This is a genomic window from Christiangramia gaetbulicola, from assembly GCF_003054225.1.
GTDB lineage: Bacteria > Bacteroidota > Bacteroidia > Flavobacteriales > Flavobacteriaceae > Christiangramia > Christiangramia gaetbulicola.
Map to the genome: position 1 here is coordinate 1 of NZ_QBKQ01000001.1, position 57,671 is coordinate 57,671.

A 57,671-nucleotide genomic window follows, 5' to 3' on the forward strand; every position below is an offset into this window, starting at 1 on the left:
CATCGCTTACTCTCAAAGCGGGTGCAAATATAAAACGACTTTTCTTCTCCAACCAAATAAAAATGAACTTTTTTTTATCCGGTTTTTAAAGGAGCCTCTTCTGCCTATCCCTTATACCACGTACCCTTAATGAACGATCGCTTCGTTTTTAAAGCGGGTGCAAATATAGAACGACTTTTCTTCTCCAACCAAATAAAAAACAATCTTTTTTTATTTAATTTTTGAAGGCCGATCTCATCGCTATCCCCCATCATCAGTACTTTCAGTGAACGTACGCCTTGCTCTCAAAGCGGCTGCAAATATACACCAACTTCTTTCTTCTAACCAAACATTATTTTAAGTTTTTTTAAGAAAAAACAACAGTTAACCTCTAACCCACTGCCCATCAATTATTTCAAGTAGAATAAAAGTAAAAACCCTATTCAGTAAGCCACATGGCTTCAAAAAATGAACTACTATATAATAAGGTATACCTTATATAATAATAAAGTCACCTATATACATATATGTATTGTGCAACCAAATCCAACACCTTATCTTTGTGGCTTCGCAAAAAATGAATATAATGATCAAGATTACTCTGCCAGACGGAAGTATTAAAGAGTTTGAAAAAGGCACCACTCCAATGGAGGTAGCCAAAAGTATTAGTGAAGGCTTAGCCAGAAACGTCATTTCAGCTAAATTTAATGATGAAACGGTGGAAGTTTCCACACCATTAAATACCGATGGCAATCTTGTTTTATTCACCTGGAGCAACGAAGAAGGGAAGAAAGCTTTCTGGCATTCTACTTCTCACGTTATGGCCCAGGCGATCCAGGATCTTTATCCCGGTGCTAAACTTACTATAGGACCAGCCATCGAAAGAGGCTTTTATTATGATATAGATTTCGGTGATCAAAAGATCTCTGAAAACGACTTCAAAAAGATCGAAGAAAGAATGCTGGAGATCGCTCGTGGGAAACATGATTTCCAGATGAGAGAAGTTAGCAAGCAGGAAGCTCTTGATTTTTATAAAAATGAGAACAATCAGTTCAAGGTGGAACTTATTGAAAACCTTGAAGACGGAGATATCACTTTCTGTGATCACGATACCTTTACCGACCTATGTCGTGGAGGCCATATTCCTAATACCGGGATCATTAAGGCAGTTAAATTAATGAGCGTTGCCGGAGCATACTGGAGAGGTGACGAGAAGAATCCGCAGCTAACAAGAGTCTATGGAATTTCTTTTCCGAAGCAAAAAGAATTAAAAGAATATTTAGAGCTTCTAGAAGAAGCAAAAAAACGCGACCATAGAAAACTGGGAAAAGAGCTTGAATTATTCACCTTTTCACAAAAAGTTGGTCAGGGATTACCTTTATGGCTACCTAAAGGAGCTGCTTTAAGAGAAAGACTGGAGAACTTCCTGAAGAAGGCACAGAAGAAAGCCGGATACGAAATGGTGGTGAGCCCACATATTGGTAGTAAAGAACTATATGTGACTTCTGGCCATTATGCAAAATATGGTGAAGACAGTTTTCAGCCTATTACCACTCCTAACGAAGGAGAGGAATTTATGCTGAAACCGATGAACTGCCCGCACCATTGCGAAATGTACAATGCATCTTCATGGAGTTACCGTGATCTTCCGAAGAGATTTGCAGAATTCGGCACTGTTTATAGATATGAGCAAAGTGGAGAATTACACGGATTAACAAGGGTGAGAGGTTTTACCCAGGATGATGCGCATATCTTCTGTATGCCGGAACAACTGGATGAGGAGTTCAAAAAAGTAATTGACCTTACCTTATACGTATTCTCTTCTTTAGGATTTGAAGATTTTACTGCACAGGTATCTTTGAGAGATCCTGAAAACAAGGAAAAATATATTGGCTCTGATGATGTTTGGGAAAAAGCAGAAAGCGCCATTATTAATGCCGCTAAAGAAAAAGGACTTAACTACGTAGTTGAAACCGGGGAGGCAGCTTTCTACGGACCAAAATTAGACTTTATGGTCAAAGATGCCTTGGGTAGAAGCTGGCAACTTGGAACCATACAGGTAGATTATAATTTACCGGAGCGCTTTGACCTGACATATAAAGGAAGTGACAATGAGTCACACCGCCCTGTTATGATCCACAGAGCTCCTTTTGGAAGTATGGAACGCTTTATTGCCATCTTACTTGAGCATACTGGTGGAAACTTCCCGCTTTGGTTAATGCCGGAACAGGCTATTATTCTCTCGCTCAGTGAGAAATATGAAAAATACTCACAAAAAGTTTTAACTTTGCTTGAAAATAACGAAATTCGCGCCCTTGTTGACAACAGAAGCGAGACAATAGGTAAGAAAATCAGGGAAGCAGAAGTTAACAAATTCCCTTATATGCTTATTGTTGGGGAGCAGGAAGCCAATGATGGTACGATTTCTGTACGTAAACATAGCGAAGGTGATTTGGGCACGATGAAGATTGAAGACTTTGCAAATTTGATTAATTCAGAAATCAATAGTACCTTAAAGCCTTTTAAAACTGAAGTTTAATTAAAATTACAAGCCATAGCTATACGTAGAAAAAAACCGAACAGATTCGGAAGACAAAAAGAAGAACAACACCGAATCAACGAGAAAATTAAAGCAGACGAGGTACGCCTTGTTGGTGATAATGTGGAAATGGATGTATATCCAATCAGGAAAGCCCTTGCTATTGCACAAGAACAGGAGCTTGACCTGGTAGAAATTTCTCCAAATGCCAAACCACCTGTGGTTAAGGTCATGGACTATAAAAAGTTTCTTTACGAACAAAAGAAACGTGAAAAAGCCATGAAAGCCAAAGCCAGTAAAGTGGTTGTTAAAGAAATTCGATTTGGTCCTAATACAGACGATCATGATTACGAATTCAAAAAACGAAATGCTGAAAAGTTTTTGAAAGACGGTGCAAAGCTTAAGGCTTTTGTATTCTTTAAAGGTCGTTCTATAGTTTTTAAAGATAAAGGAGAGATCCTTCTTTTAAGACTTGCACAGGATCTTGAAGAATACGGTAAAGTTGAACAAATGCCGAAGTTGGAAGGAAAACGTATGACCATGTTTTTATCTCCAACTAAGAAATCGAAATAAATAGAATAAGAGAGTTAATTATAAAAAAGGACAGCAATGCCTAAAATGAAAACTAAATCCAGTGCCAAGAAGCGTTTCAAGCTAACAGGTACAGGTAAGATTAAAAGAAAGCACGCGTTTAAGAGTCACATCTTAACAAAGAAGTCTAAGAAACGTAAGCTAGCCTTAACTCACAGTACTTTGGTGCATGATGCAGATAAGGACAATGTCAAACTTCAATTACGTTTAAAGTAATTTGAAGCTCTTGAGGTTTAATTAATTTATTTAACCATGGAGTTGGGCAAAATTTAAAAATTTTAAAAGTGTCGATTTTCGACCGCCTGCTACAAAAAAATGTAAAATATGCCAAGATCAGTAAACTCAGTTGCCAAAAGGGCACGTAGAAAAAAAGTTTTAAAGCAAGCAAAAGGTTATTTCGGACGTCGTAAAAACGTTTGGACTGTTGCTAAAAATGCGGTTGACAAAGCTATGCTTTATGCATACAGAGACCGTAAAGCTAAGAAACGTAACTTCCGTTCTTTATGGATTATGCGTATTAACGCTGCTGCCAGACAAGAAGGATTATCTTATTCTCAATTTATGGGGAAACTTAAAGCCAGTGAAATTGGATTGAACCGTAAGGTTCTTGCCGATTTGGCGATGAACAACCCAGAGGCTTTTAAAGCAATTGTAGAAAAAGTAAAATAAAACGATTACACTCTCTTATAAAAAAATCCCGCTTTTTGCGGGATTTTTTATTTTCCGGTCTTCCTGAACAAGCCTGATATTTGCCGGAATAAATCATCAAGCTTTTCAACTGGGCCAATAACCGACGCATCCATAAGATTACTGCTGCTTTTCTCCAGGGAACTATCGTTATAGATATAAGCAAGAATAAAACTCTTCGTATTCAAAGTCTCTATAAGCTGTTCTTTAATATTCCGCGGAAAAAAGTCCCGGGAAGAAACTTTCTTACTTCTGAAAACCATAACTACATTATCATCCTCTTTCGATGTTTCCAGAGTTTTCAGAATATCATTTTGACTCCCCGCAGGGAAAAACTCAGATTCGAGAGTATAATCCTTTCGAACTTTTTCCAAAATCTCCAGACATCTCTCTGTACCATAAATATTAATCTTTGCTCCGGAATTTCTCCCTAACTGCCAGATCTTATTCAATAAAGTAGGGAAACCAGTATCATTCTCTACTCCTTCCGGTAGAAATACCAGATGTCTTTTAATTGTATTTATAGGGAAGTAGGATTTATATATAAAGGTGTTGGCCTGAATATTAGCAAGCACTTCTTCAGTTAAGTCCCCAAGAAAGGAATCAGACAATTTTTCCTTGACATGCAGGCCCAGTAAAATATCTGTGATTCTATTTTCACGTACGGCACTAAGAATACCATTCTTGAAATTTGAATCATATCTTAGAACAGGAAACAAATAATCATTGCTTGCGATCGCAATTTCAGAAGCCCTGCTTAAAAGTTGCTGGGCCATCTTTTCGTCCTGAAGGTCATTTTTCTTATTATCCAGAACATTTAAAGCAAATAATTCGGTGTTAGAGCCAGACTTCAAGAGGATCGCCAGATTGATCAATTCTTCCACATTATTAATGTTCTTTACCGAAATCAATATTCGCTCGGCCATGGCCGGTTCGTCTGACCTATCCTTCCCCGCTTCAGAAATTAAAATTCCCTTACCTCCTTTTGCAGCAGATATAGTAGCCAAGGTACAAGTAAAGAGGATCATTAAAATAGTTCCGTTTAATACACTTTCATTAAGCAGTCTAATGGGCTCACCATTTTCCTGCTGACCCAATATTACATTGTAACCTATTAAAACGGCCGCCAAAGTAGCAGCGGCCTGGGCATTACTTAATCCAAAGATCACCAGCCTTTCATTGTTAGAAAATTTAAATGTTCTCTGGGTAAAGTATGCCGCCAGATATTTCGAAGAAGTCGCAATAAGGATCATTACCCCGCCCACAATCAGGGTATCCTCATCTTCAAAAAACAACTTATAGTTTATAAGCATCCCTATTCCTATCAGGAAGAATGGGATAAAAATGGCGTTCCCTACAAATTCTACCCGGTTCATAAGGGCCGAATTTCTAGGAATAAGTCTGTTCAGAGATAACCCGGCTAAGAAAGCACCAATAATTCCTTCAACCCCGGCCAACTCTGCCAGGAATGCCGCAAGGAAAACCATGACCAGGACAAAAATATACTGAGCTACGTTGTCTTCAATTTTTCTAAAGAACCACCTTCCAACAATAGGAAATACAAAAAGTACGGTGAATCCAAATACCAGAACAGAAAAGGTCAATTTGAGCCAGAATAAGGAACCAACTTCACCTTTGGTCATTCCTACAATGACAGCCAATACTAAAAGTGCCAGGGTATCTGTTATGATAGTACCACCCACGGTGATATTTACTGCAATGTTGCGGGCAATTCCAAGTTTTCTGATGATAGGATAGGCAATGAGAGTGTGAGAGGCGAACATACTAGCAAGAAGTACGGAGCTTAGAATCGAAAAATTCAGAATATAATATCCACCAAGTATTCCGAAGAGCATAGGAATACTGAAAGTGTAGAGTCCGAATACGATACTTTTTCCCTTATTTTTCTTGAAGTCACCCATATCAACCTCAAGCCCGGCCAGGAACATGATATAGAGCAATCCTGCAGTACCGGAAAGAATGATACCACTATCCCTTTCGATAAGATTTAAGCCAAAAGGACCAATAACAGCTCCCGCCAGGATCAAACCAAGTATAGATGGCGCTCTTAATCTATTAAAGAGTACGGGAATTACGAGTATTATAAGAAGAATGATAAGGAACTTTAATACCGGGTTGGTAAGAGGCAGTGAAAAATCTATACTATAAAACACTCCCATCATTCTTGATAATTAAGATAATTTTTCAGGCAAACTCCTCGCCCATCGCGGTAAGCACCAGTTTCCTTGAGCCTCCATTATTTCTATGTTCACAAAGGTAAATTCCCTGCCATGTCCCCAGGTTAAGTTTGCCATTAGATATCGGAATCTGTAGAGAGACACCGGTTAAAGCGCTTTTAATATGAGCGGGCATGTCATCAGATCCCTCCAGGGTATGTCTATAATATGGTTGATCCTCGGGCACCATTTTATTGAAATGACTTTCAAAATCTTCTCGTACCGTCGCATCTGCATTTTCATTAATCGCCAGACCCGCCGAGGTATGTTTTATAAATACATTCAGGATCCCAAATTCTATTTCTTCAATTTCGGAAAAGTGATCCACTATTTCATCAGTGATCAAATGAAAACCGCGGCTACGCGGTTTCAATCTCAATTCTGTCTGATAAATTTCCATAAAATTAAATTTAGGTCTTTTGCTCCTTCTTCTTGGCTGCCGGGAACAGAACATTGTTTAGTATCAATCTGTAGCCCGGGGAATTTGGATGAAGCTCCAGTTCTGTCTTTGGATCTCCTACCCGATGCTGATAATCTTCAGGGTCATGACCACCATAAAAGGTAAAGAAGCCTTTTCCTTTTACTCCATGGATATACCTTGCTTCGCCATTAAGCTTACTTTCGCCCATGATCAAAACACCAGGTTTTACGGTATCTGGATCATAACTCGTGGTTTGTCCCATAAAACCCTTGACCAGCCTGGTATGATTTTGAGTAAGCATTGTAGGAACAACGTCCCATTTTGCTGAATAATCCATCAGGCTAAAATAATCTGTCTCTTTCTGGATCTGCCTTTTAGCGGTCATATCTATACTGGAGAATTCATAAACCATAGGATTTCTCTCCAGTTCGAAATTGGTAAAAGCGAAGGTATTATTGAAATCTATTTTGGCCTGGTAACCGGGTTCACTTGGATCACCATCAAACATCGCTTCCACAATATCAACCCCTTCTGCAGCTAGAGCTATATCAAAACTATCTGTTGCGCTGCACATGGCGAACATAAAACCACCGCCAATCACATAGTCCCTTATCTTTAAAGCGACAGCAAGTTTTTCATCAGAAACCTTAGAATATCCTAGCTCTGATGCTAATTCTTCTGCCTCTTTCTTCTCCTGAATGTACCAGGGAGCTGTCCTGAAAGCTCGGTAAAACTTACCGTATTGCCCGGTAAAATCTTCGTGATGGAGATGCAACCAGTCATATAAGAGCAAAGCATCGTTTAAAACTTCCTTGTCATATATAGTTTTATACGGGATCTCCGCATAAGTAAGCGCCATGGTTACAGCATCATCCCAAGGCTTGTTACCCGTTGGACTGTAAACTGCGATCTTGGGCGCCTTTTCTAAAGCCACAGATTCCATATTTTTAGTAGGGCTGCTGATCTCTTCAAGGATAGACACCGCCATATTATCACTGATCAGTTCAAAATCTACTCCGCGAATCTGGCATTCTTTCCTTAATTTTTCTGAATCGGCTATAAGAAAAGAACCACCCCGGTAATTCAAAAGCCAATTGACGCTCAGCTGATTTTCCAGTGAATAATATACAATTCCATAAGCCTTAAGGTGGTTACTCTGGGTATCTGCGTCCATAGGAATAAGAATTTTAGAGGCAGACATTTGAAAACTAAAGAGTATAAAAAAAGAAAGCAGCAAAGTAACTTTCGATACTTTACTGCTTAATATTTTAATCATAGAAGTTCCTTTAGCTGAACTCAGCTTATTCTTTTTAGAACGGAACGTCATTATCATCATCATCAAAATTGCTGTTCATTGAACTTCCAAAGGCCTCATCGGCACTTGGGTTTGGTAAATTGAAGTTTCCAAAATCACTATCTCCATCGCCACTGTTCATGCTCGAAGGAATTTCAGATGGAAAACTAAAGTCTTCTAAATTATCAAATTTACCGAGTTCTCCAATGAATTTCAGCCTAATATTTTCCAAACCACCGTTACGGTGCTTCGCTACAATAAATTCCCCCTGTCCCGCAGTTGGAGTTCTTTCCTCATCATCCCACTCCTCTATCTTATAATATTCCGGTCTGTAAATAAAAGATACAATATCGGCATCCTGCTCGATCGCTCCAGATTCCCTAAGGTCAGAAAGAAGCGGTCTTTTACTTCCTCCACGAGTTTCTACCGCACGCGATAACTGTGAAAGAGCGATTACTGGTACATTCAATTCTTTTGCAAGAGCTTTCAGGTTTCTGGAAATCGTAGAAATTTCCTGTTCCCTGTTTCCTCCACCTTTTTGGCTTCCTCCCGCGGTCATTAACTGAAGGTAATCTATAACGATCATTCGTATCCCATGTTGTGAGGCCAGTCGACGGGCTTTCGCACGAAGGTCGAAAATTGAAAGTGATGGCGTATCATCAATAAACAATGGCGCTTTTTCAAGGTCTTTCACCTTTACGTTCAATTGCTCCCATTCATGTTGCTCCAGTTTACCTGTTCTCAATTTTTCAGAAGACAGGCCTGTTTCAGAAGAGATCAAACGAGTGATCAACTGCACCGAGGACATCTCCAGTGAGAAAAAGGCAACCGGTATACCCTGGTCTACTGCTATATTTCGAGCCATAGAAAGGGTAAGGGCGGTTTTACCCATACCTGGACGTGCAGCCACAATAATTAAATCTGAAGGCTGCCAACCTGAAGTAAGTTCATCCAGCTTGTCAAATCCTGAAGGCACCCCGCTTAAACCTTCTTTATTAGAAATTTCCTGGATCTTCTTCTTTGCCTGGATAACCAAACTCTGGGCAGTTTCAGTAGAACGTTTAATGTTCCCCTGGGTTACCTCATAGAGTTTTGCTTCCGCATTATCCAATAGATCAAAAACATCGGCTCCTTCGTCGAACGCTTCTTCAATGATCTCATTTGAAATTTTGATCAGACTTCGTTGAATATATTTTTGAAGAATGATACGAGCATGAAATTCAATGTGCGCCGAACTCGAAACCTTCTGTGTAAGTTGAATCAAGTAATAATCCCCGCCTGCTTTATCAAAAACACCGTCCTTTTTTAATTGATTTGAAACGGTTAATAAGTCAATTGCCTCTGAGCTATCGAAAAGCTTTTTAATTGCTCCGTATATTAACTTATGCGAATTTTTATAAAAAGCCTCTGGATGTAAAATATCGATAATTTCATCTACACCTTTTTTATCGATCATCATAGCTCCAAGCACTACCTCTTCTAAATCAACGGCTTGCGGCGGAACTTTTCCTTTTTCCAGACTAACAACATTAGTTTTTTTATATGTAATATTTTGGGGGGAGGTGGTTTTTTCCATAGAACTAAAGTAATTAATTTGTTAAGACAATCTTAAAGAAATTGCCCCTAGTTACTTAACAGGTAATGAACAATTTGCATGTTGAAAAGTAAATTTTTCTGTTAATAAGATAAAAAAATCCGGAAGCAATTCCCCGGATTTTTTAATGATGTTATATAAACAAAGAACTTATCCTTTAAACACTCCCATGTCTAAATATTTATCCATCCTCTTTTCTACCAGATCTTCTGGTGATAAGTTTTTGAACTCAGAATAAGCTTGGGTAATTGAAGTTTTTACCGTATTAAAAATCTCCTCCCTATTGCTATGAGCTCCTCCTAAAGGTTCTTTGACAATCTCATCTATGAGTTTCTGCTTTTTCATATCTATAGAAGTAAGTTTTAAAGCTTCCGCAGCAATTTCCTTATACTCCCAGCTTCTCCAAAGGATCGATGAACACGACTCTGGAGAGATCACAGAATACCAGGTATTTTCCAGCATCAATACTTTATCTCCCACTCCTATTCCTAAAGCTCCACCACTGGCTCCTTCTCCAATGATCACTACGATGATTGGCACTTTGAGCCTGGTCATTTCAAGAATATTCCGGGCAATCGCCTCACCCTGTCCTCTTTCCTCTGCTTCAAGACCTGGATATGCTCCCGGAGTATCAACAAAACAAACTACCGGTACACCAAACTTTTCCGCAGACTTCATAAGTCTCAAGGCTTTTCTATAGCCTTCAGGATTTGCCATCCCGAAATTTCGGTACTGCCTGGTCTTGGTATTATATCCCTTTTGCTGACCCACAAACATAAAACTCTGATCGTCGATCTTTCCAAGTCCACCAATCATCGCCTTATCATCCTTTACATTGCGATCTCCATGAAGCTCCAGAAAGGTATCTCCACAAATGGCATTAATGTAATCTAAAGTATAAGGTCTGTTAGGATGTCTTGATAATTGAACGCGCTGCCATGGCGTTAAATTCTTATAGATCTCTTTCTTCTTCTCTACAAGTTTTTTCTCAATCTGCTTACAGGTAGCGGTAACATCAACTTCACTTTCTGCTCCAATATTGCAAGCTTTTGCATATTGCTCTTCAAGTTCTTTGATGGGTTGTTCGAATTCTAAATATTCCATATTGGTTATGGTAATTATTTTTTATAACATACAAATATAACAACTTTGAAAGGATAGAAATCCCCGTTGAAGCTTAAATTTTGAATAGAATTTCTTAGCTAGCGTTTGGCGCGGAATAGCAAAATAACCGCCAGTACTCCAAAAACGATATTAGGAAACCAAACAGCAATTAGAGGTGAAAAAGTAGATTGTTCTGCCATGGTCCCGAAAACCTTATCAAAGAAAATAAAGATAAAAGCTAGAGAAATACCTACAGCCAGATTCACTCCCATCCCTCCTCTTCTTTTAAAAGAAGCTACGGCTACTGCGATAATGGTTAAAATAAATGCGGAGATCGGGATACTCCACCTTTTATAGGCCACCACCAGGTATCTGTTGATATTTCCAGATCCTCTCCGGCTTTCCTTTTCTATAAAATCATTAAGCTCGGTATAGTTCAGAGTTTCGGCTATATAAGATTCAGGAGTAAGCTCATCGAATTCAAAGGGAAGAATGGTGTCAAGGGTTCTCATATACATAATACTGTCTTCTTCTTTCCCAATGATCCTTTTATCAACACGGGTCAATTTATAAAGACTGTCTTCCTCACTATATCTTAAATTTGAAGCGCTTAATTTAAACTTTAGCTCATTTCCTTCAAAATGCTCCAAAGTAAAATTCCTGGCAGACCTTGTTTTTGGTTGAAAGTGACTTGCGTAGATATACTCATTATCGTTGATCTGTCTGTAAACATCACTGGTTTCCTGGGTTTGTTCGCCTCTTTTGAGATACTGATATTTAAATTCATTGAAGCCCTTGCTCGCCTTTGGAGCCAAATACATAGCCAGGATCAGTGCACCAATACATACTATGGTTGCACCAATCAGATATGGCCTTAAAAATCTATAAAATGAAACTCCACTACTTAAAATAGCAACGATCTCTGTATTCATCGCCAGCTTAGACGTAAACCAGATCACTGATAAAAAAAGGAAAATGGGGAAAAGAAGGTTTGCAAAATAGATTGTAAAATCCAGATAATAATTAGCTACTTCAATGAAGGGAACTTCATTATCCAGGATCTTATCGATCTTTTCAGCAAGGTTCACGGTAATACCAATCGGTATAAAGAGAACCAGCATCATTGTAAAGGTTCCTAAATACCTTTTAAGTATGTACCAGTCGAGGATTTTCAAATTACAGGATTAAAGGCGTTTATCCATTTGTTTTACCATTTTGTCTTTCCATTGCGGGAAATCTCCGGCTAAGATATGTTTTCTTGCTTCTCTTACCAACCAAAGATAAAAGCTCAGGTTATGAATACTAGCAATTTGCCTGCCAAGCATTTCATTTACCGAGAATAAATGTCGCACATAAGCCTTTGAATACATAGAGTCAACAAAACTTACACCTTCCGGATCTATAGGCGAAAAGTCTGCTTCCCACTTTTTATTCTTGATATTAATCGTTCCATGGGAGGTAAATAGCATTCCATTTCTACCATTCCTGGTGGGCATTACACAATCGAACATATCCACTCCTAAAGCGATATTCTCCAATATATTTATAGGAGTACCAACGCCCATTAAATACCTTGGCTTGTCTTCCGGAAGGATTTCCGTAACCACTTCGGTCATAGCATACATTTCTTCTGCAGGCTCTCCTACAGAAAGTCCACCAATGGCATTTCCTTCAGCCCCGGCATTAGCGATATATTCTGCAGATTGTCTACGTAAGTCCTTATAGGTACTTCCCTGTACGATTGGAAAAAGAGTTTGTTTATAATCATAGATCTCTGGTGTCTTTTCAAGGTGATTTATACACCTGTCCAGCCAGCGATGCGTCATGTGCATCGATCTTTTCGCATAATTATAATCGCAGGGATATGGGGTACATTCATCGAAAGCCATGATGATATCTGCGCCAATAGCTCTCTGAATTTCCATAACATTTTCCGGAGTAAATGTATGGTAAGAACCATCTATATGTGATTTGAATTTTACTCCTTCTTCCTTGATCTTTCTTCTGGCAGAAAGTGAATACACCTGGTAACCTCCACTATCGGTAAGGATATTCCTATCCCAGTTCATGAATTTATGCAGCCCCCCCGCTTTTTTCAAAATTTCGGTTTGAGGTCTTAAATAAAGGTGGTAGGTATTACCTAAAATAATATCAGGATTTATATCTTCTTTAAGTTCACTTTGATGTACTCCCTTAACAGATGCTACCGTACCAACCGGCATAAAAATCGGGGTTTCAATTACCCCGTGATCTGTAGTTATTTTTCCCGCACGTGCTTTACTACCAGCATCGGTAGTTAAAAGTTCAAATTTCATCTGGTATTCAATATATGTTGTTTAACGGTCAGATGTAATTCGCCAAAAACAACTTGAGTTGAATTGGAGTTTTTGATTTGGCTCATTTCATAGTTCCGTTTAATCGGTGCAAAGATACTCAACTAAATATCAAATGGAATAGCGAATCGCCGGCAGCTTGTTAGTATTTTCAAGAAAAAGTTAATAACTGGGCATTAGTTGCTTTGCCAAAGCTTTATAAAAAGTTATTTTTGCCGCATTAAAACAACACAATTTAAAATGCCAGACATCAACGAATTACAAGATTTTGCTACCCAGGTACGCAGAGATATTTTAAGGCAGGTTCATAAGGTTAATTCCGGTCACCCGGGAGGTTCCTTAGGCTGTACTGAATTTTTCACTGCGCTATACCAGGAGGTTATGGACTACAGCACCGATTTTAATATGGACGGAAAAGGTGAAGATCTTTTCTTTCTTTCTAACGGCCATATTTCTCCGGTTTACTATAGTGTACTTGCTCGTAGCGGATTTTTTCCGGTAGATGAACTAAACACTTTCAGACTAATTGATTCCCGTCTTCAGGGACACCCTACTACTCACGAAGGGCTTCCAGGAGTAAGAATAGCTTCTGGATCATTAGGACAGGGAATGAGCGTTGCTCTTGGAGCCGCTCAAACCAAAAAGCTTAATAATGATAACCACCTAATCTATTCTCTTCACGGTGATGGTGAATTACAGGAAGGTCAGAACTGGGAAGCAATTATGTATGCTGCAGGTAATAATGTAGACAACCTCATCGCAACTATAGATCTTAACGGTCAGCAGATCGATGGTAGTACAGAAACCGTATTACCAATGGGTAATCTAAAGGCTAAATTCGAAGCTTTTGGCTGGGACGTTATGGAGATCGAAGATGGAAATGACCTGCAACAGGTTATAGATGGTCTTAAGGAAGCAAAGACCAGAACCGGAAAAGGCAAACCGGTTTGCGTATTAATGAATACAGTAATGGGTAACGGAGTAGACTTTATGATGCACACACACGCGTGGCACGGTAAAGCTCCAAACGATGAGCAACTTGAGGAAGGACTTTCTCAAAACCCTGAAACCCTGGGAGATTACTAATCGCCCCACAAATTCATTAATATCAAAATTTTAAAGACCATGAAAGAATATAAAAATACAGGAAGTAAAGATACGCGTTCAGGCTTTGGAGCAGGTTTAACCGAACTTGGTAAGACCAACGAAAATGTGGTTGCCCTTTGTGCAGACCTTACCGGCTCTCTAAAAATGGACGAATTCAAGGCGAATCACCCGGAGCGTTTTTTCCAGGTGGGAATTGCTGAAGCAAACATGATAGGAATGGCTGCCGGAATGACCATTGGAGGAAAAATTCCTTTCACCGGAACTTTCGCTAACTTTTCTACCGGAAGGGTTTACGACCAGATACGCCAGAGCGTAGCTTATTCTGGAAAGAATGTGAAGATTTGTGCTTCTCACGCTGGGGTTACCCTGGGAGAGGACGGAGCTACTCACCAGATCCTCGAAGATCTTGGTTTGATGAAAATGCTACCGGGAATGACGGTTATCAACACTTGTGATTATAACCAAACAAAGGCGGCAACTCTTGCCATCGCAGAGCATGACGGACCGGTTTACCTTAGATTCGGAAGACCAAAAGTTGCTAATTTCACTCCAGAAGACCAGAAATTCGAGATCGGAAAAGCGGTAAAACTATATGAAGGTACAGATGTTACTATCATTGCAACCGGTCATTTGGTTTGGGAAGCTATACAGGCAGCTGTAGAATTGAATGAAAAAGGGATCAGTGCTGAAGTGATCAATATTCATACGATCAAGCCACTTGATGAAGAAGCTATCATCAATTCAGTAAAAAAGACAGGTTGTGTGGTAACTGCTGAAGAACACAACTTCCTTGGAGGATTGGGAGAAAGCGTTGCTAGAACTTTGGCAGAGCATCATCCTGCACCTCAGGAATTTGTCGCTACCAAAGATACCTTTGGAGAAAGCGGTACTCCTGCTCAACTTATGGATAAATACGGTTTAAATGCAGCGGCGATAATTAAAGCTTCTGAAAAAGTTTTAAAACGTAAATAATATTCTAAATATCAGTAATATAAAGGCCTTTCAGAGATTATTCTGAAAGGCTTTTTTAATTCTATAGAAATAAACATTCGTTAAACAGCGTTATATTAGCTGAACATAAATAGGAAATAAATGAAAAAGTTAATGTTGCTGGCCTTTATTTTTGCAGGTTTAAACCTATCTGCCCAAAATGCCAGTTTTGGAATTAAAGGTGGTTTGAATTATGGAGCTACGGGAGAATATGAATCTGTTGGCGACGCCTCAGGAGATTTTATGGCTTCATTCGAGGATGGTGAATCTAAGACGGGTTTCCATGCAGGTCTTTTTGCACAATTTGAGCTATTGGGAATTTTTATTCAGCCTGAATTATTATATACTCAATTAAACACTGAATATTCGACCTTCGATTATAAATTGAGTAAGATCGATGCCCCTGTATTAGTAGGATTGAATATCCTGGGACCGCTTAATATTAAGGCTGGACCTTCTTTCCAATATATCCTGGATAATAAAGCCGAAGGTGGCGGTATTCAGATCGAGGATGTTGAAAATGATATTACGGTGGGTTATCAGCTTGGAGCAGGACTAAATCTAGGAAGACTTGGTTTTGACCTACGATATGAAGGTGCTTTTTCTGAAAACACAGCATTTGGATTAAACGAAACTGCTGCTGAAGAATTCACCCTGGATTCGCGACCATCACAATGGATACTTAGCGTTTCTTACGCTCTTTAAAAGAAGATATAAATAGAAAAACCCGGAATTTCCGGGTTTTTTTATGTCTTAATTTGCGACCTGACTTATAAACTTTATCCTGTATAATCGAAGTTCTTCATCGTCATAATCTCCATCAAACTCCTCCATCGCTTCATCTATCTTATCAGATTCAGCTTCCAGAAAATATTCGTGGATCTCTTCCTGCTGATCTTCATCCAGGATATCATCCAGCCAGTAATCTATATTCAGTTTTGTTCCGCTATAAACAATAGCTTCCATTTCTTTAATGAATTCGGGCATCGCCATACCTTTTGCCGATGCAATATCTGTTAATGGTAACTTCCGGTCTACGCTCTGAATGATATATAATTTGAGAGAACTATTAGCACCCGTAGATTTCACTACAAAATCATCTGGCCTTACTATATCGTTATCTTCAACATATCTGGCAATAAGCTCCACGAACTCCTTCCCGTACTTCTTGGCCTTCCCTTCGCCTACCCCATGAATATTGCTTAATTCCTCTATGTTTATAGGATATTTAAGCGCCATATCTTCCAGAGATGGATCCTGAAATATTACAAACGGTGGAAGGTCTTTTTTCTTGGCGACTTTCTTCCGAAGTTCTTTCAGTATTTTCACCAGTTGTTCATCAACTGCCGCTCCACCTTTATCAGCTTTGATCACATCCTCGGTAGCATCATTGAAAATATGATCTTCGGTCATCATGAAAGAAACAGGATTCTTGAGATACTCCCTACCTTTTTCGGTGATCTTAACCACGCCGTAGGTTTCTATATCTTTTTTAAGATAACCGCCAACCAGGGCCTGCCTGGTAAGAGCCATCCAGTAATTACTATCCTGGTGCTTCCCTTTTCCGAATAAAGGATGTTCATCGGTTTTATGAGAAAGTATAAGAGCGTTAGACTTTCCTATCAGGGTTTTTACAACCTCTTTAGACTTATATAGTTCGTTGGTTTCCTTAACTGTTCTCAGCAGTAATTCAAGGTCTTCTTTCGCTTCATGCTGTTTCTTTGGATTGCGAACATTATCGTCCATACTTGCACCTTCTCCGGTTTCAGAATCAAATTCTTCTCCGAAATAATGCAGGATGAATTTTCTCCTGGAAACAGAAGTCTCGGCATAAGCAACCACTTCCTGTAAAAGCGCATGACCAATTTCCTGTTCTGCAACAGGCTTACCGCTCATGAATTTTTCTAGTTTCTCTATATCCTTGTATGAATAAAAAGCGAGACAATGCCCCTCACCACCATCACGACCGGCACGACCGGTTTCCTGGTAGTAACTCTCAATACTTTTCGGGATATCATGGTGGATCACAAAACGAACGTCGGGTTTATCTATACCCATACCAAAAGCGATGGTCGCCACTACCACATCTATATCCTCCATAAGGAACATATCCTGGTGTTTAGACCTGGTCTTGGCATCCAGTCCCGCATGATAGGGAACCGCTTTAATTCCGTTTACCTGAAGCGTCTGGGCCAACTCCTCAACCTTTTTACGGCTAAGGCAATAAATAATACCAGATTTACCATCGTTCTGTTTTACGAACCTGGTAATATCAGCTTCAATATTCTTCGTTTTCGGTCTTACCTCGTAGTAAAGATTAGGCCTGTTAAAACTGGCCTTAAAGGTCTTTGCCCCGGTAATTCCAAGATTCTTCAGGATATCTTCCTGAACCTTTGGAGTCGCCGTCGCCGTTAACCCGATAACGGGAATATTATCGCCTATCCTTTTCAGAATATGACGAAGGTTTCGGTATTCCGGTCTAAAGTCGTGTCCCCATTCACTAATACAGTGAGCTTCATCTACGGCAAGAAAAGAAATAGTCTGATTTTTAAGAAAATCTACATAATCTTCTTTGGTAAGCGATTCCGGCGCCACATAAAGTAATTTACAGATACCATTTCTAATATCGTCCTTTACTCTAGCAACTTCGGTTTTATTTAAAGAGGAGTTGAGAACATGGGCTACGCCATGCTCAGAGGAGATGCTACGAATTGCATCTACCTGATTCTTCATTAATGCTATAAGGGGCGATACCACTATTGCAGTACCGTCTGATATAAGTGCCGGGAGTTGGTAACATAGTGATTTCCCTCCGCCAGTTGGCATAACTACGAAAGTATCATTTCCTTTAACTATGCTGGTAATTACTTCTTCCTGAAGCCCCTTAAACTGACTAAATCCAAAGTACCTCTTAAGTTCTTTGTGTAAATCAATTTCGGTCAAAGCCATTCAATTGTGTTACAATTTTACATACATTTGCATTACTAAATATACATATTTCTTTAGTACCTGCAATTCTTAATTTAATCTAATTTGAAACTTAGCGATCAAATCATTTCTACTGCAAAAGAAACCATTTCCAATGAAGCAGAAGCAATTGCGAACCTCATAAATTTTATAGACGAAGAATTTACCCAGGCGGTGGAAATCATCTATCGTTCTGAAGGTCGTGTTGTGGTTACGGGAATTGGTAAAAGCGCGATCATAGCTAATAAGATCGTGGCGACTTTAAACTCTACAGGAACTCCGTCTATTTTCATGCATGCCGCAGATGCTATTCACGGTGATCTTGGTATTGTTCAGGATAACGATGTGGTTATCTGTATTTCTAAAAGTGGTAATAGTCCGGAAATTAAAGTTTTGGTTCCGCTAATAAAAAATTTCAATAATACCTTAATAGGCCTTACCGCCAACAAGGAATCTTTCTTGGGAAAGGAAGCAGATTTTGTTCTGAATTGTTACGTGGAAAAGGAAGCCTGTCCTAATAACCTGGCTCCTACTACCAGTACTACCGCGCAAATGGTGATTGGTGATGCTCTGGCCGTTTGTCTTTTAAATTTAAAAGGCTTCAGTAGTAAGGATTTTGCCAAATATCATCCTGGAGGTTCTCTCGGAAAGAAGCTTTATTTGAGAGTAAGTGATATTACCTCTCAGAATATGGTTCCGCAGGTATCCCCGGAAACCGATGTCGCGAATACCCTGATCGAGATCTCTGAAAAAATGCTGGGAGTAACCGCAGTTTTGGAAAATGACAAGATCATTGGTATTATTACCGATGGAGATATTCGTAGGATGCTGAAAGATCATTCAGATATCAAGGGGTTGAAGGCTAGAGACATCATGAGCAAAAATCCAAAAACCATAGACCAGGATACTTTAGCGGTGGAAGCTTTAGAAGTTTTGGAAAAGAATAAAATATCTCAATTACTTGCTACTGAAAATGGCAAATATGCAGGAGTTGTACATCTGCATAACTTAATAAGAGAAGGAATTTTATAATGGAAAGAATTGCCCCCCAGGAAGATCCTGAAAATGAAATGTCTTTTTTAGACCATCTTGAGGAATTAAGGTGGCATTTAATAAGAGCAGTACTGGCAGTGGTCATCGCTGGGTCGATAGCTTTTGTTCTTAAAAGTTTCATTTTTGATGTTCTATTATTCGGGCCGGCAAAAGGCGACTTCTTTTCCTATAGGGTCTTATGTAAATTATCTGGAATATTTGGAATAGATGGAGGCTTTTGCGACCAGGAAATGCCCTTCAGGATACAGAGTAGAACTATGGGTGGCCAGTTCTCTGCCCACGTCTGGACCTCTATTACGGCTGGTTTTATCATCGCTTTCCCTTATGTGATCTACGAATTCTGGAAATTCGTGGCACCCGCAATGCACAGCAATGAAAGGAAATACGCCAAAGGATTTATCTTCCTTAGCTCGGTATTATTCTTTTTAGGAGTATTGTTTGGATATTATGTAGTGACTCCGTTATCAATTAATTTCCTCGGAAAATACCAGGTAAGTGATACCGTATTCAATGATTTTGATCTGAGTAGTTATATAAGCCTTGTACGAGCTTCGGTTCTGGCCAGTGGATTGGTATTCGAATTACCCATTGTTATATACTTTTTAACTAAGGTTGGCCTTGTAACTCCAGACTTTTTAAAGACTTACAGAAAATATGCCCTGGTAATCGTTTTAATACTGTCAGCAATAATTACTCCGCCCGACATAGTGAGTCAGATTATCGTTGCTATACCTATATTGATCTTATATGAAGTAAGTATTATTATTTCCAAGATCATGTATAAAAAAGAAGAAGAAAAATTAAAAAAATAAAGCTATGATCGATAAGGTAGACGAATTCAATTCGTACCGCGCAAAAATGAACGACAAGATATTGTCTGAAAATAATAAGGTTCTTAAAAGGATCTTCAACCTGGATACTAACGCTTTTACCGAAGGCGCTTTGGACAAAAAGACCAAGGAACTTTTAGGCCTGGTAGCATCTACGGTTTTAAGATGTGACGATTGTGTAAAGTATCATTTGGAATCCAGCCATAAAGAAGGAATTACCCGTGAGGAGATCATGGAAACATTAAGTATAGGTACACTTATAGGTGGAACTATTGTAATCCCTCATTTAAGAAGAGCCTTCGAATATTGGGAAGCTCTGGAAGAAAATAAATAAATTGCGGTATAATTTCTGCAATTTCAGATATATAAAAAGAGGATATGAAATTACGTGCTGATAAACTTGTAAAGACCTATAAGGGAAGAGATGTGGTAAAAGGCATTTCTGTAGAAGTGAACCAGGGAGAGATCGTTGGTTTATTAGGTCCCAACGGTGCGGGAAAAACAACCTCTTTTTATATGATCGTGGGTTTAATTAAGCCCAATAGCGGAAATATTATCCTGGATAAGACCAATATCACCAAATATCCCATGTATAAAAGAGCTCAGCACGGGATTGGTTACCTGGCCCAGGAAGCTTCGGTTTTCAGGAAACTGAGCATTGAAGATAATATCATGAGTGTTCTGGAACTCACCAGTCTTTCTAAGAAAGAAAGGCTCATGAAAATGGAATCGCTTATTGAGGAATTCGGTTTAAACCATATCAGAAAGAACCGTGGAGACCTTTTGAGTGGTGGTGAGCGACGAAGAACCGAGATCGCCAGAGCTTTGGCTACTGATCCAAGTTTTATTCTCCTGGATGAACCTTTTGCAGGCGTAGACCCGGTTGCGGTGGAAGACATTCAGCGTATCGTTGCTCAATTGAAGGATAAGAATATTGGTATCCTTATCACCGACCACAACGTGCAGGAAACCCTGGCTATTACAGACAGGACTTACCTAATGTTCGAGGGTAGTATTCTTAAGCATGGAATCCCTGAAGAACTTGCCGAAGATGAAATGGTTCGTAAAGTTTACCTAGGACAGAACTTTGAATTGAGAAAGAAGAAGCTTTTTAATTAAACTACAGATTCTTTTTGATTAGAAATGATCGATAAGATCACATAAAGCAAAAGGATCACTGGAATAGCGATAAACTTAAGAAAGATTATCAGCACTATACAGCTTAAGATAAAAAAGTACCTCAACTTATTTTCCTTAAAGCTCCAGTCTGAAAATTTTAACGCGAACAGCGGCAATTCCGCATTTAGCAGGTAGCAACTTACCAGGGTAAGCCCAACCAGAAACCACTCATTCAGCAATAGGTCTGAAATAAAAGGTCCTGGCTGATACGTCAGGATCAAAGGCAGACTTAAAATAAGCAAGGCATTAGCCGGTGTAGGCAATCCTATGAAAGAATCTGTTTGGCGTTCATCTACGTTAAATTTTGCAAGTCTGTATGCTGAAGCCAGGATTATGAGCAAACCTATGATTGCGAAAGGTTTTATCTGAATATCAAAAACCGATGAATTCCAGTCTGCTCCTAAGCCGCCTTTAGCTGGTAAAGCTTTGGTCATAAGCTGGTACATCACAATACCAGGCACTACTCCACTGGTAACAACATCTGCCAGTGAATCCAGTTGTAAACCCACTTCACTTTTTACATTAAGAGCTCTTGCAGCCAATCCATCGAAAAAGTCAAAAAATATTCCTGCTGCTACGAAAATAGCTGCCAGAACCAGATTGCCTTTTACGGCAAATATCACCGCCAGACTTCCGCTTAAAAGATTCAAAAGAGTTATAATATTGGGGATGTGCCTTTTAATTCCCATGTATAGATTTTAGTTAGAATTTACTAATCTACTATTTTGAATTGAAAAAGCTCCAAAAATAATGTTATTGTCAGTTCGATTAGGAGCTGATTCCTTTTTCTTGACAGAGTTCACAAAGAAGTTTCCTATTTTTGGGCAGACCAGATTTCTATGAAGAATATTTTATTAGCTATCCTAAGCGGAATCCTGTTTGCTATTTCATGGCCTACTTACGGTTTTCCACTATTTATTTTTTTCGCATTCGTACCACTTCTTTTCAGTGAATTCCAAATAAGAAATAGTTCGGCGAAATGGATCAAGTTGAAAGTTTTCGGCCACGCTTACTTAAGCTTTTTTATCTGGAATTTGATCACCACTTATTGGATCTACTTCTCTACTCCATTCGGAGGTATTTTTGCGATCCTGGCGAATTCGCTTTTGATGTCGACAGTATTCCTATTATATCACATCGTCGCTAAAAGAACTGGATTTAGTGCTGCTTCGGCATTTTTTATAAGTATTTGGATGGTATTTGAAAAGATCCATCTCAACTGGGATTTTTCCTGGCCCTGGCTCAATTTAGGCAATGTGTTTTCTGAATATATAAGCTGGGTGCAATGGTATGAGTATACCGGAACTTTTGGGGGAACACTTTGGATCCTCCTAGTTAATATCGCGATTTTCAAAACAGTTCTACTTTTCAGAGAATTTAAGGATAAGGGAATTATTTACAGAGGCATCTTAAAAGCGGGGCTATTCATCCTTATTCCTATCTCTATTTCCCTACTGCTATATTACAGTTACGAAGAGCCAAGGGATAGCATTGATGTGGTAATACTTCAGCCAAATATTAATCCATATACTGAAAAGTATAATACGACCGATAAACGGATTGGAGAACTCCTTCTTGAGCTTAGCCAGAACTCAGTAACCGACTCTACCGATCTGGTACTAGCTCCTGAAACCGTCTTTGCTGATGGTACACAACTACCAAATTTTGAAAGGTCTGAGGCAGTTTTCTATGGTCAACAAATAAGCAGTATGAAACCTGATCTTAGTTTTCTTGGTGGGGTAAGTATGTTCGAAAGGTTTCAGAACCCAGATAAAGTTAGGAAACAGAGCAACCAAATAAGACCCAATGTAAATGACTGGTATGATGATTATAATTCTGCCTTTCTGGTTAGAAATACCTTAGATAGCACGCAGCTATACCATAAATCCAAACTCGTTGTGGGAGTGGAGAATTTCCCTTACCAAAGTCTGCTCAAACCTATTTTAGGGGATATCATGATAGATCTGGGTGGTACGGTAGCTATGAAAACAACCCAGGAAAACCGTGAAGTTTTACGATTGAATGATAGTCTGGGTACAGCACCAATTATTTGTTATGAATCGGTTTACGGGGAGTACGTTACAGGTTATGTAAATAACGGGGCTAATTTTCTCAGCATTATAACCAATGACGCCTGGTGGGGCAACACTCAGGGACACAAACAACATTTAAGCTATGCAAGGTTAAGAGCGGTGGAAACCAGGAGATATGTCGCCAGAAGTGCTAATACGGGCATCTCGGCAATCATTAACTCCAGAGGAGATATTATAAAAAGTTTAGGCTACGAAAAACAAGGGACTATAAAAGGCAAGGTTGGTTTGAGCGATGAAAAAACTTTCTATGTTAAATATGGCAATTACATTCCGCGTATCGCCCAGTTTCTTGCTTTGTTCATATTCCTGTTTTCGGTAGTGAAATTCAAAAGAAAAAGACCGGCTTAGGTAATTGAGAATTGAGAATTGAGAATTTTAAACTATATTTTTTACTATAACCTCAGAAAATTAATTCTGAAGTCTAAGTTATTTCTAAAAAAGTATAACTCTCAACTGATTCCTGTTAACTGGCTGCTGAAAACTGAATCATTGTCCTCTGAAGAATAAAACAGTACTCAGGGTTTTTAAAAGAATACTTAGATCGAGAAAAATTCCGCGGTGTTTAATATAATAGAGATCATATTGTAGTTTTTCCAGACTGTCGTCATGACAATCACCGTAATTGGCCATTACCTGCGCCCAGCCTGTTAGTCCAGGTTTTATGATATGCCTGGTCTCATAAAAGGGTATAAGTTTAGAAAGCTCCTTTACAAAAACAGGTCTTTCTGGCCTTGGGCCAATCATACTCATATCTCCCTTTAATACATTATAAAATTGTGGAATCTCGTCCAGTCTTGATCTTCTTAAGAATCGCCCGAATTTCGTGATACGATAATCGTTCTTCTGAGCATATTGTGGACCTGATGCCTCCGCATCTTTCGTCATAGTTCTCAATTTTACGATTTTGAAAACCTCCCCGTTTTTCCCCACTCTTTCCTGCGTGTAAAATAATTTACCCCGGTTTCCTAAAAGATTTCCGATAAGAATGAATGGTGAAATTAATATTCCGAAAAGAATACCAATAATGGAGACTAGTATATCAAAAACACGAAAAACCAACATATAGAATTTATTCTGATTACTCCGGCTGAATGGAAAATATCTGTAAAAATCCTTATCTACATTCTGAACCGGAATTCTTCGGGTAACTTCTTCATAAACATGAGTATAATCCCGAATAGGGAAACCTTTCTTCAGAAGTTCACTCAACTGGTTATACAGAGTCAGCATCAAGCCTTTTTGATAAGCACTGGCAACGACAACCTCATTGATATGGTGTTCTTTAATCGCTTCCTGAAGTTCCTCTACTTCAAATCGAAGAAGATCAGCTCTTTCGAATTCGGTTCGAATCTTTTGATCTGTATTGATATAACCTACTACAAAATAATTGGGATCTGATTTCTGAAGGGATTCAGCGATCAACTTAATATCGAAGGAATCTCCAACTACAAGCACCCTCTTATAGAACCTGGGTGATGAGATCAAACTGATGTATAATGATCTCCAAACCAAAAGCGCTCCGGCTACCGAAAGAAAAAAGAAAAGGATCTGCAATCTGTTCTCAGGAAGACTTGGAGTAAAAAACGGGGTTAACATATAGAACAGTACCGTAAGACTCGTGGTAAGCAGTACATTCTTGACCACACTATCAAATCGATCTGCTTTTTGAAGATCATAAAGTTCGAAGATATTTCCAAAAAGGTTGAGATAGATTAGAAACACCAGGGTCCAACTCCAGTTATTAGTATCTATCCTGAAATAATCAAATTCGAATATGATCCCGACTATTGAAAGGGTAAGTAAAACCGTCACCATATCGAAAAGTCGCAGCAGTACTTTACGCTCTGAAATTTCAAAATGGAACAGGGGTTTTTGAGACATTACTGGTTAAGTTTCCTCTCGGGTAAATATATAATTTTTAAGCAAGCAAATCTAGCCAAAGTGACTTAACCCTTTCCCAATCGAAGGATTCCACCTTCTCTCTTCCCTTACGGCTTAATTTATTCGCCAATTCCGGATCTTCTATCAGAGATTCAATGGCTTTGGCCATAGATTCAGGATCATTCGATCCAACCAGAAGTCCGTTCTCTCCGTCTTCGATCAGGTAAGGAATTCCCCCAACATTGGTAGAAACTACGGGTAATCCTAAGGCCATTGCTTCAATGACGCTAACTGGAGTATTGTCTATAGTGGTAGTATTAATAAAAACATCATACTCTCGAGATAAACGTATCCACTCCTCTTTAGAAAGCTTACCCGGCAATTTTACCGGTAACTTTTTTTCTTCTACTATTTTTTTGATCTTCTTCCGGCTACCATCCTTTTCAGGTCCTACCATGCATAATTCCGTCTTAGGATAATTCTCTAATAAATGCTCTAAAACTTTAATAGCAAGCAAAGGATTATAAACTTCATCTAATGCTCGCACCCATAAAATTTTAGGAGCTAAATCTTTCCTTGTCTTAAAATCGTAAAACGAAAGATCTATGGAATTTGGAATAAACCTGAGGTTCTTAAAAGAGTATTCTGAAAGTTGATCCATAAGAAAACTAGATGGAACCACGCAATGGTCAGCTTTGCGGAAAACATTTAATATAGAATTAGATGATTCGTCGAATCTTTTTTTCAGGTTGCCGCCATGAAGAATAAAAATATAGGGAACATTTAATTGAAGACAGACTTTTCCACACAACACAGCATACCAGAAATTTGTGGTACTATAAGTGTCTATAAGTACAAGTTCCTTCATATTAAGGTTCTTAAGAACACTCCAAAGCATATGGATTAATCTTAAAGGCTTATTCCTGAAGGAAGAAACAGTTTTAAAATTTAACCCTTCTTTTTCCAGTAAATCAGGAAGGGTATCAACGCTAGTTGGAGCTGCTCCATGTTTTTCAAGTTTATTACCTATATAGAGAATTCGCTTCATTAATTAAGAACTCTATTCCATTGTTCTTTGACCAGATCCCAATCGAATTGATCCACCTTATCTCTGGCATTCAAACATATTTTTTCTCCTTTTTCAGGATCCTCAATAATTTTAATGATCTCATTGGCCATGATTTTCTCATCATCTTCAGGAACTAGAATGCCGTCATGGCCATTCTCGATTAACATTGGCATACCACCAACATCGGTACTAACAATAGCAAGGCCAAGACTCATCGCTTCGATCACGCTTATCGGGGTGTTATCTACCGAGGTTGTATTAATGAAGAAATCATAATTACGGGATAATTCCGCCCAGTGTTTTTTTCTCAATTTCCCGGTAAAGCGAACCTCCAAATCATATTTTTCAGCTAATTTTTTACAGCTTGCCATGGTGCCATCTTTTTCCGGCCCAACCATACATAAACTGGCATCAGGATAGGATTGCTTTAAAATTCGTAAAACCTTTAAAGCCATGAAGGGATTATATCTTTTCTGAAAACGTCTAACCCACAAAAGTTTCGGTCTGAAAGATGAACGCTTTTTAAAAGGGTAGTTATCAGATTTTATTGCATTTGGAATGATCTCAGTATTATTGAATCCGTGTTTTTGAAAAATATCATGTAAGAAATGTGATGGTGCTATATTGACTTTTGCATTCCCGAATAGACTTTTACTTAATTTTCGCGAATTTTCAAGTCTTTCCGGAAGATTTCCTCCATGAAGGATCGGAATATATTCAAGATCGAACAATTTACAGGTCTTCCCAACCAGGTAGGCATAATAAAAATTCATAGCTCCGTAGGTATCTATAAGAACAACGTCAGTAGAATCTTTAAATCTGGCTATAAGACCAATCATCTCGGCAAGACGTAGAGCCTTGTTATTTCGGGTGGAGGCTGTTTTGACTTTATAGCCCTCTTTCCGCAACATTTTACTGAAGAAAGAAATATAGGTAACCGTAAAACTATTGACCTGCAAGTCGTTTCCTATGTATAGGATTCTTTTTTTCATCAACTATATATAATAATGCAAGTCCGTATACAAATGCTGGTAGAGCTATCCTCATCGCTGAGTGATTAATCGTCAAAAACCAAAAAGCTACGAAGGCGAGGAAATAATAATTATTCTGAAATTTAAACCAAAATATAACGGGTACGAATATAAGAATACATAAAGCAAAAATACCTAAAACTCCATGTTCCGCTAAAAGCCTACTAATTTCATTATGGCTAGCTATTCTTATACCTAGGTTTTCTTCCCGATACTCTATACCTTTTCCTACGCCTATTCCCAATAAAGGGTGCTTGTAGAATGCGGTTAATTCGGTTTCAATAAGTTCCGCCCTTCCTGTTGTAATATCTTCTTTTAATTGACCTGCTGCATTTTTATTAGTATATCGATTCACTATTAATCCGCCAGTTTCGATTGATGAAATAAACCAAACTGTTACTGCCGCCAGTGAGACTAGAAAAATGCGTAGGTTAGTGCCTTCTTGTTTATTTGCATCTTGTTTATAATAGAAAAATATCAAAAAACAAATGATACAAATCAAAGCAGTAAATATCCCACCCCTTGAAAAAGTAATTATCGCTCTATAGCCAACAAAGAGTAATAAAATTAGATCAATAACATTAATAAATTTATTTCTGATAGTAAATAATCTAGTTGCTAGTAAAAAACACCCCATTCCAAATACAGTTGATATCTGATTGGGACCATATCCTCCTGTGGCAGCATAATTTCCAGATAAACCTATTCTCACTTGATCCATACTTGGTGTATAAAAATATAAATATACTGCTTGAGCTATTAGTGGCATTAGAAGCATTAACAATACTCTTTGGAAATCCTCTTTTTTAATTTTTTTGTAATAACAATAAAGCGCTGAAATACCTAAGCACACTGGACCAGCAAGATTAAAAGCTATTAATTTCCTTACTTCTGCGTCGTAACCGAAATTCATTGATGCAATTAGCACCCCAGGAAATAGAATTAAAAGGTAAAGCCAATATGGTACAGTTTTAGAACTAGCACCTTTAAAAAACATACCTATAACCAAAAAAATAATCACTGCATACTTACCTGTTTCGTAAAAAACCAATGCACCTGTTTGTCTAAAAAAAACCTCAGCCCCAGCAATATATGCGGCTGCCATTAATGCCTCATTACCTCTATTCTTACGATCTATAATTACAAAGATAAAAGACCCTATAATCAAAATCGATATTAACTTTGATAGAAAAGGTAACAAATAGATTACCAATCCATAAATTAAATGAAGTAATAAGAGTCTTATATAAAACTTATGATTAATGTAATTGAAATCTTTCAAACCTTTTTCAGAAAACTTAAATATTCATCAACTATAGTTTTTTCGGAATATAATTCTTTAATCCTTAGATGTAATTTCTTTGCTTCAGTTTTTCTTAATCCATCATCATTAAGATATTCTTCAATACTATCAGCTAAAAGTGAAGGTTGATTAGGTGAAACTAACTTTGCATAATCTCCTACGATTTCTTTACAATGTCCAACATCTGTGCAAACTACTGCTAATTTCTCTGATGCATATTCTAATAAAGCCAGGGGTAGACCTTCAGAGTTGGAGAAAAGAATTCCTATATCGGCTGAACGTAAAAATCGTGAAATATTATTAACTTGACCATAATAATAAACACCTTCCATCGCTTCTATTTCCTTAATTATTGCATTAGAATAATCATCCTGAAAATTCACTCCAAATAAATGTAAAGCAACAGAAAATTTACTATTTAACATACTAAATGCCTTCAGAAGTAGCAAATGATTTTTTTGTGGTCTAAAATTGGAGGTGCAGACTAAATTAAATTCGAAGTCCCCTTTTAATTTTTCAATTGGACCACTACCTGTAATAATGAAATTAGGAAGAAATATAATCCTTTTATTAAATTCTAATTTCTGTACAGACCACTTTTCTAGATTTCTATTAACCGTAATGATTCCATCAAAATGTCGGGAAAAAAATTTAAGAGGCTGCTTATTTCTTTTATTTACAAACTCACTATTACCATAATGATCATGCCAGATTAACTTAAATTTACATCCGCTTAACTTACATAATACAGCAAAGAACCAAGAACTGCCATGTGCATGTACGACATCTACTCTTTCCTTTTTTATTATATTTCTCAAGGAGTTTAAGGCTTTGAAATCAAACCTGCTTCTTTTATTTAAAAAATGAAAATCCGAATCATCCTCTAACTGTTCTGAAAGAATACCTTTTTTTCTGGTTACGACCAAAAATGAAGTAATTTTATAATTTTTAAGACTTAAAAAATAATTCAATGCCATTCTTTCCGCTCCGCCCGGATTTAAAGTATCGATAAGTTGAAGTATTTTCATAGAAACTTTTTTATTTCAGCTTCAAATTTATCTATAGTATACTTATGCGACCAGGTTTGAGCTTCCCTACTTATTTTTTCGTATTTGGTTTTATTTTCAACTAGTGCTGTAATTTTATCTAAATTATTTTTAATTGGTTCATCTAAAATAATGCCCCGTGTTCCCATTCCTAACATCCAAGGAATACAAGAAACCGGAGATACAATAGGTATACAACCATAAAACATAGCCTCGGCAACGACCTTTGGCCAACCCTCTGATTTTGAAAGCAAAACTAAAAAATGCGCCTTCTTGAATTCTACTACTAATTCTTTTAAGGGAATAAAGCTATTCACACTTATAAAATCTGATAATTCACTAACTTTTTTATATTCTATAATTTCCTTAAAACAATCTCCTTCTCCAAACATTCTTAAATTCAGGGCCAAACCATTTTTATTTAACATTTCACAAATTTTAATGGCCTCTATTGGCTGTTTACCCTTCGAAAATGTTCCTACGAATAAAAATCGTATAGGTTCTTCAATTGATTTCTGAATTGATTGAATCTCCTTTTTATTAAAACTAGCCGTAAAAAAAGGAATTATATTTTTAGACTGGCCTGGCCAATTTCCATAAACCAGAACTTTAATATTTTTAGTCAGTAATGTATTACTTAGAATCTTCTTTTGAAGGTTGTAGGTCCAAGGCTGCTTTGACTTAGGATCCCAGTTCCCGGCGTATTTAACAGTTTTACTTTTATCCGGAAAAAATAATTGAATAAATACTGCAATTAAACCAATATTTCCGGGACACCGGATATGGATATGATCTGCTTTCCTCATCGTTAAGAAGATTTTCCAAATAATTAATGGTAAATAAATTATACTTCTAAGTATTGAAGAAATTGTATTAAATTTTATGGAAGGAATATTGTTTAATCGGACATTTGAAGTATCATATGCAATATTACTGGATTTGTTTTGTGCTGCCAATGGAGCAACAATACTAACCCTCTTGGTATATTTTATCCACAAGTTCATTTCCCTTACATAAGGTTCATAAGCAAAATATTTGTTGTTATGGCAATAATGTTCAACATGGGTAAAAATGGCAAAGTTATTAGTCATTTTTTTTCAATTCTATTAATGAAGAAAGATTTTGATATACTTTATTTAAACAAAAACCAAAAATACTTAGGCTTTATAATAAACCTATGATTATCAAATCTTTTGCATAAATAAAGTTAAATGCATACAATCAAACATTTTTTTGTCCTCTACTTTAGATCTTTGCCAATCTAAAATATGCCATTTTTTAAGAATATTACTTCGCCTTTTAGCCGATAAAGGAAGTAGATTTAAAAAAAAGAAATACTTAGTTCTTCCTAACATCGCTCTTCTATCAAGAATCTGAAATTCTCTTTCATAGATACGATATGTTTTTTTTGAAAATGGCCACTCCCAATCCTTATCAGTCTGGAATGGCCTGTAAAGGTACCGGGCCAATTTCACAGGAAAGCTAGTCTTTAAAGGATCATAAGATATAATTTCACCGTTTTGATTTAGTTTTTGTTTTAACCGGTTGATAAGTAATTCAGTATCTTGAAAATGGTGCAGAACCCCAAAAGCATAAATAAGATCAAATCCGTCCTCTTTAAAATCATCAGAAAAGAAATCCATTACATAAGCCCTCGCATTCGGAATATCATCCAATTTTTTACTTAATTTAGAAATACCCAATTCGCTAAGATCTATAGCTATATATTCCTTTGAGTTCATTGCTAAATGAACAGAAAGGGAATTTCCAGCGTAGCACCCCAAATCAAGGACTTTTTTATTTGATAAATCTCCAAACCATGTAATATGCAATTCTTTAATTTGCTTTTCTAAGCTAAGTCTCTTTTTGGCATCCTGTAAAATTCCGTTTCGAAGACCATACCATAGTTTGGTGACTCGATTTTTCTTCTTGGAATTATAGAATTCCTTTTGCCTTTCATTAATCTTTATTAAGTCCTGAGCGTCTTTCACGTTAAATTTTGAAAATTAATTCTTAAGATATTAGTCCTTTCTGGATTACTATATCCAATAAACACAAATTAATCTAATTAATATTTGAAAATTTCAAACTAATTGGGAAAACGATATTTTTCTATTGTTTCAATTTCCAAATTTAAACTTGCGTTTGCTATAATTTCTGTATTACCAAAAGGCCACTGAACCAATTCTTTCCTTTGCATTGTTCTTTCTTTTATATGTTCAAACTGCCCTTTTCCAAGATGATTTGGATGAAAATAGGAATTTAAATAATTTTCCAGCTCAGGATGTTGATAAATTAAAGGCCAGTTCAAAGATTTGAATAATCGATACCTCTTATTTAGATCTTTACTTCTAACCAGCCGCTTAATTAGATAATGGTCAATCTTTGAACGAATACCCCAGACCGGCATTTTTAAAAGTCGCGGAAAGTTTTGAGGTATAATTGGCGCCTGACTGGTTGGAATAGTATTTAGATTTTTCAGGCCCTTTAACTTAAATAATTTATTTAAAAATCTATTCCCTAACCTGAGATTTGGATGAATGTTACTTGTTCGTCTAAGGAGCTGTATAGACATTGGAGGACAATAGGAAAAGAAATCTGAATTACATAATAAAATTTGTTTTCCCATGGGGATTCTAGAATGTGTATACCACATAAAAAGCTCATCATATAATTCTGTATAAGGAAGGTTATGAGACTCTATCCTTGAAAAAATTTCATTTAGATCATGATGAATCCCATTAATAAATTGTTCTTTTTTAAGACTTAACTGAAATTTACCTGTTCTTTTATCAGTATACCATCTGTCATAATGGGCTGTAGTTCTTCTTTTCCAATCCTGGAAATTAACCTTATTGGCATTTTCAAATAAATAATCACTTCCAAAAAAATGATATTTAAAAAAATTCTTCTGTCTGAAATTTCTTCCAGAGTAGGCTTTAATATTTCTTCCAGAAAGTGCTTCGGTCATATCGCCTAAAAGAATAGGTTTCCTCGTTTTTATTTGGATGTTTTCAAGTATTTCCAACCAAGAACAGACTAGAACAGCCTCTGTTTTTAGATGATAATTTTTCAATATTTCTGGAGGAGGAAAATAAAGATCTATTTGTGAGTGATTTTCAAAGCTAGATTTTGCTTTCCCTGCTAATTTCTTAGCCACTTTTGTTTCATAATAGTCGTCTTCACCGTAGGTAAGGCATTTAGTCTTTTTAAAGTTTGGAATAGCACCTAGTAGCAGTCGGCTATCCAATCCTCCACTTAAGGCTATATTCACTTCATCAAAATCAATTAATGCATATTCCACTTCCTTCTGATATTGTATCCAATAATCATGATGCAAGTCTTGAGATTTATTTGATGTTGAAATATTCTGGTAAAGTGAATTATCGAATTTCCTGGCAACAATCTTTTTGTCTTTAATCTTTATATATTCACCCGGTAACAGCCTTTTGCAGCCCTTTAATATGGTTCTAGAACCAAAATTAGAATATTCAGGACCAATACCTCTTTGGATAATTCCCACATCATCAAAATCACAATTGGAAATTATCGCCATTAAGATCAGGCTGTTAGAAATATAAACTTCATCATCTATAAACAAATAATAAACAGGATAGACACCAATTAAGTCATTGCAAATAATAACTTCATTTTTTTCACTTTGACCAATTATAGCCGAAAAAGATCCAGTTATACAATTTGGTAATGGCCAGTCTTTTATTATTTGATTTGCACAGCTAAAAATATGTTTAGAAATGTTTTCTGGAGGCAAATTGAAATCCCGCATATATCCTTCAGTAAAGCAAAAAAAATCGTCATGATTTATTATTTCTGAAGAATTCTCAATTAAACATTGAAATTTACCAAAAGTTTTATTTTCTAAATCAAATGGTAAATTTGCCAAATGAGATCGATATAGTTTTTTAGTGGTCATCAAAAATTTCATGATGGTAAAGTAACTTCAGATTTTCGTTTTTGATAGAAATAATCTGGTTTTTTGAAAGGTAACTTTATCCAGGCAAAGAAACGTCCAAAAGCATCCCTTAAAGCCCCTTTTTCTCGGTTAATTATGCCATTTTTAATCCTGATTAAGCTTAATAGTATAACAATAGCATTCCATTTTAAAATAGATTTTATATCCGGATTAGGATATTTTAATTTCCAAACGATCCAGCCGTTCTCTACAACCATCTTTCCGTATTTAAAATAATCTGGTCTACCTGCTTTATCATGTAGGTGAAAACATTGTGCCCCCGTATTCAATAACAATTTACCAATCCGAGATGCGCGAAGACAGAACTCCATATCTTCATATAAACCATAACCATCAAAATATTCAGAGAAACTTATCTTTTCAAAAAGACTTCTTTTATAACCTGAAACACCACCCATAAAATACTCTACTTGATGAGTTTTCCCATTTGGCGGATAAAAACCAATTGAAAAACCATTTGAATATTTAGGCATAATCCCTGGAGGTTTACAACTCAACAAACCAAATATTTTTCTTAAAACATTTCTGGCTCCAAGATCTCTATAATAACCGTCCCGGTAATAATATTTAAAATCTTTGCTTTTATTTTCATCCAGTTCTTTCCAAACAGCCTCATTTATAATTGCTCCTCCTACTCCAATTGCATCTGGAAACTGATTAAATGTTGAAATTATTTGTTTAAAATAATTTGGCTTCAAAACAATATCATCATCCAAAAAACAAATAATTTCATTTTGTTTATTAACTAATTCTACACCAATATTTCGTTGTTTAGTTAGACCTCGCTGTTCATTTTCAACTTTATAATACTTTAGATTTAAAATTTTTCTCGCTTTTAATAAGTTTTCAGTATTGTTATCTATTGAACCGTCTATTACCAAAATTTCATTTGGATAAACATCTTGGGATTTCACAGAATTTAAAAGTCTAAGTATAGACCCAGGTCTCATATAGGTGCAAATAATCAAACTAAATTTCATCGAATAAACTTGTTTGTGAATCAATCTGTCTAGACCAGATCTCGCTTATCTGCCACCTTTTCTTCATAACATGAATATATACAAAAGGGTTTTTAATTGTTTGTCTGCGGTAATATTTTATAAAAAGCGCAATTTTATATCCTTTCTTCATAAATTCACTAAAATGAGAATTCACTAATAGCATCATAGTGGGAGATGGTTTAGGTAAAATATTCCCAACCTCCCATGGCTTTTTAATTGGCTCTCGAAATCCGCCACGTGGAGCTTTTAAATGCGTTATATAGACCTTGGGATGATAAATAATATCTAGACCATTATTTCTTAATTGCAAACCATAATCAGTATCCTCTCCAAATCCAAATTCAAACTCAGTACGAAAAACACATTTTTTCGCATACTCCGCAGCGACTATAGAACTACCAGAAGCAAATGCCCCCCATTGCTTGATCTTAGGAAAAACGGTAGAGCATCCTTCTTCAAGGCAATTCACATTAAGTGATTTTATCGCCAATCTATGGATTTCGCACATAGCAAATTTTAGAAAGTTTTCAGAAAGTCGAATATCGTCATCAGCAAAAAAAATCCATTTAGCACTAACAAGTTCTAATGCCATATTTCTTGCTCTACATGCTCCTACCTTATGGATAAACCTATGCTCTATTAGAAAAGGCCATTTTTGCTGAGTAACCTTTAATAATTGAGAAACACCATAAGGGTCTGGATCTTGCTCAATCACTATCACTTTTTTAGGCAAAAAACTTTGGGACGCGAGATCTTTTAGCGTTTGTTCTATATAATCAGGTCGTTTTAATGTAGGTATGATGACATCCAATGAAGCCTCTTGATCCAGCTCACTTATTTTATTATTTAATAAATCACTTAAATCTACTCCCTCAGTTTTCTCAAAATACTTTGTATTAAAAAACGCCTTCAAAAAAGAAATTAAAGGAAACCTTCTTTCGTATTTCATATAACAAAATAAAAGGACAAACAGCCATTCTGTTTTGTAAAATTGAAAAACGAACTTAAAAAAGTCAGAAATCGAGGCATCAAAAGTTCGAAAATTCAAACTTGCCCTTTTATGTAAAAGATTTGGTTGAGAATAACAAAATATAGAATTCTGTTGACCAATTTTAGCAATTGAATTAAGAAGATAACCAAAATCATTGATTCTTTTAAAAATTGGAAAAAATTTTTGGGCTGTTTCACCTTTAATTCCACCAACATCAGTACTCATTCGCCAGCTAGGATATTTAATATTGTAATTTGGGTTAACAAATGGCATTTGATCTATGTAACCAATAGAGTCTGGTAAAAATTGACTCTCAATTGCGTATGATAGCATGAGATTATTTTGAGAAAAAATACTACCTAAATCCTTTATATTAAGGTAATTCTCATATTTTTTTTCAACCCATATAATGGTATGAAGCGCGTATTTTTTTGTCAAATACCAGAATTGATCCACCAAATTGGCAGATTCAACATCTATCCTTTGACCATCTAAAAGAATTTTTTCAACCGTCCTCCCCTTTTCATGAATCAAGATCAACATAATCTTAGCAGTTTATAGAATTTTCTATCAAAGCAAAAATATGTTTCATTTTTTTGCCCGGTTGGAGATATTGATGGTAATATTTAAAATTATTATTCTGAATATTTTTCCTAAAATTATCGTCTTTATGAAGATGCTTTACAATCTCGATACATTGTTCTACACTACTATAACTCAAATAGTTTTGATTTTCCCTAAAATCACCATGTAACTGAAATTTATGAATAGGTGAGGTAATCACTGCGAGACCATTCGCCAGGTATTCTCCAAGCTTAGCTCCAATACTATCCTCTAAACCCTGATTAACAATTCCAATCGAAGATTTTTTCAATGCTTTGATGTAAGATTTACGATGATATTCTATTTGCGGGAGAATCAGATCAGGACAATTTTCTTCAGAAAATTTATCTTTCAAAATTCCTCCTATAAAATCGGAATTAAATTCGGTTTTTAAAATTCTATTGACCTCTATTCGCTCACTATTCAAAACCATTCTCTCCCTTTTCTTCCATTCTTCATTATTATTTTCAGGATTCCATAACCTGGCCCTAAAAATTATTGTTCTTGAATCTGAAGGTTTAGATTCTAATTCCGAAATCTCATTGACGGCTATGCTGTCTTTAATATTAAGAATTTCAGACATTAATTTCCAATATTTAACTGAGTATCTGGCAAATTTTTTATTTTTTAAAAAGAGCCATTTTAAGTAGGAATTATGATAATAAACAGGATAATAAAATCCATATGGAATAAGCTTCCTCCTTTCCTGATAATCAGATTTTAGCAACATTCTTTTTATATAAAAATCAGATTCGTTATACAGAGACTCATAAATCCTACTATTATCGGCCATGTCCACAAATACCCTAAGACCATTATATTCAATTCTAAATATATCAAATGGATAACAGCCTAAATCTAAAAAGTACTCCAGATCAATTTCTTTGATTTGACTCAAATATTCCAGACCAGCAATTAATTGACTAAAATGGTGCAGTGTTGAATTAAAATACACCTTAATTCGTGGATTTCTCGGCATATTTATTTTGGCTCTAGATCAGATTCGTTCAAAAACCCCCATTTTTCAATATCTCTTTTCAATTTTTTCCCAATAACTTTTTCAAACTTCGAAGCATCTATCCCGTAACCTTTAGGTTTCTTTGCTTCCAAATCTTCAAAATAAAGCTGATCTCCTTTTTTAAGATCTTTATTTACTGAAAGAGATTTCTCGAAGATATTCTTGAGTTCTTTAAATTTTGCTATGTCATTCTTATTAACCGGATTTTTTAAGGCAAGTTCAATATTTTTTGAGGCAACTACTAATTGCTCTACTTCTGAGATTTCCAAAGAGGAACTGGCATCTGGTCCTTTGGAATTTCTATCGAAGACAACATGAAATTCCAATATTTCAGCACCCAGACTAGCAGCAGCGATGCAGGTTTCTATTTTTGCAGAATGGTCTGAAAATCCAACCTTTACATCATATCTTCTTTTCAGTTCCTGAATAACATTTAATCCATAATTTACGGGTTGAGTTGGATAAGCCGTCGTACACTGTAAAATAGAAAAATTAGCATTGTGCTTTTTTAAATATTTTACAGTCTTATCAAGTTCTTCAAAACTGCTCATACCAGATGATAGAATTATTGGTTTTTGGGTTTCCATTATTCTTTTCAGCATTAAAAAATTACTGACCTCTCCAGAACCAATCTTATATCTTTTAACTCCAATTTTTTCTAGCAGATCGACTGCAGCATTACTAAAGGGTGAGGCCATAAATTCCAGGTTCAATTCATCACAATGTTGCTTTAATCCTCTCCATTCGTCGATGGAAAATTCCATTCTCTTCCAATAGTCATATCGTGTTTTATCATCAGTATCCACACTAATCCTAAAAGGCTCATGAATACTACTTTCTGCTTCTGCCAAATGTACTTGAAACTTTACTGCGTCTACGCCAGTCTTACTCAACGCTTCGATATAATCATGAGCTACTTTAATTTTTCCATCATGAGCCTGAGCTATTTCAGAGATTATAAACATTTTTTCCCTTACGATTTATTCATTAGTTTAATGGCTACTTCAATACAATTTGTTTTTTTTTTAATTTTATAATTGTAGGGGTTTTCCCTGTAAAAAGAAATTAGGTGAAGTAACAATTTATCATTAACCTCTTTTAAAGTATAAAATTCTGCTTTTAGCCCTCCCCTTTTTAGAACTTGTTTTAATTTAATCCCAGAAAAAACCTTTTGCCGTTGTTCAATTACTTGAAATTTGAGAATTTTGTCAAGTGCTACTGGTAATATTCCATATAATAAATGATCAACATCCTCTTTTTTTGTGGTTAATTTTAAGTCCACTTCAGATTTCTCCAGTTGCTCGAATTCTTCTTCGGTGATACACTTCCCCCAATTCTTTCCGTTCACCTTGGTCTTTTTCTCCCTTTTTGCGTACCGATAATGCATCAAGTTGATCCTTACAATACCTGAAATTTGTAAAAGATTGTCCAGATGACATACATTTTGAGATCTGTAACTCTCATGCCATTGATGTAACATCAAAATTTCCTGATCATAAAATTCCACCTCATATCCTGCATTTCTAATCCTTACATGCATATCACTATCTTCGGCTCCCCAAAAATGATAGAACTCATCAAATCCATTCAATTCTTTCAAAACCGAAACAGGAAACATAGATAGACCGGTTGCCTCCTGTGTACTTTTTCGATATTTCTTAAAGTCTTGAAAATTAAAACCATCAAAAGATTGTTTAGGATTTAGAAATCCTACCTGAAAATAAACGGTTTTGTTTAAGTATTGCAGTTTTTTTGCAGATTCAATAAATCTAGGGTGAAAGATCATATCAATATCTGCTACGAAACAAAATTCTGAATTTAAGTCCTTTACTACTGAATTAATCGCTCTGCTTTTATTCCACGGTTGTAAAAAGCAGGGATGGTATTTATAGGTTAGGAACTTATAGCTTTTACTAAAGTCTTTTACCTTTTCTGCAATTTCCCTTTCAGAACCATAATCAATAAGATAAGCTTCAAAATCTGAATCAGTTTGAATACAGAGGGAGTCTAAAGATCTTTTTAATCTTTCTAAATCTCTGTTTCTGTATGTAAAAATAAGTGTAAGCAATTAGGTCACTTTGATTTAAGCATTTTTTTCAGGCCTTTTTTGTATTTATCAATTTTTTCGTCTAGCAACGCAATCCTAAACAAGGGCGACCAATATTTAGAATTTTTCAATAAAATTGCTAATTCTCTTGAGAAAACATTGTCCTTTTCATTTAAGATCTTACCAATAAATCTAACTTTTTCCGATTTATAAACATCCAGGTCGAACACCTCCTTATATAAGTTTAACTTCCCTAAAATTTCAAGAGTTAAAGCTGTCCGCATACATTTATCACATTTCGAACAATTAATGAATTTACCGGAATTTCTCGAATTAGTACAGATATCAAGATTTTTATAGGTTGCTGGATAATTCGAAATAAATTCGGTACGCTCAATCCTATTCAGATGAACTGCTGAAGAGAAAAAAGTAATGGATTGTGTGGAGAGATATTGAGTATTCAGCAGATCATAATCTCCTGAATCCTTAGAACTAATGTCAAACTGATCGAAACGATGAGGTGAGGCATAGTAATAATTTCTGAAAAGTTTTTGAAGGTTAAGAATGCATGATAAGTTTCTGAAGGTATGCGTACGCTGAAAATTCATACGTAGGATTTCACTGATATTTGAATCTATCGGGATGAGCTCAATTTTTTGACTATTTGCAAATTTACTTACCTGCTTAAATTTCTGCTTGAATAATTTACGGGTATTTTCTCCTCCATAGTCTCCTAAGGAGCCTGCGTTTACGAATGTAAAATATTCGATCTTAAATGGTGGATTATCCTTTATATGATCATAATAGGTTGCAAACGAATCTACCCCACAGGAAAGTCCCATTCCAGCTGAATTCCCAGTATTCACATTCTCATCATAAAGTTTATCCGGATTTATATTAATGGTTTTGAATTTAGAGTCTGCAAATTTTAAGGCTGGCATTAGGTAATGATTGATAGTATAGTAAAGTCTGGAAGAAATTTTAGATTTTATACTTATATCATACCCCATTTCCATGGCTTTAGGCAATATACCAACTAAAAAAGAGTCACAATTTTCTAAAGAAATATATTTTTCAAACTCCCTGGGAAGTTGAAACCAGAGATTCTCGGTTTGATTAGCAATTTCAATTTCCGAGGAAAGCTTTATGGTTTCGCCTTCATAACTCAAGACAGGCTGATTTATGATGATCATATCAATTCTCTAAATTATCCTGAATAAATTTATATTTATTTACTACCTGGTTTACTACTAGATTTCTATTAAGAGTAGGTCGTATAAACTTATCATTGTAAGCTATGGCTTGCTGTCTAAGTTCGGGTAATTCAATCGCTCTTTTAATCAAACGTGCAATTCTATTGGAATCTTCTGGATCGTCTATCAAGAAACCATTTTGTTCAGGATTAATAATCTCTCTGGTAGCATCTCCTGGATTAGACTGGATGGGGAAAGCCCCCATAACGATTGCCTCTAGCAAAGTATTGGGCATCCCGTCTGAAATACTATTACCAATATATATTAAGGAGCGCCCCATATATTTCAAAACTTCAATATTTGGAATCTTACCAAAAAAATTAAAATTCTCCCAATTATCCAATTGTTTCTGTTTAATGAACTCTTCTACTCGTTTATTCCCACCAAATACAATTAGTTCATAATTTTGAAGCTCCTTCTTCAAATAACAAACTGCTTCCAAAATTTTATTGCATCTACCCAAATGGCTCTCATAGCCTTTAATCAAAATAATATTTCTATTTTTAAAAGGAACTCTAAATTGAGCGTAATATTCCAGATCATAGCCACCGCCGCCCGGAAAAACGCCTAGTTCTTTTCCCTTAAATCCTAAACTGCGAGCTACAAGCATATCTCTTTTACAATCAGTAAATAAAAAATCTATTTCAGGAAGTGTTTGTTTAATATTTAAAATATCGTCAATCCCTGTTTGCTGCCTGTAGTACAAATCATTTCCCCAGGCTGAAAGAATCCATTTAATCTTCGGATATTTTTTCATCACATCTAAGATGGGGTATGCAGCCGGTTGCAAGGCAAAACTCTGAACTACATCCGGGGCTATCCTTTTTAATTCCTTTTCGAAAATGTGGGATAATTTTCTTTCATTGAAAATTTTCACACCTTTATGCAGACGTGGTAATTTGCTTTTTAAAAAATGTCTTCCAGGATAATCGTACTTATACCTCCAACCGGTGATCTGATGTACAAAATCCAGTTTTTCAACTTTTGTATTTGAGTCATATACATCAAGCCAGTAGATTTCATGATCTGTATCCTTCAACTGTTCGGTCCAGTTAAAAAAATGATTGGAAAACATGGAAAGCATTAAAATTTTCACGTGCTTATCTTAAATTATCTTCAACTTTTTGATATTTTTCCAAAACTTTAACTTTTAGATATTGCCTATCTAATTTTGGCTTTATGTGTTTAGAATTATATGTAATACCGGTTTTTACCATTTCCGGTTTCTCTAGTGCCTGCCTAAGGTGATTGGCTATTTCAGATACATCCATAGGATCTTTGATTAAAAAACCATTCTTCCCATTTTGTATGGTTTCTGCAGTTGCACCACCTGGATCGCTCTGTATAGGAAAGCATTCCATAATAATCGCTTCAAGTAAGGTATTAGGTGTTCCATCAGAAATGCTATTACCTACATAGATTAAGGATTTACCCATTAACTTCAGAACTTCATCCCTACCTATCTTGCCATGAATTTTAAGATTCATCATATTTTTGAACTTCGGCTTTTTAAGAAAGTCCCGTAGTTTATCTGTGGCGGCAAAAACCACAATTTCATAATTACCAAGAAGTTCCTGAATTTCAAATATAGCCTGCATAATGTTCTCTGCTCTTCCAAATTTATGCTCATAGCCTTTTACGAGAATTATCTTACGTTCATTGAAATTTTGCAAAAATTTATCTGAATATTCTAGGTCATAACCGCCTCCACCGGGAAATGTACCTAAATACTCTGCATTAAAGCCATATTTTTCAGCAAGAAGAAGATCACGGGTACAATCAGCAAACATATAATCCAATCTCGCATATACTTTACGAATATCTTCTATTTTTTTTGGATCCTTCTGATAATAAAAAACGTCATTCCCCCATGCAGAATAGATCCAACTGATTTTTGGATGCTTTTTCATGATTTCCACAACTGGAACGCAGGCAGAATGCATTTCAAAACTTTGAACTACATCAGGCTTAAAATCCTTCAGTTTCTTTTCGAATATTTTCAGGAAATTTCTGGAGTTATATTTTTCTATAATCTTATCAGTTTCAGGAAAGTGATTTTTGATCCAATAACGCCCGGGATATTCCACTCGTCTCTTCCACTTAACCGTTTGCCCCACAAAATCAATTCGATTTACGTAGGTATTTGCATCATTTACATCGATCCAATGCAATTGATGATGGGAACCTTTTAACTGTAAGATCCAGTTAAACATATGGTTAGAGAAAACAGATACTACCAAAATTTTCATTTATCACTTAAAATTTGATTCATGGTATTTTCCAAATAACTTAAGGATAAGTATTCATGTAAGTCTGGACGAGAAAGTTGCAATCCTTTTGAGCTATTTTTCCATTGATGATATAGACTTACAATAGAATCCAAGATTTTATCTTCCTGGTCAATCTCTGCCCAATATGGATAACTTTGCCCCACCAACCTTCTACATTCACTATAATATGGTCCAAGCAACAATATTGGTTTATTTGCTTTTACGCAATGAGGAAATTTTCCAGGCAAAAAAGGACTTATCTCCGATTTTGCTTCCAGAATAACGTTTACAGAAGTTAATTGCTGGAGTTTTTGAGTTTGACTAAACGACAAGGAATTTTTACTTACATAAATTTCAGAATTCTTATCACATATATCTTTTAAATATTCAGAATAATGATTTTCAGGACCAATGAATAATAATTTACTTTCCCTTTTGGCATTAGGATAGAGATTTAAAAATTTACAAAAAGCGTTTATTAAGCCTTTAGGATCTCTACCCCAAAGCAAATTTCCAGCATGTAAAATATTGAAATGGTTCTTATCTATGAATGTTGGCAATTCATTTTCAGGCTCAACAGCTGATTCAATGATCTGGTGTGGTATAACTCTACCTTTTAATTGAAATTCTTCAAAATAACTTCCCATCCATTCCATTAAAAGTTTACTTGGAAAAATTGAAACAGCTGCAGCACTGGACATATTTTTCATAAACTTCCATTTCTTATAATATCCTGGCTCTACCCATGCATATGGCCTGGGATATAAATGCATAGGATATGGATCATGAATATAAGCAGCCCATTTATTGTGAAATTCAGGCATATTCAGCAAAGCGTGATGCGGTCTGAAACTTCCCCCTTTGCTCAGAGTTAAAACTAAATCCGGTTCAAACCCTTTAATACTCTTAAGTGCAGAAATTATACTGTTTCGATCATTAAAGAGGGTAAAGGAAAAGCCAAAGATCTTTTCGAGCGACTTATTTAAGTAGATTTTGAAGAACTTTCTGAAGTATCTTTCGATACGGCTAAATAAAAATAAAGCGCTTCTCCTCTTTTCTTTAATGGAAAAACACTCTACCCCTTTAATTTGAATTTCTTTCCGGGTATAATGGTAAACCTTTATATTGTAACCAATCTTAGCAAGGTTTTTGATAAGAGCGACCCTACCTTTGGTACCACTGCTATCTTCAATATCAATCGATTCTGCTACAATTAAAATTTTTTTTGAATTTGGAAAACTCAAATTAAGATGGATTTGGGTAGTGTTGATACTTGCTGACTAAAATACTAATTAAAACAGAACCATTACTTTTCTTATTTTAAATTTCAATTAGTTTTACATAAAAACCATTTATGAAAATAGATTTAATTGCCGGTGCCAGACCCAATTTTGTTAAAATAGCAGCAATCCTACATGCAATTAAAAACTCTGATAAAAAATTTGATTATCGATTAATACATACCGGTCAACATTATGATCACAATATGAGTGGGAGTTTTTTTTCAGATCTCAACATTCCATTACCAGATATCACTCTAGAAAGCGGTAGTGGTACCCAGGCGCGGCAAACCGCTTCTATCATGACGGGATATGAAGACCTGGTATCTAAAAAAAGACCCGATTTATGTTTGGTTGTTGGAGATGTCAATTCCAGTATGGCTTGCGCAATTACCGCTAAAAAATCAAATATTAAGGTTGCTCATGTAGAAGCTGGTATACGCTCTGGAGATTTATCAATGCCAGAAGAAATCAATCGAATATTAATAGACAGCATTAGCGACTATTTCTTTACAACTTCCAGAAAAGCAACCGATTTTTTATTAAATACAGGTAAAAGTAAAGAACAGGTTTTTTTTGTTGGTAATACTATGATTGATACACTTCGCAGGTTTGAAGCAGATTTCAAAAAACCTGAAGTTTGGGACACATTGAACTTGAAAAATACGCAATATTTAGTTCTTACCCTTCACAGGCCAAATAATGTGGATGAAGTTTCAAATTTAGTCAAGATCTTACATATTATAGGAGATAATTCAAGAGGCTTACCAATTATTTTTCCCGTTCATCCTCGAACCGCTAAAATTCTAAATTCTCAAAAGTTATCTCTCAAAAACGTCTTTTTCACTGCGCCACTTAGCTACCTGGAATTTAACTATCTGGTTAAGAATTCAAAAATGGTGATTACAGATTCTGGCGGTATCACCGAGGAAACAACGGTTCTCGGTATACCCTGTATAACCTTACGTAATAGTACAGAAAGACCTGAAACTGTTTCTATTGGCACTAATGAGTTAATTGGTACAGATTCAGAAAACATCCCGGAATATTTAGATAAATTATTTGAGGCTAGATGGAAGACGGGAGGAATTCCTGAACTTTGGGATGGAAAGTCTGGTATACGTATTTTGGAAGAGTTAAGTCGACTTTAATCTACCTTTAATTTTTAATAAAGGACGTAACAATGGATAAAACTGAAATCCCATTTTGTATTTAGCGTTTTCAATTAAACCCGTATTTGTTAATTTTAATATTTCCTCCAAAACACAGGCTGATCGCAAATCGAAGGCCATTCTAATAAAAAATTTTCTTAGTTGGTTGTTGATTTTTTGGCCTTTTTCAAGATGATTCATAACTAAAATTGTCGCTTCTATTTTTGAGGCAATCCTAATAATATTTTTTTTCTGAAATTCCCCTGTATTTGAATTGGAATGTTTGCGCCCATAATACAGCACTTTATCAAGATTAATTCCGTGATAACTCTTCAGGAGTATCCTGCTATAGCATTCCCATTCTTCAGCAAATAAGAGTTTTTCATTAAATCTTATTTCGTCAAAACAAGATTTTTTCCATAATACCTGACAGGAATTAAATGGAATCTTACCTGTCACCATTAATTCAGGTAAATTTTCCGGGAAATTTTTTATTTCATATTTGTTAGAATGATCAAAGTCGGGTTGAAATATCCCTGAAAATACTTTGCGACCATACCTACAAAAGTCAGCTCCTGATTCTTCTAGATTTTTAATCGTAAGCTCTAATAACCTTGGATGTGGAATATCGTCATCATCGAAAAAAACAACATAATTACCCTTGGCCAGGTTTAAACCGAAATTTCGACAGCCAGGTAAGCCTTTGTTATGAGCTGCAGTCCGCACAAAGTACTGAAATCTCTTATCTTCGGAAAGATATTTTAAGAGTATTTCCTGTGTATTATCGGTACTACCATCATCAATAATAAGACATTCCCAATTTGAAAATGTCTGCTGTTGAATTGCTTCTAAAGTTTCAGTAATCAAATGGCTTCTGTTATAAGTCGCCATAACGATAGAAACAAGTACATTCTTTCTTTTATTCATAACTAATATCTACCATTCTTATTCTTTAATTTTATAGATAGTATATCCTCCTACTCTATGATACAAATCAATTTTATTCTCTGCCAGTAATTTGTAAATAATAGGCTCAGGACGCGAAAGCTTTTCTGTATGACCATATTTTTCACTTTGAACAGCGATTAATAGATTTTCAGATGTGTTGGTAATAAGATCAAATGTACCAGAATTAAGTAATTTGGCAGAATCTTCCTGCTCATAACAGGTAAATTCCAGCCACTTTGAAGTACGCTGTCTAGCTTTGGCAGTGAGCAATACGGCGTGCTCTGTTGAATTAACAAACCTTAAGAGTGTAGCAACATCGTTTGCTTTTCCCGGCAGATAATTAAAATAAAGAAGGATAGTACAAAGAAGTAATAAAAAAATACTGTAAAATGCCATTTTCATTTGTTTTTTTTTCCTGAAAATCTTCAGAGACTCTTGAATTCCATATCCAAGTATTAAATAAATGCCTGGAGCCAGATACAGAAAAAGACGGTCAGAAAAAGGATACATTTTCAACGCACTTAATAAAATGTGAACCAGAGAAGTGAAAATATAGATCATTATTATTTTTAACAATGGACTCATAAAAACTTTATGCCTGTTTTTATAAAGAGAAAATACACCCAGAAGAAAAAGCATAAGTAAAGGTACTCCTACCATCCAGTATGTTGAGAAGAAAAAAATGGTAATTACTTTAGCCTGAATTGCCCACCATTTGAATATTGAAATATCAATGGGCATAAAAGCACCAGACCAATATCCTACCATATAATTTTTCATGGTTTCTGCTCCTGGTTGCTGTATGAACCAAATAAAAAATAACAGGTAAGGTAACGGGGCAAATAAAACCGGAAGAATTCTCTTTATTCCATTCCATGAGAATTTTTTTTTGTCCTCATGAAAAAATTGGAGTAAAAAGAATATGGACATAGCGGCACAAAAGAAAAGACCAATATTACTAAGTAAACAAAAAATGCTAAAAAACAAGAAAGTTTTATAGCTACTCCTGTGCTCGACAAAGTAATTAACGGTAACAAGACCTAATGTAAGGTCAAGAGAGTATTGTTTGAGAGTTAGGGAATTTGAAATTATAAAGGGGCTGAAACAAAATACTGCCAGCAGCAAAATTTGAAGAAAAGGAGGAAAGGTTTTTAATAATCGTTTAAACAAAAAGAGAGACGCACAGGATGCTATAAAGTTTAAGATTTTAAGTGAAATAAAAGGTTTTGCGATTACTGAAATAGCTTTTTGCAACAGTAAAAATAATGGAGGAGCACTTTGCCTGCTTTGGAACGGATACAAAATATCCTTAAAGTTTTTGTTGAGAATATCCAAACCTAAATTTACTTCATCACCATTAAATGACCACATTATAAATTGAGTGTGGAATCTAATATATAATCCAAATAAGATAATAAAATTAATGAGTACAGGGACTTCCTCTTTAGGATCAGACCAAAGATTTCCTATAGATTTCCTAAAGATTTTTCTCACCTACAATTATTGTTGATAAACCTATTTTATTTCCTAAAATCTTGTCTATAACCTTAAAAAATGGCACAAGTTTATTATACAAGGACATTTGTCCTTCTGGGATAATTTTCCTTTTCAAAATATTTCCATTGATATACCATCCCAGGGTTCCAACCAAATTGAAATATTGAGTATGTAATATTTCCAATTCATTAACGTTAAAAACTTTTGCCAATTTCGAAATATTATACCTCCTAAAATGCCCTAACTCTATATCAAAACTATTAAACAACTGCTTATATGAAGGCACCAAGATTATCAAAACACCTCCTGCCTTCAATAATTTTCGACAATTAGCGATCGCTAGTATATCATCTTCTATATGCTCGATAACATTCAACGCAAAAACAGTATCAAAGCTTCCCAATAGTTCACCATGTTTTGCCTTAAAATGGGGATCTACAAGATCAATTCTTGTGACCCCCCTAAAACCTAGATAACCTGAAAATTTTTTTTCCAAATCTTCGCAATAGTCGGTTCTTAAATCAGAAGTCATGAGAGAATAACCATTTTGTAAAAATTGTTGAGAGATATTGCCAATCCCACTGCCAATCTCAAGCACTTCTCCCTTTATAAAAGGTTTTATAATCTGAAACATCCATTTATTAAATTGGTCGGCAGAACTTATGACTTCAAGAGTTTCTTTTCCTATTTTTTCTGTCATTGTGGTTAGGTTAATTAGGAAAGAGGTTATAGCGAAATATACAATAGATAGCCTTAATACCATCTTTCCAATTGATCTTTTTTCCTTCAAGATAAGTTCTTCCATAATAGGAAATCCCTACTTCATAGATTCTGACCGAAGTAATTCTACTTATTTTGGCAGTTACCTCGGGTTCAAAACCAAACCTTTTTTCCTTGAGAACCAGGGACTTTATCATATCGCTTCTAAACAACTTATACCCTGTTTCCATATCGCTAAGATTAAGGTTAGTAAACATGTTAGAAAGAATGGTAAGGAAGTTGTTACCAAGCGTATGCCAAAAAAAGAGAATTCGGTGAGCATTTCCACTTTTAAACCGGGAGCCATAAACCACATCTGCATGGCCATCAAGTACAGGTTTTAAAAGAATTTTATATTCTTGAGGATCATATTCAAGATCGGCATCCTGAATAATTAAAAATTCCCCCCTTGCTTCAGCAATCCCAGTATGCAAGGCAGCACCCTTACCCAAATTCTTGGAATGTCTATAATATTTTATATCTAACGCAGGATGGTTGGAAATATAGGTTTCAACTGCCAACCGGGTATTATCTGTAGAACAATCATCCACAATAATAACTTCTTTTGAAATACCGGCCGGAAGCAATACCTGACTTATTTTCTGTAGTACTAAATGAATTGTCGCACTTTCATTATATGCTGGTATGATAATGGAAAATGTTTTAATTACCATGAATTGAAGTTTAGGCTTAATAGGTATTAGTGAATATGATTTTTGAAGTTATCTTCTAGCTTTATTTCAGTTTTCCTTTAGATTGCAATTTCCAGTAAGAACTCAGCAAATCTTCAATATATCCCTCCATTTTTTAGCTTTGTAAAGATATTCAAAAGATTTAGGTCGGTCTGACTAGCTTTAAATGTTTTAATTCTTTTTTCCTCAATTCCCGATTTATCAAAGATATCGAGGCCATAAATTTTTCCCTTTTTAAAATATTGCTTCCACATTTTAAGAGAAGCTCCGCCTAAAGAAGGATCATTGTAGCCACCAACTCCAATTTCCAGTAAGTTTACTTTCTCATTTTTGAATTGCTGAAAGTGCTTTTGATAATGTGGTGTATAGTAATGCGTTCCCCATTTATCACATGAGTATATGTAGGCAAGTTTGTCCAGATCATTATGGCTTAATTCTGCCCAGTATTTCTTTTTACTCTTCTGAAGAAAATTTACTACAAATGAGGGGAAATATTGTTTTACATATTTTTTCACTTCAATCTTTTTAAACAAATATGGTTTTTGTAATTAAATACTTTTATTCCAGGATACCGAGTAACCTAAATGGTTTTAAAATAAATCTGCCAATTTTATATTCTGAACTTTTGGAAATTTGATGCTTATATTTTTCTTTTTTCCTTTGTTCGCTTAGACAATTTTTAACAAACTGGGGAAAATTCTCCTTGTATAGATCGGCATGCTTTAAATAGATATAATCCAGAATATCATATTTTCGCAGATTGGCTTTATCATTTCGTGAGTCCGGAGTATTCCGGTAATTAAAGAGAACTTCTGGAATTACACTAACGTGCCCCCCATCTTTAAGTAACCTGATATAGAATTCCCAGTCTTCAAAACCCAAAATCATATTCTCATCATAACCATTTACCTTTTCCCAGGATTTCTTTTTGAACAAAGCTGACCCCATAGCAACATTATGAAAAAGCGCATCATATAAATCTCCCCCACGCGGTTTAAATATTTTTTCGTTTTTTAAATGAGATGCAAACCACCTGCTGTAGCAGGTAACTATTTCTGTTTTTTTGTTATCAATTTTTTTTAAGGCTTTGGAAATAAAATCTCTTTCAAAATAATCATCACAATCCCAAACTAAAATATAAGTTCCGCTAGCTTTTTCGATACCCCTATTTCTTGCCGCACTAACTCCTAAATTTTCCTGAGTGATCAAAATATCGATCTTTGATATGTGTTTCTCTATTAGTTTTTTTGTTATAGTGTTCGAACCATCGTCTACCAGAATAATTTCCTTTTCATCCCAATTCTGTGCATTGGCATTATCTAATGCAGTTGTAAGATATTTATGGTCGTTATAACAAGTTATAACTATAGATACTTTATTTGATGACATCCTGAATTAAATAAATAATACAATTAGGTTTCCTTGAGTTTGCTTTCATGAATGTTTATCATATAACTTTAAAGCCTTAAATTCTTTGAAGTCTATTAAATTCAAACTATTTATACGTGTTTCATCAAAAATTTGAAATTCAAAAAAAGGATTTGAGTTTTTAGTGCAATTACCAATTGGTTGATTTTTGGATAGAATACCTACGCCCCAATCAGAATCAATACAGCATGAATTGACTCCAGGTTCACAACGCCATTTGTAAAAGGCCTTCCAGGTAGTACCATTCCAATAATGTTTTGCCGGAGTATGCCAATATTTATGTATTTCTCGAGCATGCCATTCCGACGGAGGATTGCAATCATGAAGTACTATAAAGCCATTGTCTTTTATGTGATTTAGGGAGTTTTTTATATCACGGTCAACCTGGTCCGCCAGATGTAATCCATCAATAAAAATCACATCAAATTTTATATCTGGAGCTAAGATCTTTCCCGAAGAAAGCTTTTTGAAAAAATAATCGCTGGTCATTTTAAAATCTACCGGGTTGGATTTAAATTCCAATCCTGGATCCACACTATACTTTTTGTCTGCTTTGATAAGATTGAAGTTATGATCTGGATTTCTAACCCCGATCTCAAGGTAATTTGTTTGATTGTGGAATAAAGATAAAAGATGATTAATAATACCAGTCCTAAATGGTCTTTTTCGATTTTCTAAAAAAGATTTATGGTTTACTTCCAAATAGTGATCATCATGTAGAAATTTTCTTCCTTTCAGATAATAACCTTTTTCAATATTTAATTTTGAAGTAATTTTAGTAAAGATTCGTTTCATTCTTAAATATAATATTAAGAGTTCCTTTTCGTAATAGATTTTTCGAGATTTTTTGAATTAAAAAAACCTTCTGTAATCTTACGAATATAGCGAGCGTAATGAACAAAGAGATTATGATCATATTCATTACCAAAACTACCACTAACCCCCTGAATTCTTAGTGGTACTTTGATTGCTTTAAATTTATGCTGATCTTTTTCAATATAATTAGAAATAGCATCCCATAAGGTCAACTCAAAATTGTGATGCACATTAATATTTACCCCTGCATCCTTCAGGAATGTCCAAAAATCCAGGGTGAAAACAAAACATCTGGCATCCATATTTCCAAAAGCAAAAGGATCTGCATAGACTAAATTTTTACTTTTAGACCTCAATCTTAAAAACTGAATGATGATCTGGTTAATGTTTAAAACCTTTAACCTTCCAGTAATTTTAATAATCGCGTCTGCATTTTTTATGAATTCAGAATTATTTAAGGCATACTCGATGATTTGGAGTTCCTTAAATCCTTTTCCTCTCTCAATCTTTTCGGGAGGGGACTTAAATGACAGGTATTCAATTCTATCCGTTATTTTTGGAAATACATTAAAATCAGTACCTGAATTCTCAACAAAAACAATTCTACTCTTAGTTTTTTCAATATAGAATTGTAAAGCTTCCATGTATTGAGTAAGCCTTATTTTAGGATCCTTAACACTTAGCGTAGTTTTTGAGTTGGGAGTGATTGTTCCGGTAAGTAAAATAACTAAGGAATCATAATATGTGCTAGATCTTTTCAATAAATATATTTCTAAGTATTATAAAACCAAAATTAAGAGCAGAACCTCTAGCTAAAACTTTTTTTAAAACCAAATTCTATCCTTTTTCAACTTAAAATTTAAAATTCTCACCAGTATTTCCTCCAGTCGATTTCCTTCTTCACTATCCTGGCGGGATTCCCGATAACAATATTTTTTTCAGTATCGATAGAATTCACTAATACACTTCCCAGCCCAATAAGGTTTATACTGTGGATTTTGACGCCTGGAGCAATAAGACAAGATGATGCTATGTAAACATCATCACCAATGCTAACTGAAAGGTCTTTTAAATTTGATTTAGTGTGGATAGAACCATGAGTCCAGATCTCCGTTCTTTTTCCTGCCAGCCATGTATTTCTACCTATTATAACTTCATTCCAAACATCAATATAATGATCATTAATTAACCTGCTATTTCGACCAATGGTAAAGGAAGATTTCCCGATAATAGTATTACCACTATGAATAGCAGTTCCATCGCCAATTTTTAAATTCTTACAGTTAAACAGACATTTATTTCTGATGATAACTCTATTTCCTATTTCAACATTTTCAGAATTGATAATACTTTTTCCAATATAAACATCCTTGCCAATAGAATATTTAAAAAAATGGCGATAGATGTACAGCCGCATATTATTGAAAGGACAATATTTAATTATCTTAAATAGGAATTTCCTGGAAAATCTTTTAATCATTAAATCAAATAGATTTTGAATTAGCTAATTCAAGAATTGCTCTTTCAAATTAAACTAATAATGTCTTATTTGTTATGCTCAATTCACCCTTATATTGAATTCCCATATCTTTTCTTTTTTGAATTTTATTCCCAAAATTATATATAAAGGATCTGTCTTTATTTAAGATCGCGGCTCTCTTAAGACAAATCATATTTGAATAACTACTCCGAGATAATCCTATGAATTTATTTGCCCTGGAACAAATTTCAAAGTTTATGGCTGCATTTACTTCATATTCCCATTTCGAATTATAAAAATAATTCGTTTCCAAACCTGAATCTTCAAACTGCTTTTTAATTTCTTCCTGGTTTTCACCTGAAGTAAAGAAAATACTTCCATCTGTTTCAAAATTTCTTACCATTTCTATAATATCTTCGACTGGCACATAGATCCTTTCATTATTTAAGCCGTTAAAGTCTTTAGTATACTTTTTCCAGTCAGATTCGGTTCTAACCTGTACTGCAGAATAAGTGCTGCCATTAGTATAAGAATCAACCATCTTAGCAAGGTAATCATTTAACCTCAAAGCTCTTAATACCTTCAATTTCATGTGATCTCTTTCAATCAAACATAACTGTCTTTGCCTATTTAATTCCTTCTCAGAATGTTCCCAAAGCGGAACCACATTTTCAATAGATTTCTTTTTCAAATTGGCACTATCATAGTCGACCCTGGAAATGATCATGTCTTTAACACCAGTCGAATCATGCATTTGAGAATTAAAATATTCAAGATCATATATGTCTGAAAATAGAATTTTCTCATTCCAACCAAAATAAGGTTCGATCAACCTGCAATTTTCCTGGACTGCAATATCGCAGGCACTCATTAATCCATGCAATTTGTTGCATAGACCTCCCTGTAGATGAATTCCAAGATATTTATCTTTGTATAAATCAAAATGTTTATAAAGGATCTTTTTTATACCAATCTTAACTTCTTTTACAAATGAATCTCGCCTCATCTAATTTAATAAGTGATAACCGTAATTTTTAACTCCTATCCGTAAACCTTATTCCATCTAGCGATCACAGATTTCTCAGAAAAATTTTTCTCGACGAATTCTCGTCCATTTTCTCCCATCGTCTTTCTTAATTCTTTATCTAAAATCAGGGTTTCTATTTTTGAAACGAAACAGGTAATATCTTTTTCCTCACATAAGAAACCTGATCGATCTTCCTCCAATGTATGGGGAACACCACCAGATCTAAAGGCCACAACCGGCAAGCCACATGCCTGCGCTTCTGCAGTGACTAAACCCTGACTTTCCACTTCTCCTCTAGAATTTCTTACTGAGGTCATTAAAAAAATATCTGAATATTTTAATAATTTAACTACTTCCGATGGATTTACCATTCCTTTAAAAACTATATGTTTTTCGAGTTTAAGTTCAATGACTTTTTGTCTGAGATTAGATATATTATTTCCCGATCCAGCAATAATATACCTAACATCATACCCTTTTTTGACTAAATCATAAACAGCATGGATACCATACTTTTGACCTTTTAATTCATCTAACCGTCCTATAGTGATCAGTTTAATTTCCTCTCCAGGTCCTTTTAATTTTTTATTGCAGAATAAATCTAAGTCTATTGCTACAGGAATTATTTTAATTTTACTTTCCGGTGCACCCAGCTCCAGTAATTTTTGTTTTAAAAACGGAGTATTCGCAATCAGATAACTGGAGCAAGCGAAAAGATCATTATAATAGCCATTATTAGGTATACGGTTATTAATAGGAAAAAATAAATCATGTCCATGAAAACTTACCACGATATTACTCTTTAAAAATCCGCACTTTTTTAGTAAATCCACCGGATTCTTATTATTCCCAAACTGAATATGAAAAATATCTATATTCCTGAATTTTCGATAAAAATCGAACTGGTAAATTAGCTGAATATTTTTTTTCTTGGTAAATCTAAAAGCCTTATAAATGCCAGGCCAGTATACAATATTTTTAAATAGAAGAAAAGCACCTTTTATCCATCTCCAAATTCTATTTTTTGGAATATCATAATCTTCTAATATAATACTATCAGCAATTTTAAATTGTTTAAAAATATCCAGGTTAGCATTTTCTTTAATTTCAAGGACTTCTTCTACCAGCACCTTTACCTGATATCCCAGCTTTTTTGCAAGTACGATTTGATTAACGACAAAGGTTTCAGAAAGCTTTGGAAATTTCCACACTTTGAAAATTATAGTTTTGCTCATGCCATCACTTTAAAACTTTAGTCTTTAACCATTTAAAAATCGAAGGTAATTTACTTTTACCCTTCCGCTTATCACTGAAAAATTCTCTTTCGCGCAATAAAAATTCGGAGAATTTCTGTTTTAAATATTCATAAAGATAATATTTCGCGTTTTGAACATAAATTTTATTACAATTACTATTTTTTAAATGATTCTCTATCTTTTTCCAGCTTAGGATTGTACTTTCAACCTTTTCGATTGAATCTATAGAACTTAAATTTCCTGGTACATCATATCGATAGTAAGCGACCGATTGCGGAACGAATTTTATTTTATCTGCCTCTAGAATAACTCGTGTAAAAAACTCGGCATCATCATTGTTAGTAAGTTCCTCATCCCATTTCCCGGCTTTATTTATAAGTTCTCTAGGTGTAAGGTAAACATGAAGAGGAAAGAACTCCTGGTTTCGACCAAATGAATTCAACAAAGCTTTTCCGCTTTTGAAATTTTTGTAGGAGTGGTATTTATATTTAAAGCGGGATTTTAAATCTTTTGCACTCGTAAAACCTCCCCATTTTGCGGTAAGTATGGTATCATTCCCTGGGTAAGATTTAACCTGCTTATTCAACTTCTCTTTGTGCAGCAGATCATCTGAATCAAGGAACTGAATAAGATTCCCATTGGAGATACTAATCCCAAAATTTCTGCAGGAACCCGCTCCTTTTTTAAGATCCCCCGGTCTCCTGAAAAATTTAAAACGTTCATCTGTGCTAACAAATTCTTGAACTTGCTCTACACTAGAATCTGTTGAGCCATCATCTATGACAATACATTCCCAATTAGTAAAGGTTTGAGCCTTTAACGACTCGAGAGTTTTAATAATATAATTTTCTCGATTATATACCGGGATGATGATAGATACGAAATCTTGCATCAGTTATACTTTATCTTCTGAAGTATAAAATTACCTCTATTAAAGGTACGATAAGAAACTATAGACAATATAGCCGCACATTTAGAAGAAATATTCATGTTTCTTTCTAAAAGAATAAATTTTTTGAATGCCTTGAAGGCATTAACATTTCTATCTAAAATCAACTTTTTAAAAGAATTAAGAAGGTAATTGCGTAAAAACTGATATTCCTTATTTTTGAGTTCCAATTCCTTATTTTGAAAAATCTTTAATCTAGCAAAATAATATCCCCATCTTCGGTCGCTTTCATTATCACTATAAGTAATTCCCTCTTCATGCTTTCTTAAGTAGACAAGAACTTCCTTGGTAATACTATATTCTTCGATCTGTTTTAACATTCTTAGATGAAACTCCCATTCCTGGGCTGCAGCCAATTCTTCATCGAATAGTTTTTCCTGTTCCGCTAAAAATTCTCTCTTCCATAGTGGAGTCTGGGTAAGCCAACCAATTTTCATTGTTAAATAGTCGTAAAAAAAATCTTCTGACCAGATATTTTTAAATCTTAATCGTATTACCTCATTTTGATTTTTTTCAAAAACCATGGATTGACAGATACAGAATTTAGTTTCGGAATTCTGAAGAATCCTTAGCTGATTCTCTAACTTTTGGGGATGCATTAAGTCATCACTATCAAACCAGTTAATATATTCTCCCTTGCACAATTCAAACCCAAAATTACGACAGGCGTTTGCTCCTTTTGAATAATTTTGGGGTCTACGATAAAAGAAAAAGCGAGGATCCTTTTCAGTATAAAATTCTAATAATTTATCGGTATGATCCTCAGAACCATCATCTATGACAAGACATTCCCAATTTAAAAAAGTCTGAGCTAAAATGGAATCCAAAGTTTCTCCAAGAAAAGCTACCCTATTGAAGGTAGGAATAATTATGGAAACTGTTGGAATAGTGCTTTTCATTTAGATTGATTGTTAAAACCTTATTTTAGATAAATGCCTGAAATATAATCTATAAGCTTTGATCTCCTGATATTTTCGATTTACTAGTCTGTCAAAATAAAAAAAGATGATCTCTTTTGTATTCATTAACCAGGGGCGATCTTTAATAGCAAAATGAAGGACGGAAATAGTTTTTTCTTCGGGATCGTCAAGATTTAGATTATATCCATTTTCCTTAATTATTTTATCCAGTAGAAATACAAATGCATTAAAAATAGCCGGAACTCTCCAATCCAGTTGATTTTTAAATTCCTGCTTGAAATAATAGTGTATAAGATCCTGATCAGAAAAATCTGTTTTTTTTGATTGTACTACTTGCCAGTTTTCGAAAATTTTTTCCGGAGTTCCAGCCTTCGGTTCTATGACCATCATCCCGGTATTGGGCATATCCCAGTCTTCGAAACCACTTACTTGTTCTGAAGCAGCAGCAAAAGTAAGGTGGGGCTTATTAAAGAGTTCATCAACATTTTTTATGACCAGCATATCACTATCCAGGAATACTATCTTCTTAAATTCCGTAAGACCAAAAACCTGTAATTTATCAAAAGTATGCACCCATCTTCTAGAATGCATATATCTGCTATTTTTATCGGGTATGACAAAACTCTTTTTCAGAACTTTGAATTCAACATGGTATTTCTTCAGCGTTTCAATAATCTTCTTGTTCTTTTTTATAAAGTCGGAAGTCATTAAAACTATTAGTGGGTATTTGCTTTCAACAATTTTGAGAGAATTGGCTAACACCAGTACTCCTTTTAAATAATCAGGACTGGATAATAATGTAACAAAAGTCTTATTCTTATCCATCAGATCCTTTTCCCTTTTAATGCGCGTATTCTTTTCAGGTTTTTGCTATTCTTACGTATAGCTATATAATCTGATCCCAACTGATAAATCATAAAGCTATGTTTTTTTAGAAAAGTAACAGAAGCTGTTTTATCTGGA

Annotated in this window: 54 protein-coding genes (1 of these 54 running past the window's edge); 13 read left to right on the forward strand and 41 right to left on the reverse strand. The window is 35.3% G+C overall.

What is annotated here, in order from left to right:
• Positions 1–565 precede the first annotated feature (565 nt).
• From thrS to rplT, 4 genes are all read left to right on the forward strand, one after another.
• Positions 566–2,518 (forward strand): threonine--tRNA ligase, encoded by a 1,953-nt coding sequence (gene thrS, locus C8P64_RS00005; RefSeq protein ID WP_108170015.1) that lies wholly within the window; start codon positions 566–568, stop codon positions 2,516–2,518.
• Positions 2,519–2,539: 21 nt separating this feature from the next.
• Entirely contained in the window at positions 2,540–3,091 is a 552-nt protein-coding gene (infC, locus tag C8P64_RS00010) for a translation initiation factor IF-3 (RefSeq protein WP_257710846.1), read from the forward strand.
• A gap of 36 nt (positions 3,092–3,127) precedes the next feature.
• The gene (rpmI, locus tag C8P64_RS00015; protein ID WP_011708523.1) at positions 3,128–3,325 is read left to right on the forward strand and encodes a 50S ribosomal protein L35; all 198 of its coding nucleotides are present in this window, start codon (positions 3,128–3,130) and stop codon (positions 3,323–3,325) included.
• Between the two features lie 108 nt (positions 3,326–3,433).
• A complete protein-coding gene (gene rplT, locus C8P64_RS00020) occupies positions 3,434–3,778 on the forward strand; it encodes a 50S ribosomal protein L20 (RefSeq protein WP_108170017.1) in 345 nt (114 codons plus the stop codon).
• Positions 3,779–3,825: 47 nt separating this feature from the next.
• On the opposite strand, the gene C8P64_RS00025 is transcribed toward rplT, so the two are convergent.
• The 7 genes from C8P64_RS00025 to tgt form a co-directional block, all read right to left on the reverse strand.
• Positions 3,826–5,979, reverse strand: coding sequence for a cation:proton antiporter (locus tag C8P64_RS00025; RefSeq protein ID WP_245889630.1), 2,154 nt, complete (start codon positions 5,977–5,979; stop codon positions 3,826–3,828).
• Positions 5,980–6,001: 22 nt separating this feature from the next.
• Complete coding sequence (locus C8P64_RS00030) at positions 6,002–6,433, reverse strand: secondary thiamine-phosphate synthase enzyme YjbQ (RefSeq protein WP_108170018.1); 432 nt, start codon at positions 6,431–6,433, stop codon at positions 6,002–6,004.
• Positions 6,434–6,443: 10 nt separating this feature from the next.
• Positions 6,444–7,730 (reverse strand): asparagine synthetase B, encoded by a 1,287-nt coding sequence (locus C8P64_RS00035; protein WP_108171224.1) that lies wholly within the window; start codon positions 7,728–7,730, stop codon positions 6,444–6,446.
• A 34-nt stretch (positions 7,731–7,764) separates the two neighbouring features.
• A complete protein-coding gene (dnaB, locus tag C8P64_RS00040; protein ID WP_108170019.1) occupies positions 7,765–9,324 on the reverse strand; it encodes a replicative DNA helicase in 1,560 nt (519 codons plus the stop codon).
• Positions 9,325–9,492: 168 nt separating this feature from the next.
• A complete protein-coding gene (locus C8P64_RS00045; protein WP_108170020.1) occupies positions 9,493–10,446 on the reverse strand; it encodes an acetyl-CoA carboxylase carboxyltransferase subunit alpha in 954 nt (317 codons plus the stop codon).
• A gap of 98 nt (positions 10,447–10,544) precedes the next feature.
• Complete coding sequence (locus tag C8P64_RS00050) at positions 10,545–11,621, reverse strand: LptF/LptG family permease (RefSeq protein ID WP_108170021.1); 1,077 nt, start codon at positions 11,619–11,621, stop codon at positions 10,545–10,547.
• Between the two features lie 9 nt (positions 11,622–11,630).
• Entirely contained in the window at positions 11,631–12,761 is a 1,131-nt protein-coding gene (tgt, locus tag C8P64_RS00055) for a tRNA guanosine(34) transglycosylase Tgt (RefSeq protein WP_108170022.1), read from the reverse strand.
• Between the two features lie 258 nt (positions 12,762–13,019).
• Here tgt and C8P64_RS00060 point away from each other — a divergent pair, with 258 nt between their 5' ends.
• From C8P64_RS00060 to C8P64_RS00070, 3 genes are all read left to right on the forward strand, one after another.
• A complete protein-coding gene (locus C8P64_RS00060) occupies positions 13,020–13,865 on the forward strand; it encodes a transketolase (protein WP_108170023.1) in 846 nt (281 codons plus the stop codon).
• Between the two features lie 39 nt (positions 13,866–13,904).
• Positions 13,905–14,858, forward strand: a complete 954-nt coding sequence (locus C8P64_RS00065; RefSeq protein ID WP_108170024.1) for a transketolase family protein — start codon at positions 13,905–13,907, stop codon at positions 14,856–14,858.
• Between the two features lie 120 nt (positions 14,859–14,978).
• Positions 14,979–15,581 (forward strand): outer membrane beta-barrel protein, encoded by a 603-nt coding sequence (locus C8P64_RS00070; RefSeq protein WP_108170025.1) that lies wholly within the window; start codon positions 14,979–14,981, stop codon positions 15,579–15,581.
• Positions 15,582–15,629: 48 nt separating this feature from the next.
• Here the strand turns inward: C8P64_RS00070 and recQ are convergent, their stop codons facing one another.
• A complete protein-coding gene (gene recQ, locus C8P64_RS00075; protein WP_108170026.1) occupies positions 15,630–17,825 on the reverse strand; it encodes a DNA helicase RecQ in 2,196 nt (731 codons plus the stop codon).
• An 84-nt stretch (positions 17,826–17,909) separates the two neighbouring features.
• Here recQ and C8P64_RS00080 point away from each other — a divergent pair, with 84 nt between their 5' ends.
• Genes C8P64_RS00080 through lptB form a run of 4 tightly spaced genes read left to right on the forward strand, consistent with a single transcriptional unit; the run spans position 17,910 to position 20,845 of the window.
• The gene (locus C8P64_RS00080; RefSeq protein WP_108170027.1) at positions 17,910–18,875 is read left to right on the forward strand and encodes a KpsF/GutQ family sugar-phosphate isomerase; all 966 of its coding nucleotides are present in this window, start codon (positions 17,910–17,912) and stop codon (positions 18,873–18,875) included.
• Positions 18,875–19,708: a twin-arginine translocase subunit TatC gene (tatC, locus tag C8P64_RS00085; RefSeq protein WP_108170028.1), complete on the forward strand. Its 834-nt coding sequence runs from the start codon at positions 18,875–18,877 to the stop codon at positions 19,706–19,708. Before C8P64_RS00080 ends, tatC begins: the two co-directional genes overlap by 1 nt.
• A gap of 4 nt (positions 19,709–19,712) precedes the next feature.
• Positions 19,713–20,060 carry a carboxymuconolactone decarboxylase family protein gene (locus C8P64_RS00090; protein ID WP_108170029.1) on the forward strand — a complete coding sequence of 116 codons (348 nt, stop codon included), beginning with the start codon at positions 19,713–19,715 and terminating at the stop codon, positions 20,058–20,060.
• Positions 20,061–20,104: 44 nt separating this feature from the next.
• Positions 20,105–20,845: an LPS export ABC transporter ATP-binding protein gene (gene lptB / locus C8P64_RS00095; protein WP_108170030.1), complete on the forward strand. Its 741-nt coding sequence runs from the start codon at positions 20,105–20,107 to the stop codon at positions 20,843–20,845.
• Here lptB and C8P64_RS00100 read toward each other — a convergent pair.
• Complete coding sequence (locus tag C8P64_RS00100; RefSeq protein ID WP_108170031.1) at positions 20,842–21,594, reverse strand: CDP-alcohol phosphatidyltransferase family protein; 753 nt, start codon at positions 21,592–21,594, stop codon at positions 20,842–20,844. The two genes, lptB and C8P64_RS00100, sit on opposite strands and share 4 nt — an antisense overlap.
• Positions 21,595–21,744: 150 nt before the next feature.
• Here C8P64_RS00100 and lnt point away from each other — a divergent pair, with 150 nt between their 5' ends.
• Positions 21,745–23,346, forward strand: coding sequence for an apolipoprotein N-acyltransferase (gene lnt / locus C8P64_RS00105; protein WP_108170032.1), 1,602 nt, complete (start codon positions 21,745–21,747; stop codon positions 23,344–23,346).
• Positions 23,347–23,484: 138 nt separating this feature from the next.
• On the opposite strand, the gene C8P64_RS00110 is transcribed toward lnt, so the two are convergent.
• From C8P64_RS00110 to C8P64_RS00190, 17 genes are all read right to left on the reverse strand, one after another.
• A complete protein-coding gene (locus tag C8P64_RS00110) occupies positions 23,485–24,879 on the reverse strand; it encodes a sugar transferase (RefSeq protein WP_108170033.1) in 1,395 nt (464 codons plus the stop codon).
• Between the two features lie 37 nt (positions 24,880–24,916).
• On the reverse strand, positions 24,917–25,927 hold the full coding sequence (locus C8P64_RS00115; protein ID WP_108170034.1) for a glycosyltransferase family 4 protein: 1,011 nt from the start codon (positions 25,925–25,927) through the stop codon (positions 24,917–24,919).
• Entirely contained in the window at positions 25,927–26,940 is a 1,014-nt protein-coding gene (locus C8P64_RS00120) for a glycosyltransferase family 4 protein (RefSeq protein WP_108170035.1), read from the reverse strand. The genes C8P64_RS00115 and C8P64_RS00120 overlap by 1 nt, the downstream gene beginning before the upstream one ends.
• Positions 26,894–28,147: an O-antigen ligase family protein gene (locus C8P64_RS00125; protein WP_245889631.1), complete on the reverse strand. Its 1,254-nt coding sequence runs from the start codon at positions 28,145–28,147 to the stop codon at positions 26,894–26,896. The genes C8P64_RS00120 and C8P64_RS00125 overlap by 47 nt, the downstream gene beginning before the upstream one ends.
• A gap of 110 nt (positions 28,148–28,257) precedes the next feature.
• Complete coding sequence (locus C8P64_RS00130; RefSeq protein ID WP_108170037.1) at positions 28,258–29,310, reverse strand: glycosyltransferase; 1,053 nt, start codon at positions 29,308–29,310, stop codon at positions 28,258–28,260.
• Positions 29,307–30,419, reverse strand: coding sequence for a glycosyltransferase family 4 protein (locus C8P64_RS00135; RefSeq protein ID WP_108170038.1), 1,113 nt, complete (start codon positions 30,417–30,419; stop codon positions 29,307–29,309). Before C8P64_RS00135 ends, C8P64_RS00130 begins: the two co-directional genes overlap by 4 nt.
• Before the next feature lie 93 nt (positions 30,420–30,512).
• Complete coding sequence (locus C8P64_RS00140) at positions 30,513–31,319, reverse strand: class I SAM-dependent methyltransferase (protein WP_108170039.1); 807 nt, start codon at positions 31,317–31,319, stop codon at positions 30,513–30,515.
• A 98-nt stretch (positions 31,320–31,417) separates the two neighbouring features.
• On the reverse strand, positions 31,418–33,232 hold the full coding sequence (locus C8P64_RS00145) for an asparagine synthetase B family protein (RefSeq protein ID WP_146167157.1): 1,815 nt from the start codon (positions 33,230–33,232) through the stop codon (positions 31,418–31,420).
• Positions 33,233–33,270: 38 nt separating this feature from the next.
• Positions 33,271–34,302: a glycosyltransferase family 2 protein gene (locus C8P64_RS00150; protein WP_108170041.1), complete on the reverse strand. Its 1,032-nt coding sequence runs from the start codon at positions 34,300–34,302 to the stop codon at positions 33,271–33,273.
• Positions 34,292–35,857: a glycosyltransferase family 2 protein gene (locus C8P64_RS00155; protein ID WP_108170042.1), complete on the reverse strand. Its 1,566-nt coding sequence runs from the start codon at positions 35,855–35,857 to the stop codon at positions 34,292–34,294. Before C8P64_RS00155 ends, C8P64_RS00150 begins: the two co-directional genes overlap by 11 nt.
• Positions 35,858–35,861: 4 nt before the next feature.
• Positions 35,862–36,896 carry a glycosyltransferase gene (locus C8P64_RS00160; RefSeq protein ID WP_108170043.1) on the reverse strand — a complete coding sequence of 345 codons (1,035 nt, stop codon included), beginning with the start codon at positions 36,894–36,896 and terminating at the stop codon, positions 35,862–35,864.
• Positions 36,897–36,898: 2 nt separating this feature from the next.
• Positions 36,899–37,900, reverse strand: a complete 1,002-nt coding sequence (locus tag C8P64_RS00165) for an N-acetylneuraminate synthase family protein (protein WP_108170044.1) — start codon at positions 37,898–37,900, stop codon at positions 36,899–36,901.
• 8 nt (positions 37,901–37,908) lie between these two features.
• Positions 37,909–39,003, reverse strand: coding sequence for a glycosyltransferase family 2 protein (locus C8P64_RS00170; protein WP_108170045.1), 1,095 nt, complete (start codon positions 39,001–39,003; stop codon positions 37,909–37,911).
• A 5-nt stretch (positions 39,004–39,008) separates the two neighbouring features.
• On the reverse strand, positions 39,009–40,175 hold the full coding sequence (locus C8P64_RS00175) for a hypothetical protein (protein ID WP_108170046.1): 1,167 nt from the start codon (positions 40,173–40,175) through the stop codon (positions 39,009–39,011).
• Position 40,176: 1 nt separating this feature from the next.
• The gene (locus tag C8P64_RS00180; RefSeq protein WP_245889632.1) at positions 40,177–41,274 is read right to left on the reverse strand and encodes a glycosyltransferase; all 1,098 of its coding nucleotides are present in this window, start codon (positions 41,272–41,274) and stop codon (positions 40,177–40,179) included.
• Positions 41,275–41,335: 61 nt separating this feature from the next.
• A complete protein-coding gene (locus tag C8P64_RS00185) occupies positions 41,336–42,484 on the reverse strand; it encodes a glycosyltransferase (RefSeq protein WP_108170048.1) in 1,149 nt (382 codons plus the stop codon).
• Positions 42,481–43,749 carry a glycosyltransferase family protein gene (locus tag C8P64_RS00190; protein ID WP_108170049.1) on the reverse strand — a complete coding sequence of 423 codons (1,269 nt, stop codon included), beginning with the start codon at positions 43,747–43,749 and terminating at the stop codon, positions 42,481–42,483. The genes C8P64_RS00185 and C8P64_RS00190 overlap by 4 nt, the downstream gene beginning before the upstream one ends.
• A 110-nt stretch (positions 43,750–43,859) precedes the next feature.
• Here C8P64_RS00190 and wecB point away from each other — a divergent pair, with 110 nt between their 5' ends.
• Positions 43,860–44,936 carry a non-hydrolyzing UDP-N-acetylglucosamine 2-epimerase gene (gene wecB, locus C8P64_RS00195; protein WP_108170050.1) on the forward strand — a complete coding sequence of 359 codons (1,077 nt, stop codon included), beginning with the start codon at positions 43,860–43,862 and terminating at the stop codon, positions 44,934–44,936.
• On the opposite strand, the gene C8P64_RS00200 is transcribed toward wecB, so the two are convergent.
• The 15 genes from C8P64_RS00200 to C8P64_RS00270 form a co-directional block, all read right to left on the reverse strand.
• On the reverse strand, positions 44,922–45,863 hold the full coding sequence (locus C8P64_RS00200; protein WP_108170051.1) for a glycosyltransferase family 2 protein: 942 nt from the start codon (positions 45,861–45,863) through the stop codon (positions 44,922–44,924). The two genes, wecB and C8P64_RS00200, sit on opposite strands and share 15 nt — an antisense overlap.
• A gap of 18 nt (positions 45,864–45,881) precedes the next feature.
• Entirely contained in the window at positions 45,882–47,378 is a 1,497-nt protein-coding gene (locus C8P64_RS00205) for a hypothetical protein (RefSeq protein ID WP_108170052.1), read from the reverse strand.
• Positions 47,362–48,081, reverse strand: a complete 720-nt coding sequence (locus C8P64_RS00210) for a class I SAM-dependent methyltransferase (protein WP_108170053.1) — start codon at positions 48,079–48,081, stop codon at positions 47,362–47,364. Before C8P64_RS00210 ends, C8P64_RS00205 begins: the two co-directional genes overlap by 17 nt.
• A 10-nt stretch (positions 48,082–48,091) precedes the next feature.
• Positions 48,092–48,814, reverse strand: coding sequence for a glycosyltransferase family 2 protein (locus C8P64_RS00215; protein ID WP_108170054.1), 723 nt, complete (start codon positions 48,812–48,814; stop codon positions 48,092–48,094).
• Positions 48,815–48,927: 113 nt separating this feature from the next.
• Positions 48,928–49,365 (reverse strand): hypothetical protein, encoded by a 438-nt coding sequence (locus tag C8P64_RS00220; RefSeq protein ID WP_108170055.1) that lies wholly within the window; start codon positions 49,363–49,365, stop codon positions 48,928–48,930.
• Positions 49,366–49,390: 25 nt separating this feature from the next.
• On the reverse strand, positions 49,391–50,221 hold the full coding sequence (locus C8P64_RS00225) for a glycosyltransferase family 2 protein (RefSeq protein WP_108170056.1): 831 nt from the start codon (positions 50,219–50,221) through the stop codon (positions 49,391–49,393).
• Positions 50,222–50,266: 45 nt separating this feature from the next.
• Positions 50,267–51,055 carry a class I SAM-dependent methyltransferase gene (locus C8P64_RS00230; RefSeq protein ID WP_108170057.1) on the reverse strand — a complete coding sequence of 263 codons (789 nt, stop codon included), beginning with the start codon at positions 51,053–51,055 and terminating at the stop codon, positions 50,267–50,269.
• Between the two features lie 14 nt (positions 51,056–51,069).
• Complete coding sequence (locus C8P64_RS00235) at positions 51,070–51,837, reverse strand: hypothetical protein (protein ID WP_108170058.1); 768 nt, start codon at positions 51,835–51,837, stop codon at positions 51,070–51,072.
• 107 nt (positions 51,838–51,944) lie between these two features.
• Complete coding sequence (locus C8P64_RS00240) at positions 51,945–52,556, reverse strand: acyltransferase (protein WP_108170059.1); 612 nt, start codon at positions 52,554–52,556, stop codon at positions 51,945–51,947.
• A gap of 49 nt (positions 52,557–52,605) precedes the next feature.
• The gene (locus C8P64_RS00245) at positions 52,606–53,562 is read right to left on the reverse strand and encodes an O-fucosyltransferase family protein (protein ID WP_108170060.1); all 957 of its coding nucleotides are present in this window, start codon (positions 53,560–53,562) and stop codon (positions 52,606–52,608) included.
• A 35-nt stretch (positions 53,563–53,597) separates the two neighbouring features.
• Entirely contained in the window at positions 53,598–54,818 is a 1,221-nt protein-coding gene (locus tag C8P64_RS00250; RefSeq protein WP_108170061.1) for a glycosyltransferase family 4 protein, read from the reverse strand.
• Positions 54,819–54,822: 4 nt separating this feature from the next.
• Positions 54,823–55,731, reverse strand: a complete 909-nt coding sequence (locus C8P64_RS00255; RefSeq protein ID WP_108170062.1) for a glycosyltransferase family 2 protein — start codon at positions 55,729–55,731, stop codon at positions 54,823–54,825.
• The gene (locus tag C8P64_RS00260) at positions 55,731–56,687 is read right to left on the reverse strand and encodes a glycosyltransferase family 2 protein (protein WP_108170063.1); all 957 of its coding nucleotides are present in this window, start codon (positions 56,685–56,687) and stop codon (positions 55,731–55,733) included. The genes C8P64_RS00255 and C8P64_RS00260 overlap by 1 nt, the downstream gene beginning before the upstream one ends.
• A 12-nt stretch (positions 56,688–56,699) precedes the next feature.
• The gene (locus C8P64_RS00265; RefSeq protein ID WP_108170064.1) at positions 56,700–57,533 is read right to left on the reverse strand and encodes a glycosyltransferase; all 834 of its coding nucleotides are present in this window, start codon (positions 57,531–57,533) and stop codon (positions 56,700–56,702) included.
• Positions 57,533–57,671: the final stretch of an FkbM family methyltransferase gene (locus C8P64_RS00270; protein ID WP_108170065.1), read on the reverse strand. It continues 1,388 nt past the right edge of the window; 139 of the gene's 1,527 nt are visible here — the last part of the coding sequence; the start codon falls outside the window, past its right edge — the gene reads right to left on this strand; its stop codon occupies positions 57,533–57,535. The genes C8P64_RS00265 and C8P64_RS00270 overlap by 1 nt, the downstream gene beginning before the upstream one ends.

What these genes read in the sequence shown, in the direction of transcription:
- C8P64_RS00210 (WP_108170053.1), bottom strand. Translation starts at nt 48,081, where the DNA reads ATGACAGAAAAAATAGGAAAAGAAACTCTTGAAGTCATAAGTTCTGCC.
- C8P64_RS00030 (WP_108170018.1), bottom strand. Translation starts at nt 6,433, where the DNA reads ATGGAAATTTATCAGACAGAATTGAGATTGAAACCGCGTAGCCGCGGT.
- C8P64_RS00115 (WP_108170034.1), bottom strand. Translation starts at nt 25,927, where the DNA reads ATGAAGCGAATTCTCTATATAGGTAATAAACTTGAAAAACATGGAGCA.
- C8P64_RS00025 (WP_245889630.1), bottom strand. Translation starts at nt 5,979, where the DNA reads ATGATGGGAGTGTTTTATAGTATAGATTTTTCACTGCCTCTTACCAAC.
- C8P64_RS00070 (WP_108170025.1), top strand. Translation starts at nt 14,979, where the DNA reads ATGAAAAAGTTAATGTTGCTGGCCTTTATTTTTGCAGGTTTAAACCTA.
- C8P64_RS00215 (WP_108170054.1), bottom strand. Translation starts at nt 48,814, where the DNA reads ATGGTAATTAAAACATTTTCCATTATCATACCAGCATATAATGAAAGT.
- C8P64_RS00185 (WP_108170048.1), bottom strand. Translation starts at nt 42,484, where the DNA reads ATGAAAATTTTGGTAGTATCTGTTTTCTCTAACCATATGTTTAACTGG.
- C8P64_RS00120 (WP_108170035.1), bottom strand. Translation starts at nt 26,940, where the DNA reads ATGAAAAAAAGAATCCTATACATAGGAAACGACTTGCAGGTCAATAGT.
- C8P64_RS00065 (WP_108170024.1), top strand. Translation starts at nt 13,905, where the DNA reads ATGAAAGAATATAAAAATACAGGAAGTAAAGATACGCGTTCAGGCTTT.
- tatC (WP_108170028.1), top strand. Translation starts at nt 18,875, where the DNA reads ATGGAAAGAATTGCCCCCCAGGAAGATCCTGAAAATGAAATGTCTTTT.
- rplT (WP_108170017.1), top strand. Translation starts at nt 3,434, where the DNA reads ATGCCAAGATCAGTAAACTCAGTTGCCAAAAGGGCACGTAGAAAAAAA.
- C8P64_RS00045 (WP_108170020.1), bottom strand. Translation starts at nt 10,446, where the DNA reads ATGGAATATTTAGAATTCGAACAACCCATCAAAGAACTTGAAGAGCAA.
- recQ (WP_108170026.1), bottom strand. Translation starts at nt 17,825, where the DNA reads ATGGCTTTGACCGAAATTGATTTACACAAAGAACTTAAGAGGTACTTT.
- C8P64_RS00200 (WP_108170051.1), bottom strand. Translation starts at nt 45,863, where the DNA reads ATGAATAAAAGAAAGAATGTACTTGTTTCTATCGTTATGGCGACTTAT.
- C8P64_RS00110 (WP_108170033.1), bottom strand. Translation starts at nt 24,879, where the DNA reads ATGTCTCAAAAACCCCTGTTCCATTTTGAAATTTCAGAGCGTAAAGTA.
- dnaB (WP_108170019.1), bottom strand. Translation starts at nt 9,324, where the DNA reads ATGGAAAAAACCACCTCCCCCCAAAATATTACATATAAAAAAACTAAT.
- C8P64_RS00265 (WP_108170064.1), bottom strand. Translation starts at nt 57,533, where the DNA reads ATGGATAAGAATAAGACTTTTGTTACATTATTATCCAGTCCTGATTAT.
- C8P64_RS00090 (WP_108170029.1), top strand. Translation starts at nt 19,713, where the DNA reads ATGATCGATAAGGTAGACGAATTCAATTCGTACCGCGCAAAAATGAAC.
- C8P64_RS00035 (WP_108171224.1), bottom strand. Translation starts at nt 7,730, where the DNA reads ATGATTAAAATATTAAGCAGTAAAGTATCGAAAGTTACTTTGCTGCTT.
- C8P64_RS00165 (WP_108170044.1), bottom strand. Translation starts at nt 37,900, where the DNA reads ATGTTTATAATCTCTGAAATAGCTCAGGCTCATGATGGAAAAATTAAA.
- lnt (WP_108170032.1), top strand. Translation starts at nt 21,745, where the DNA reads ATGAAGAATATTTTATTAGCTATCCTAAGCGGAATCCTGTTTGCTATT.
- C8P64_RS00225 (WP_108170056.1), bottom strand. Translation starts at nt 50,221, where the DNA reads ATGTCATCAAATAAAGTATCTATAGTTATAACTTGTTATAACGACCAT.
- C8P64_RS00135 (WP_108170038.1), bottom strand. Translation starts at nt 30,419, where the DNA reads ATGACTAATAACTTTGCCATTTTTACCCATGTTGAACATTATTGCCAT.
- C8P64_RS00245 (WP_108170060.1), bottom strand. Translation starts at nt 53,562, where the DNA reads ATGAGGCGAGATTCATTTGTAAAAGAAGTTAAGATTGGTATAAAAAAG.
- C8P64_RS00060 (WP_108170023.1), top strand. Translation starts at nt 13,020, where the DNA reads ATGCCAGACATCAACGAATTACAAGATTTTGCTACCCAGGTACGCAGA.
- C8P64_RS00230 (WP_108170057.1), bottom strand. Translation starts at nt 51,055, where the DNA reads ATGAAACGAATCTTTACTAAAATTACTTCAAAATTAAATATTGAAAAA.
- C8P64_RS00255 (WP_108170062.1), bottom strand. Translation starts at nt 55,731, where the DNA reads ATGCAAGATTTCGTATCTATCATCATCCCGGTATATAATCGAGAAAAT.
- C8P64_RS00100 (WP_108170031.1), bottom strand. Translation starts at nt 21,594, where the DNA reads ATGGGAATTAAAAGGCACATCCCCAATATTATAACTCTTTTGAATCTT.
- thrS (WP_108170015.1), top strand. Translation starts at nt 566, where the DNA reads ATGATCAAGATTACTCTGCCAGACGGAAGTATTAAAGAGTTTGAAAAA.
- wecB (WP_108170050.1), top strand. Translation starts at nt 43,860, where the DNA reads ATGAAAATAGATTTAATTGCCGGTGCCAGACCCAATTTTGTTAAAATA.
- C8P64_RS00260 (WP_108170063.1), bottom strand. Translation starts at nt 56,687, where the DNA reads ATGAAAAGCACTATTCCAACAGTTTCCATAATTATTCCTACCTTCAAT.
- lptB (WP_108170030.1), top strand. Translation starts at nt 20,105, where the DNA reads ATGAAATTACGTGCTGATAAACTTGTAAAGACCTATAAGGGAAGAGAT.
- C8P64_RS00130 (WP_108170037.1), bottom strand. Translation starts at nt 29,310, where the DNA reads ATGAAAATACTTCAACTTATCGATACTTTAAATCCGGGCGGAGCGGAA.
- tgt (WP_108170022.1), bottom strand. Translation starts at nt 12,761, where the DNA reads ATGAAATTTGAACTTTTAACTACCGATGCTGGTAGTAAAGCACGTGCG.
- C8P64_RS00160 (WP_108170043.1), bottom strand. Translation starts at nt 36,896, where the DNA reads ATGCCGAGAAATCCACGAATTAAGGTGTATTTTAATTCAACACTGCAC.
- C8P64_RS00240 (WP_108170059.1), bottom strand. Translation starts at nt 52,556, where the DNA reads ATGATTAAAAGATTTTCCAGGAAATTCCTATTTAAGATAATTAAATAT.
- C8P64_RS00155 (WP_108170042.1), bottom strand. Translation starts at nt 35,857, where the DNA reads ATGTTGATCTTGATTCATGAAAAGGGGAGGACGGTTGAAAAAATTCTT.
- C8P64_RS00150 (WP_108170041.1), bottom strand. Translation starts at nt 34,302, where the DNA reads ATGAAATTTAGTTTGATTATTTGCACCTATATGAGACCTGGGTCTATA.
- rpmI (WP_011708523.1), top strand. Translation starts at nt 3,128, where the DNA reads ATGCCTAAAATGAAAACTAAATCCAGTGCCAAGAAGCGTTTCAAGCTA.
- C8P64_RS00175 (WP_108170046.1), bottom strand. Translation starts at nt 40,175, where the DNA reads ATGATCATCATAAATCAGCCTGTCTTGAGTTATGAAGGCGAAACCATA.
- C8P64_RS00250 (WP_108170061.1), bottom strand. Translation starts at nt 54,818, where the DNA reads ATGAGCAAAACTATAATTTTCAAAGTGTGGAAATTTCCAAAGCTTTCT.